The 57,671-nt window shown below is 36.3% G+C and carries 39 protein-coding genes and 3 pseudogenes; 29 read left to right on the forward strand and 13 right to left on the reverse strand.

Annotation, left to right across the window (positions count from 1 at the left end):
* Nucleotides 1-333: 333 nt before the first annotated feature.
* Entirely contained in the window at nucleotides 334-1,440 is a 1,107-nt protein-coding gene (locus ACP6PK_RS16335; protein WP_094673894.1) for a transporter substrate-binding domain-containing protein, read from the reverse strand.
* A 200-nt stretch (nucleotides 1,441-1,640) separates the two neighbouring features.
* Here ACP6PK_RS16335 and bchM point away from each other — a divergent pair, with 200 nt between their 5' ends.
* The 3 genes from bchM to ACP6PK_RS16350 all read left to right on the forward strand — a co-directional run bounded on the left by bchM (nucleotide 1,641) and on the right by ACP6PK_RS16350 (nucleotide 5,882).
* Nucleotides 1,641-2,327 (forward strand): magnesium protoporphyrin IX methyltransferase, encoded by a 687-nt coding sequence (bchM, locus tag ACP6PK_RS16340; RefSeq protein ID WP_426560861.1) that lies wholly within the window; start codon nucleotides 1,641-1,643, stop codon nucleotides 2,325-2,327.
* Between the two features lie 924 nt (nucleotides 2,328-3,251).
* Nucleotides 3,252-3,635, forward strand: coding sequence for a DUF423 domain-containing protein (locus ACP6PK_RS16345; protein ID WP_426560863.1), 384 nt, complete (start codon nucleotides 3,252-3,254; stop codon nucleotides 3,633-3,635).
* Between the two features lie 156 nt (nucleotides 3,636-3,791).
* Nucleotides 3,792-5,882: a protein kinase domain-containing protein gene (locus tag ACP6PK_RS16350; protein WP_426560865.1), complete on the forward strand. Its 2,091-nt coding sequence runs from the start codon at nucleotides 3,792-3,794 to the stop codon at nucleotides 5,880-5,882.
* A 534-nt stretch (nucleotides 5,883-6,416) separates the two neighbouring features.
* Here ACP6PK_RS16350 and ACP6PK_RS16355 read toward each other — a convergent pair.
* The 3 genes from ACP6PK_RS16355 to ACP6PK_RS16365 all read right to left on the reverse strand — a co-directional run bounded on the left by ACP6PK_RS16355 (nucleotide 6,417) and on the right by ACP6PK_RS16365 (nucleotide 14,234).
* Nucleotides 6,417-8,177: an iron uptake porin gene (locus ACP6PK_RS16355; protein WP_426560867.1), complete on the reverse strand. Its 1,761-nt coding sequence runs from the start codon at nucleotides 8,175-8,177 to the stop codon at nucleotides 6,417-6,419.
* A 1,071-nt stretch (nucleotides 8,178-9,248) separates the two neighbouring features.
* On the reverse strand, nucleotides 9,249-10,967 hold the full coding sequence (locus tag ACP6PK_RS16360) for an iron uptake porin (protein ID WP_426560869.1): 1,719 nt from the start codon (nucleotides 10,965-10,967) through the stop codon (nucleotides 9,249-9,251).
* Nucleotides 10,968-12,026: 1,059 nt separating this feature from the next.
* Nucleotides 12,027-14,234 carry a PhoX family protein gene (locus ACP6PK_RS16365; protein WP_426560871.1) on the reverse strand — a complete coding sequence of 736 codons (2,208 nt, stop codon included), beginning with the start codon at nucleotides 14,232-14,234 and terminating at the stop codon, nucleotides 12,027-12,029.
* 437 nt (nucleotides 14,235-14,671) lie between these two features.
* Here ACP6PK_RS16365 and ACP6PK_RS16370 point away from each other — a divergent pair, with 437 nt between their 5' ends.
* Together ACP6PK_RS16370 and ACP6PK_RS16375 are read left to right on the forward strand one after the other, a co-directional pair.
* On the forward strand, nucleotides 14,672-15,499 hold the full coding sequence (locus tag ACP6PK_RS16370) for a MarC family protein (RefSeq protein WP_426560873.1): 828 nt from the start codon (nucleotides 14,672-14,674) through the stop codon (nucleotides 15,497-15,499).
* Nucleotides 15,500-15,619: 120 nt separating this feature from the next.
* A complete protein-coding gene (locus ACP6PK_RS16375; RefSeq protein ID WP_426560875.1) occupies nucleotides 15,620-15,910 on the forward strand; it encodes a GIY-YIG nuclease family protein in 291 nt (96 codons plus the stop codon).
* Between the two features lie 240 nt (nucleotides 15,911-16,150).
* Here ACP6PK_RS16375 and ACP6PK_RS16380 read toward each other — a convergent pair whose 3' ends face one another.
* A complete protein-coding gene (locus tag ACP6PK_RS16380; RefSeq protein ID WP_426560877.1) occupies nucleotides 16,151-16,414 on the reverse strand; it encodes a hypothetical protein in 264 nt (87 codons plus the stop codon).
* Nucleotides 16,415-16,662: 248 nt separating this feature from the next.
* Nucleotides 16,663-18,399 (reverse strand): bifunctional 3,4-dihydroxy-2-butanone-4-phosphate synthase/GTP cyclohydrolase II, encoded by a 1,737-nt coding sequence (ribBA, locus tag ACP6PK_RS16385; RefSeq protein ID WP_426560879.1) that lies wholly within the window; start codon nucleotides 18,397-18,399, stop codon nucleotides 16,663-16,665.
* A gap of 204 nt (nucleotides 18,400-18,603) precedes the next feature.
* Between ribBA and bluB the strand changes: the two genes are divergently transcribed.
* Both bluB and ACP6PK_RS16395 read left to right on the forward strand, forming a co-directional pair.
* On the forward strand, nucleotides 18,604-19,266 hold the full coding sequence (gene bluB / locus ACP6PK_RS16390) for a 5,6-dimethylbenzimidazole synthase (RefSeq protein WP_426560881.1): 663 nt from the start codon (nucleotides 18,604-18,606) through the stop codon (nucleotides 19,264-19,266).
* Nucleotides 19,267-19,582: 316 nt separating this feature from the next.
* Nucleotides 19,583-20,338 (forward strand): annotated as a pseudogene (locus ACP6PK_RS16395) (DNA-methyltransferase).
* A 66-nt stretch (nucleotides 20,339-20,404) separates the two neighbouring features.
* Here the strand turns inward: ACP6PK_RS16395 and ACP6PK_RS16400 are convergent.
* The 3 genes and pseudogenes from ACP6PK_RS16400 to sbcC form a co-directional block, all read right to left on the reverse strand.
* Nucleotides 20,405-20,953 (reverse strand): annotated as a pseudogene (locus ACP6PK_RS16400) (ScaI family restriction endonuclease).
* Nucleotides 20,954-21,175 carry a helix-turn-helix domain-containing protein gene (locus ACP6PK_RS16405; protein ID WP_371357500.1) on the reverse strand — a complete coding sequence of 74 codons (222 nt, stop codon included), beginning with the start codon at nucleotides 21,173-21,175 and terminating at the stop codon, nucleotides 20,954-20,956.
* 443 nt (nucleotides 21,176-21,618) lie between these two features.
* Entirely contained in the window at nucleotides 21,619-24,675 is a 3,057-nt protein-coding gene (gene sbcC / locus ACP6PK_RS16410) for an exonuclease subunit SbcC (RefSeq protein WP_426560883.1), read from the reverse strand.
* Nucleotides 24,676-26,133: 1,458 nt separating this feature from the next.
* Here sbcC and ACP6PK_RS16415 point away from each other — a divergent pair.
* From ACP6PK_RS16415 to ACP6PK_RS16460, 10 genes and pseudogenes are all read left to right on the forward strand, one after another.
* The gene (locus tag ACP6PK_RS16415; protein ID WP_426560885.1) at nucleotides 26,134-27,405 is read left to right on the forward strand and encodes a sensor histidine kinase; all 1,272 of its coding nucleotides are present in this window, start codon (nucleotides 26,134-26,136) and stop codon (nucleotides 27,403-27,405) included.
* A gap of 174 nt (nucleotides 27,406-27,579) precedes the next feature.
* Nucleotides 27,580-30,354 (forward strand): hybrid sensor histidine kinase/response regulator, encoded by a 2,775-nt coding sequence (locus ACP6PK_RS16420; RefSeq protein ID WP_426560887.1) that lies wholly within the window; start codon nucleotides 27,580-27,582, stop codon nucleotides 30,352-30,354.
* Between the two features lie 719 nt (nucleotides 30,355-31,073).
* Nucleotides 31,074-31,571, forward strand: coding sequence for a PhnD/SsuA/transferrin family substrate-binding protein (locus ACP6PK_RS16425; RefSeq protein WP_426560940.1), 498 nt, complete (start codon nucleotides 31,074-31,076; stop codon nucleotides 31,569-31,571).
* A 17-nt stretch (nucleotides 31,572-31,588) separates the two neighbouring features.
* Nucleotides 31,589-31,987 (forward strand): PhnD/SsuA/transferrin family substrate-binding protein, encoded by a 399-nt coding sequence (locus tag ACP6PK_RS16430; RefSeq protein WP_426560889.1) that lies wholly within the window; start codon nucleotides 31,589-31,591, stop codon nucleotides 31,985-31,987.
* A 6-nt stretch (nucleotides 31,988-31,993) separates the two neighbouring features.
* Complete coding sequence (locus tag ACP6PK_RS16435) at nucleotides 31,994-32,131, forward strand: hypothetical protein (RefSeq protein ID WP_426560891.1); 138 nt, start codon at nucleotides 31,994-31,996, stop codon at nucleotides 32,129-32,131.
* Nucleotides 32,128-32,463 carry a hypothetical protein gene (locus ACP6PK_RS16440; RefSeq protein ID WP_426560893.1) on the forward strand — a complete coding sequence of 112 codons (336 nt, stop codon included), beginning with the start codon at nucleotides 32,128-32,130 and terminating at the stop codon, nucleotides 32,461-32,463. Before ACP6PK_RS16435 ends, ACP6PK_RS16440 begins: the two co-directional genes overlap by 4 nt.
* A 124-nt stretch (nucleotides 32,464-32,587) precedes the next feature.
* Complete coding sequence (locus ACP6PK_RS16445; RefSeq protein WP_426560895.1) at nucleotides 32,588-32,914, forward strand: HAMP domain-containing protein; 327 nt, start codon at nucleotides 32,588-32,590, stop codon at nucleotides 32,912-32,914.
* Nucleotides 32,915-32,951: 37 nt separating this feature from the next.
* The gene (locus ACP6PK_RS16450; protein WP_426560897.1) at nucleotides 32,952-33,626 is read left to right on the forward strand and encodes a sensor histidine kinase; all 675 of its coding nucleotides are present in this window, start codon (nucleotides 32,952-32,954) and stop codon (nucleotides 33,624-33,626) included.
* A gap of 295 nt (nucleotides 33,627-33,921) precedes the next feature.
* Nucleotides 33,922-34,503: pseudogene (locus ACP6PK_RS16455) on the forward strand (response regulator); the annotation flags it as partial.
* Between the two features lie 1,776 nt (nucleotides 34,504-36,279).
* Entirely contained in the window at nucleotides 36,280-37,020 is a 741-nt protein-coding gene (locus tag ACP6PK_RS16460; protein ID WP_426560899.1) for a phycocyanobilin:ferredoxin oxidoreductase, read from the forward strand.
* Nucleotides 37,021-37,997: 977 nt separating this feature from the next.
* On the opposite strand, the gene ACP6PK_RS16465 is transcribed toward ACP6PK_RS16460, so the two are convergent.
* The gene (locus ACP6PK_RS16465; RefSeq protein WP_246844045.1) at nucleotides 37,998-38,867 is read right to left on the reverse strand and encodes a hypothetical protein; all 870 of its coding nucleotides are present in this window, start codon (nucleotides 38,865-38,867) and stop codon (nucleotides 37,998-38,000) included.
* Between the two features lie 747 nt (nucleotides 38,868-39,614).
* Between ACP6PK_RS16465 and ACP6PK_RS16470 the strand changes: the two genes are divergently transcribed.
* The 3 genes from ACP6PK_RS16470 to ACP6PK_RS16480 all read left to right on the forward strand — a co-directional run bounded on the left by ACP6PK_RS16470 (nucleotide 39,615) and on the right by ACP6PK_RS16480 (nucleotide 43,647).
* Nucleotides 39,615-41,654 (forward strand): DNA polymerase III subunit gamma/tau, encoded by a 2,040-nt coding sequence (locus tag ACP6PK_RS16470; protein WP_426560901.1) that lies wholly within the window; start codon nucleotides 39,615-39,617, stop codon nucleotides 41,652-41,654.
* Between the two features lie 176 nt (nucleotides 41,655-41,830).
* Nucleotides 41,831-42,820 carry a multicopper oxidase domain-containing protein gene (locus ACP6PK_RS16475; RefSeq protein WP_426560903.1) on the forward strand — a complete coding sequence of 330 codons (990 nt, stop codon included), beginning with the start codon at nucleotides 41,831-41,833 and terminating at the stop codon, nucleotides 42,818-42,820.
* A 38-nt stretch (nucleotides 42,821-42,858) separates the two neighbouring features.
* Nucleotides 42,859-43,647, forward strand: coding sequence for a hypothetical protein (locus tag ACP6PK_RS16480; protein ID WP_426560905.1), 789 nt, complete (start codon nucleotides 42,859-42,861; stop codon nucleotides 43,645-43,647).
* Nucleotides 43,648-43,847: 200 nt separating this feature from the next.
* Here ACP6PK_RS16480 and ccmS read toward each other — a convergent pair whose 3' ends face one another.
* Together ccmS and ACP6PK_RS16490 are read right to left on the reverse strand one after the other, a co-directional pair.
* Entirely contained in the window at nucleotides 43,848-44,297 is a 450-nt protein-coding gene (gene ccmS / locus ACP6PK_RS16485; RefSeq protein ID WP_426560907.1) for a beta-carboxysome assembly chaperone CcmS, read from the reverse strand.
* A gap of 439 nt (nucleotides 44,298-44,736) precedes the next feature.
* Nucleotides 44,737-46,527 carry an ABC transporter ATP-binding protein gene (locus tag ACP6PK_RS16490; protein WP_426560909.1) on the reverse strand — a complete coding sequence of 597 codons (1,791 nt, stop codon included), beginning with the start codon at nucleotides 46,525-46,527 and terminating at the stop codon, nucleotides 44,737-44,739.
* Nucleotides 46,528-47,505: 978 nt separating this feature from the next.
* Here ACP6PK_RS16490 and ACP6PK_RS16495 point away from each other — a divergent pair.
* From ACP6PK_RS16495 to ACP6PK_RS16525, 7 genes are all read left to right on the forward strand, one after another.
* On the forward strand, nucleotides 47,506-48,093 hold the full coding sequence (locus tag ACP6PK_RS16495) for a hypothetical protein (RefSeq protein WP_426560911.1): 588 nt from the start codon (nucleotides 47,506-47,508) through the stop codon (nucleotides 48,091-48,093).
* 588 nt (nucleotides 48,094-48,681) lie between these two features.
* The gene (locus ACP6PK_RS16500) at nucleotides 48,682-49,902 is read left to right on the forward strand and encodes a potassium/proton antiporter (protein WP_426560913.1); all 1,221 of its coding nucleotides are present in this window, start codon (nucleotides 48,682-48,684) and stop codon (nucleotides 49,900-49,902) included.
* Nucleotides 49,903-50,368: 466 nt separating this feature from the next.
* Entirely contained in the window at nucleotides 50,369-50,944 is a 576-nt protein-coding gene (locus ACP6PK_RS16505) for a DUF3124 domain-containing protein (protein WP_426560915.1), read from the forward strand.
* A gap of 765 nt (nucleotides 50,945-51,709) precedes the next feature.
* Nucleotides 51,710-52,126 (forward strand): hypothetical protein, encoded by a 417-nt coding sequence (locus ACP6PK_RS16510; protein ID WP_426560917.1) that lies wholly within the window; start codon nucleotides 51,710-51,712, stop codon nucleotides 52,124-52,126.
* A 160-nt stretch (nucleotides 52,127-52,286) separates the two neighbouring features.
* The gene (locus ACP6PK_RS16515; RefSeq protein WP_094677062.1) at nucleotides 52,287-52,772 is read left to right on the forward strand and encodes a DUF1269 domain-containing protein; all 486 of its coding nucleotides are present in this window, start codon (nucleotides 52,287-52,289) and stop codon (nucleotides 52,770-52,772) included.
* Nucleotides 52,773-53,240: 468 nt separating this feature from the next.
* A complete protein-coding gene (gene mgsA / locus ACP6PK_RS16520) occupies nucleotides 53,241-54,599 on the forward strand; it encodes a methylglyoxal synthase (RefSeq protein ID WP_426560920.1) in 1,359 nt (452 codons plus the stop codon).
* 46 nt (nucleotides 54,600-54,645) lie between these two features.
* The gene (locus tag ACP6PK_RS16525; RefSeq protein ID WP_426560942.1) at nucleotides 54,646-54,918 is read left to right on the forward strand and encodes an aminotransferase class III-fold pyridoxal phosphate-dependent enzyme; all 273 of its coding nucleotides are present in this window, start codon (nucleotides 54,646-54,648) and stop codon (nucleotides 54,916-54,918) included.
* A gap of 196 nt (nucleotides 54,919-55,114) precedes the next feature.
* Here the strand turns inward: ACP6PK_RS16525 and ACP6PK_RS16530 are convergent, their stop codons facing one another.
* The gene (locus ACP6PK_RS16530) at nucleotides 55,115-56,419 is read right to left on the reverse strand and encodes a serine hydrolase (protein WP_426560922.1); all 1,305 of its coding nucleotides are present in this window, start codon (nucleotides 56,417-56,419) and stop codon (nucleotides 55,115-55,117) included.
* A gap of 561 nt (nucleotides 56,420-56,980) precedes the next feature.
* Here ACP6PK_RS16530 and ACP6PK_RS16535 point away from each other — a divergent pair.
* On the forward strand, nucleotides 56,981-57,160 hold the full coding sequence (locus tag ACP6PK_RS16535) for a GXWXG domain-containing protein (RefSeq protein WP_426560924.1): 180 nt from the start codon (nucleotides 56,981-56,983) through the stop codon (nucleotides 57,158-57,160).
* A 138-nt stretch (nucleotides 57,161-57,298) separates the two neighbouring features.
* The gene (locus tag ACP6PK_RS16540; RefSeq protein WP_426560926.1) at nucleotides 57,299-57,523 is read left to right on the forward strand and encodes a DUF4334 domain-containing protein; all 225 of its coding nucleotides are present in this window, start codon (nucleotides 57,299-57,301) and stop codon (nucleotides 57,521-57,523) included.
* Nucleotides 57,524-57,671: the final 148 nt, after the last annotated feature.

Below are 57,671 nucleotides of genomic sequence, written 5' to 3' on the forward strand. Positions count from 1 at the left end.
GAATATCGTCAATTTACAGATAATAAAACTTTTCGATCATGGTTAATTAATGCTTTATTTAATCTAGACTATAATCAAGATAAAACTGCTTAATAATCCGTTCATCCGTGGCAAAACTATTGTGAGCTATCCGTGGCAAAATCTGTGTCTAGCACAGAAGAATATCATTCATTTACAGGTAATAAAAATTAGAGTGTATATTATTCCTATTTTTACCGAAAAATTAAGGTATAAAGCCTTCTATTTCAAGAGAAAAAAAGTGCTAGGATATTTCTCTTCAATCCTCTTGGTTTTCCTTGAAAGAATTATCAATTATCAATTATCAATTATCAATTAATCAATGCTCCCTATTCTCTTCCTCTTAGAATAAGATAACCACTTAGACTTTATCTCCTTAATCTTGCCATTTTCCTTCATTTCTAAAATTTTAATATTAATATTGTTGAGAAAAGGGCGATCAGGAGAAATAATAAAACCATAAGCTTCACTAGCAAAATAAACTGGAGATAACTTCAAACGTTCTTTAGGATGATTATGTAAATAATACTGAAGAGCAGGAACATCAAAAACCACACCATCCACCTCATCTGACTTGAGTAAATTAATTGCATCTATCAAACTCTCAGTCTGACTAATACGCGCTCCATAAAACTCTGCCCATCTTTCTCCAGTAGAACCTTTAACTACCGAAATTCTAGCATCCTTAATATCTTCAGGAGAACTAAACTCTACAACTCTTTGATTAGACAAAGAAAGAGTTAAAGTAGTAGCTATACCAGCAGTCAGAGAAGAAACTGTCACCATAGTAACAACCATCCATACCCCAGCAATAATACGCCCAGCTTTAGTAATTGGAGTACGATCGCCATATCCCACCGTAGTTAAAGTTACCACAGCAAACCACATACCATTACCCACTCCATGCCAATAATCTTTAGGAAATTGTTCAGTGTTTTGCCGTCTTTCAGCTAACCACAAAAGATTACCCACTATAAATAATAGAACTATTAATAAACAAACTGAAGAAATAAAAGCCAGGCCAAAAAAAGGTCTAATTCTACTCCAGACAGTAGGTCTCTCAGCAGTAATTAACAAACCAATATTGGCAAGAAAATAGGGTTGAGTAAAAGTAACTTTTTCTAATTCTAAGCGATCGGAAGTTATACTTATCGGCCCAATAATAACATCTAGTTCTCCTTTAGTTATACTGTCAATACTACTAGCCACACTATCTTGTGGGATAAATTCGTACTCTAGTTCTTCCGATAGAGCTAGTTCTTGCCAAATTTCAACACTAATACCTTGGAAAAAATTATCCTGAATTACAAAAGGAGGCGATCCAGCTACACCAACTCGCAACTTTTCGGCCTGAGCTGGTAAAAGAGTATTAATTATACAGGTTATAGTAATAAAAGTCAATAAACTTAGTCTGTTGAGCATTTCTCAGAACTGAGTTGGGCAATCAAATTTTAATGGTGACAATTTTTTTTGCTCCGAAGTAAGGCATAATAATCAAGTCCAGTTTTTAGTACCCCAGTTGATGGGCTACTTATTAGGAATTGGTCATATCAAAGCCAACTTTGATGTAATATAAAGTTTTGTAAGCTTGCTTGAGAATCACTATAACATTAAGAAGAGAAATGACAAAAACAGACGATAAAACTATTGTCAGAGATTATTTTAATTCAACTGGTTTTGACCGATGGCGCAGAATTTATGGGGATGGTCAAGTAAACAAGGTACAGTTAGATATTAGGAAAGGACATCAGCAAACCGTTGATACAGTTCTCAGTTGGCTACAAGCAGATGATAATTTATCAGGCTTATCAATATGTGATGCTGGTTGTGGGGTTGGTAGTTTAAGTATTCCCTTAGCTCAAGCTGGATCAATTATTTATGGTAGTGATATCTCAGAAAAAATGGTATCCGAGGCTTATCAGCGTGCGAAATCTAGTTTAATCAGTATAGATAATATTAATTTTGTGGCTCAAGACTTAGAAGCTTTAAGTGGTAAGTATCATACAGTTGTTTGTTTAGATGTTTTGATCCATTATCCTCAAGACCAAATTGCAGCTATGATTAATCATTTAATATCTCTAGCAGAGTCACGGTTAATTATTAGTTTTGCCCCAAAAACTTTAGCTTTAACTATATTGAAAAAAGTAGGAGAATTATTTCCTGGTCCAAGCAAAACTACTCGTGCTTATCAGCATCAAGAAGCAGATATTATCAAAATTATTGAAAGTAATGGTTTTTCTATCCAAAGAAAAACAATGACCAGCACCAGTTTCTATTATTCTCGTTTACTAGAAGCAGTGCGTAAATAATTAATTATTAATTATTAATTATTACCGAAAAATTGTGGGTATGTGCCTCCCTTTTTAAAGAGATAAAAAAAGAGACTATTCCTTAATGTCAAGACTCCTTATTGCAGAGGTACTGATAACTGATAACTGATAACTGAAATGACCTCTTCTGTGATAGAAGGATTGATTTAAAGGAAATTTTTTTCTTTTTTTCTCCTTGAAAAGAGAGGCTTTCAACCTTGATTTTTCGGTAAGTAATAAACATTTTGGTTGAATTATATCCTCAGTATACCAAAAATACATAGCAATTTACTTATTTTGCCAGTCAAATTTTAAGAGGTCGAGTAACTAGAATATGAAAATTATGAGTAGAGGAAGTTATGATTTAACTAAAAAAAATAGGAGTTTTAGAATTGTTTGGACCTGAAAAAATATCCAAATAATTGATAATTAATAACTAAATAATTCAGGTTGAAATTCTCCACTTAATAATAAAAAAAAATATTCACTTTGTCGTCAACCCTCTGCCTGGGAAAAAGAGTTCATTAATGAATAATGGATAATTGATAATTACCTCTGGTTAAAACCGTTACGGAATTGAAGATAAGGAAATATCCTAGCACTTTTTTTTCCCTTAAATTAAAAGGGGAGGCTTGAAAGTAGAAATAATTAATAATTATTAATTATTTTCCCTTTTTCATGCTCTACCAAAGGCAGTCGCAACATGAAAATTGTTAATCGCTGAAAGCATAAAATGTGAAACCCAGAAACTGAGATAAAAATCCCAAAGATGATAGTTCATAGCTGAGAGTAGAATTACTATAGCAATCCTAAATAGGTTGTGATAAATTAAAAAGTAAATAAAAAATTTGAAACTCTTAAAAGCAGTAAGATTTTTGCCACGAATATGCGGAGGATTGCTATATGATATTAAGGAGTAAAAAAATGATGACTAAAATTTTCTTAGTAATAGCATCTATGCTAGGAGGTTTATCTGTAGTAGCTGGTGTTTTAGCTGCTCACGCTTTGAAACAAAAGCTAACTCAATATTCCCTAGATATTTTTCAGACAGGCGCTCGTCTACAAATGTACCATTCCTTAGCATTATTAATGGTAGCCTTTCTATTAACAATAGAAGAGCTACCCCAATCTTTAATGGTCATTGCTGGATATGCCTTTATTGCCGGAATAGCATTTTTTTCTGGTAGTTTATATGTCCTGAGTCTAAGCGGGATAAAATGGTTAGGAGCCATTGCACCCATAGGTGGAGTAGCATTTATAGTAGGATGGAGTTGTATGGCGATCGCTGGTTGGAACCTAAAATTATAAAAAATAGATTGTTTTAACTATTTCTATAAAAATACCTTTATTAAACTCAAAAAAATCTGCAAAAATTAATAATATTGTAGTAAGAGTGTAAAATTCAACCACTTCAAGCTATAGTGTAATATAGCAAAGCTATAGAAATCTGGGTATCTGGCTTCTGTGAGTTACTGCCTCAATCCCAATTGCCCCAACCCCTCCGATCCATTAAATGCTGGTAAACGTACCTGTTGCCAATGTGGCTCTGAATTGCTACTGCAAAATCGATATCGTATTATCAAACCTCTAGGGGGGGGAGGTTTTGGCAAAACTTATCTTGTAGAAGATAAAGGGGTACAAAAAGTTCTCAAAGTATTACTGAAAAGTCATCCGAAAGCTATCTCTCTGTTTCAACAGGAAGCACAGGTACTTATCAGTTTACGAAATCCTGGGATTCCGAAAATAGAAGATGATGGATATTTTACATTCTTCCCAGCAGACAGTGAAGAGCCTCTACACTGCCTAGTAATGGAATTTATTGACGGCTCCAATTTGATGGATTGGATGAAAAGTCGTCGCCATAGGCCAATAAATCAAACTCAAGCAGTAGATTGGCTAACACAATTATCGACAATATTGGACAAAGTTCATCAGCAGAATTATTTCCATCGGGATATTAAGCCCCACAATATCATGCGGAGGCAAAATGGCCAGTTGGTGCTGATAGACTTTGGCACTGTGAGAGAGGTATCAGATACCTACTTGGTGAAAGTAGGTCAAGGCCAAAATGTTACAGGGATTGTCTCACCAGGGTATACAGCTCCAGAGCAAAGCAATGGCAAAGCAGTACCTCAATCAGATTTTTTTGCTTTAGGACGTACTTTTGTCTATTTATTAACAGGTAAACCCCCAACAGCTTTTCCAGAAAATCCACGCTCTGGAAAGCTTCAATGGCACAAATATGCCCCTCAAGTATCAACAGAATTTAAAAAAATCATAGATTATTTAATGGCATTGACTCCTGGCAATAGACCTCAAAGGCCAGCGATAATTTTGCAGTGTCTGGCAGAACTAGACACAGAAAATAGTCCAACTGATAATTCTCGTATTTCTACTCCTGCTCAACCAGGTCGTTCAAGTAGAGAAAATACAAAACTACCAACAGACAAAACTCAAACTAGACATAAAGTTAAGACAAAATTCAAAACAAAAACAAGTACAAAAATATCTAATAAGTCAAGAATTAAGTTCATAAATAACCTAATAGTAGGGTTGACAATGTTACTATTAGCAGCAGCAAGTTCTCAATTTTATGGCTTTTGGCGCTACGGAATGTTTCCTAGTCATCCAGTTTTTTTATTGCGAGGTTTAAACAGTAGTCGATTTTTACAAAAAAACTTAAATGGTTATCTCGGAGAAGTAAATGCGATCGCCCTAACACCAGATGGTCAAACTTTAGTCAGTGGTAGCTTAAATACCATCAAAATTTGGAACCTCAAAACTGGGGAACTAAAAAGGAATATTCGAGATGCTCATACAGATAAAATAACTACTCTCGCAATAAGTCCTAATGGTGAAATATTGGTAAGTGGCAGTGCAGACAAAAATATTAAGATATGGGATATCAAAAGTGGTAATCTATCAAAAGAGATTCCAGCTCACGATGGTCAAGTAAATTCAATTGCTATTAGTCCTGATGGACAGACATTAGCAAGTGTTGGTAGCGATCGCTTAATGAAGTTGTGGAACCTCAAAACAGGTAGTCGAATACTTACTCGTATACCAGATAAGGAATATGAAGTAAAAGCTCTAGCCTTTAGCCGGGATGGCACCATTTTAGTTAGCGGTAGTGAAGATGGTACTATTAGACTGTGGAATCTGAGTACAGGTATTCGCAGACAAACTTTAGAAGGACATACCCAGGCAGTTAATGCTATCGCCATCAGTCCAAATAATCAAACCTTAGCTAGTGGGAGTGAAGATGGAACCATTAGAATCTGGGATTTGTATACAGGAGAAGAGGAAAGTATAATTACACCAACTACAGATGCAGTTAAAGCAGGTGCAGTTAAGGCTGTTGTTTTTAGTGCTGATAGCCGAACAATAGTTAGTGGTGGTGACAAAATTACTATTTGGAATACAATTACCGAAGAAAAATTACAGACATTTTTTGGTCATTCAGAAACAATAAGTTCTCTTGCTATTACTCCCGATGGCAAAACTTTAGTCAGTGGCAGTCTAGATCAAACAATCAAAGTTTGGCGTATGCCTTGAATCAGTTATCAGTTATAGCGCGTAGCGCTAGGGAATAGGCAACAGGCAACAGGCAACAGGCAACAGGGATGATACAGGATAATAGGAAACAGAAAATTTGTTCATCACTAATTACGGTTTGCTGAAAAAGTCTTTTTGGTAGGGGTAGGAGTCAGGAGCCAGGAGTCAGGAGTCAGGAGGAATGGGTAATTTAGAGGAGACAGGAGCAAGACTTATCCCTTGATTTTTCAGCCATGAGTCAACCTAAAATCCTAACTTTTTGAGTCCCTTAGAACGAAAACCTTGTAATGCATGAAAGACCATTAAAGGCTAAAACCTTTATCTGTTAATGCTTTTATATTTAATCAGCAAGCCCTAATTATCCGGACATGATATTAGTCCTCTGTAGGGGTTTGGAGACCGAACCCCTACTTTGATAAATCTTCAGAATAAAGCTTCTGTCTCAACCGGATTTAGTATTAATATAAAAAAAGTAGGGAAAAAAGATGATTTATTTTTTCCCTACTTTTATTTGCAGTTAATTAACCTAATTTTCTAGAATCTGAATTGAGTTCTCACACTACCTACCCAGAGAGTCTCATTATTCTCATCGTGATTAGGATTAGTAATCACAAACAAAGCAGGAGTAATCGCAATAAAATCATTCACTGCATAACGATAGAATACCTCAATATGTACCGAAGTATCTGGGTCCTTCAATTCATCATCATCACCACCATCAGTAATAATTGGTGGTACACCAACAAGAATTCCCCCTAAACTACCATCCTTAAACAAGTCCGGAAACGCTATGGTCAAGGCACCATTGATAATCGTAATATCATCATCATCGTCATTATTCTCTTCTGGTCGTGCCCAAGTTGCACCAAACCAACCACCAATTTGAATATGCTCGTTGAGCTTCCATTGAGCTTCAAAACCTAGTTGATCCGCAGTCGTGGGAACACCATCAAAAGGATCTCTTGCTGTAAAACTACCCGTACTTCCAGTTAAGTTAACATCATCCTTAATAAAGTAGTTCCGCACATAACCGATGTTAAAAGCTAAACTATCATTTAGGTCAACCAAGACCTGGCCAAAACCACTAAATGAACCATTAAATAAACCTCTACCCTCCCTCGGATCTTCCGATTCTGGTGCGGCATAACCTCCTGTCACCGTGAATGTATCGTTAAAGGCGTATTGAAGACTTATGCCTTTATCCGCAGGTCCACGGTAAAAAGTTGGGTTGTATCTTCCAAACCGGGAAACAGAACCCCCACCACTACTCTGAAACGGATTGAGTACAGGCATAAAATCATCAAGGTCTATAGAATTAAGACCGACCATCACCATACCTTTCTCGTTGAGCACTGGAAATTCGTAGACCAAATTATCTAGAACGACCGTATCATCTGGATTGCTTTGATCGGTACCCAATCTGGTCATTAGAGTATTAGTTAAATCCCGACCACTCCAGTTAGGAACATCTCTTGCTTGTAAACGAGTTCTGAGGCGGTCTTTACCCGTAAAGCTGGTATCAAAGTTTAAACGAACCCGATAACCTAATGCAGTTTCGGTTCTATCGTTTTCACTCCTTTCTGTCCCACGCGCTCCTGCTCGTTCTCCAAAGGTATCAGTCAGCCAAAAGAGAACTTCACCATTAAGCTTAGTAGTTGTAGAGAATTGATTTGCTTCAAGTTCTGCAGTTCTGGCTTCTAGGGCATCAACACGACCACCTAACTCTGCTAGTTCTACCGCAAACTCCTCTTGCAGTCGTTGCAGGACAGCTAAATCATCACGAGTTACTAAATCTGCAGTTGCAGCAGCAATTAACTCTGTAATTCTATCTAAACAAGCATTTAAACCTGCTGCAAACTCATAACGGGTCATTGCCCGATTTCCTTTGTAAGTACCATCTGGATAACCTACAATACAACCGTAACGCTCTACTAGAGATTGTAAAGCTTGGAAAGCCCAATCAGTGGGTTGTACATCTGACAACTGAGACACAGATGTTACCTGTCCCATAGGGTCAGCTTGTTCTAACTCAGATCCTGGAATTTGTAAGGAGGGGTCTTTCAGTTTTTGCAAGCGACTATCTCCTGGTACTTCTACCTCCTCTGAGGGAGCATCATTTTGGGCTTCTACAGGTAACTGAGTAGTTGTATTAGTAGTATTAGTATTAGTATTTTGAGCATTAGCCAGTTGTTCTACAGAAACCTGATTAGCTAAAGCAGAATTAGCGATTAATAAGGCAGCTAGACTGAACGTACCAGGAGTTTGCTTAAGAACATTCAAGATTATTTTTGTCATTATCGATCTCTCCTCACACCTTTTAATTAAACTAGGAAACTATTGTGCCTTTTATCAACAACCCTACTGTTTAGAGTAGATTGAACTGTTGATTGTTCCAATTGATTTTTTAACATTGATAGTGCTATAAGCTAAGTTTAACTTAGCTGAAAGTTAAACTTTTAAATAGCTATTTACCAATGGATAATGGATAATTGATAATTAATCAATTCCGCTTTATTGCCTCTCCGTTTCAATGTATATATTGATATAAGAAGAGAGTTGTTATGATCCACTCTCCATTATTCATTGTTCATTATCAATTAATCAGAATTCCTTATATTCAATTCAGTTACAGTTTATGCCGGAGGTAATTATCCATTATCTTTAAAAATGAAAATTACATCCGTTACTGGGGGATTAAGTTCCTCAATTTTCTAAGCAGATACTATGAAATAAGCACACTAGAGTTCATGCTAGATAATATGATATGGAAATATTCCTAGTAGTTTTTACCCGAAGCCTATCCTAGCAAAGATAGAATCAGACATATACATCTAACAAATCCATCAGAACCATCCCCAAGTAAGTTATTTTGTTAAAGGGTTATACAAACTAAGCACAGTCATATTTTTTTACCAGACAGGTTAGCACCTCTTGCAGCATAGTGCAACTATCTTGAATATTAGGATTTTTGATATAAATTGAGATATTCTTAAGTTTTTAATGACCAATAAGTTGAAAATTTGAAAAAAATCCCTAGATATAACCCCTCAACTTTTAATTAGCACTCCTAGAGGCTAGCTAAAGGGTATATAAAGTAGTTTGTTTAGTAATTTATTAGGTAATGAACAATTCAATAATCAAAGTCTTGAAAAAATCTTCAGAATTAAGGTCTGGTATATTCAAGACTCACTACTATTCACCATTCACCTATCAGTTAATGAGAAACTAGGACGCTACACCAAAGGAGATGTATGAATAAAACAGGTAAGCATTCCTTGCATCTGAGTTACTCTCTGGCTAACTACTTACTACTAACGACTGAATGCTTACAACTGCTATTTAATTTTCTACCCTCAAGCCAAAAATCTAGAATCTGAATTGAGTTCGTATTGTACCTACCCAAAGAGTATCATTATCCTCAATGTGATTAGGATTTGTAATCACAAATAAACCAGGAGTAATGGCAATATTGTCATTCATTTGGAAGCGATAAATTACCTCAATGTGTATAGAAGTATCATCGTCTTTCAAATCATCATCATCACCACCATCAGTAACAATCGGTGGTACACCAACAATAATACCACCCAAACTACCTTCTTTGAGTAAGTCTGGGAAAGCTAAGGTCAAAGCACCAGTAAGAATGGTGATATCATCTGTATCACTGTCATCTTCAGGCCGAGCAAATAATGTACCAGCCCAACCACCTATTTGAAAGCCATCAGTAATTTTCCATTGAGCCTCAAAGTTGATGCTATCTGCGCTAGTTCGTGTGCCATCAAAAGGATCTCTGGCTTTAAAACTACCTGTACTTCCGGTTAGGTTAACATCGTTTTTGGGATGGAAGGTACGAACATAACCTACTTGAAAAGCTAGATTTTCATTTGGTTCAATCGTAAACTGGCCAAATCCACTAAATCCACCATTAAAAACACCTCTGCCTTCTCGAGGGTCTTCTGCATCTGGTGCAGCATAACCTACAGTTAACTGAATTGCATCATTAAAGGCGTAAGCAAATTTAACACCAGTATCAGAAGGAGAACGATAGTAAATAGGGTTAAATCGTCCAAATCTAGAAATTGAACCACTACCACTACTATCAAAAGGTGTAATAGGTCCAATGAAGTCGTCAAGACCATAGCCATTAGCCGCTAATTCTATTTCACCTTTACCATCTAGTAAAGGAAAACGATAGGCCAACTTATCGAGCTCAAAATCATCATCTAAATCATCATCTGTAGCGAGGCGAGTCATCAAAGTATTCGTCAAATCTCGATCGCTATAATTCGGAACGTTACGAGCTTGTAAGCGAGTTCTCAAACGGTCTTTCCCAGTAAAACTGGTATCAAAGTTTAAACGAACCCGATAAGCAAAAGAAGTCTCCGTTTTGTCCTCATCACTCTTTGCTACTCCACGACCTGCAGCTCTTTCTCCCCAGGTATCACTCAACCAGAATAATACTTCTCCATTAAGTTTTGTTGTAGTAGAGAATTGATTGGCTTCTAATTCTGCTGTTCTGGCCTCTAAAGAATCAACTCGTCCCCGTAAAGCAGCTAATTCTGCAGCGAACTCTTCTTGTAGTCTTTGTAAAACGGCTAAGTCTTCCCTAGTTACTAAATTCGTAGTTGCAGCAGCAATTAATTCTGTGATTCTATCTAAACAAGCATTCAAACCTGCGGCAAACTCAAAACGGGTCATTGCCCGATTTCCTTTGTAAGTCCCATCAGGATAACCTGCAATACAACCATAACGCTCTACCAAGGATTGCAGAGCTTGGAAGGCCCAGTCGGTAGGTTGTACATCAGATAACTGAGTCACGGATGTCACCTGATCCATGTACTCTCCATTATCCAAATCTGATACCCCTACTGGTGCCAGTGAGGGGTCATCCATTGGCATTGGCCGACTATCAAAAGCTTGAGCAATCTCAATCGGACCTTGGGCTAAGTTCTGATTTACAGAACCTTCATCGGTTCCTACATTTTGTAAAGGAGTCTCAGCAGCGATCGCCGAGCCTGCCATTAATAATGCCACACTCAAAACACTAGGGCTGTGTTTAAAAGTGTTCCAGATAAGTTTTTTCATATTTTTACCAATCCTCACACCAATTTGGAATAAGCTAGGTAATACCTAACTTGATTTTGCTCAACATAACCTTAATAACATTTTTTCAATCGGCACCATATTCTAAATTTTGGTTACGACTTTAGATTTATCGTTTAGCCATATTATTGAAGTATGGATTACTAAATAAATCTAGACTTAAATTAGTCTGCTTTTAAGGAATAATCAAGACTACAGTTATTTCTTTGCTTTGCAAAATAAAGACAGATAATATTAAGTCTTAAATATTTTTTTCAGGCTTCTAAGTTTTAAATGGCCTATTTTCAAGGTAGTTTGACAGTTTTAGAGACTGGTTTAGTGATTAAGCGTTGCTGTAATTTAATTTCCACCCTTTGAGGAAGGCGTGAGAATTGATTTACACACAGCTCAAGCATTATTCCCTTCTCTATATCACAATTTAGTTAATTTGTCTATATATACTATTTCTTTAATGATGAGTTTACAATGTTACATTAGAAATTATATTTTGCTTGATTAGTAAAAGTTGCACTCTCGTCGCAAATTCTACACCTAATTTGACAATTTGCAACCTAAATTTTTTGAGTATTTTTTCAGCAAACAAGCCAAAAACTAATAGAGGAAAGGATTGGAATAACTGCTAGTTAAATATGAAATTAAAATAATTAAGTAAATTTGAAAACAATTTAATTTTATCTAATCACCAGTTAACAACTAATTTATCGTTTTTCAGTTTCTAAATTTTTATTAGGTAGGGCTTGCTTATATAGCTTAAAGTATTTACAGATAAAGGCTTGAGAATTTTGGAGTCGAAAAAAGTGCCAGCTTTTCAGTCTGTCACTGCAAAAAGTTAGCATTTTGGGCAGAATGATTGTAGAAAAATCAAGGGACAATTCTTCAGAGAATACAATGTAATTCCCCTAACACCTGTAGGGGCGTTTTGCTATCGCACAACTCCGTTAACGCGGAGCGACATATAAAGCGGAGCTTTGCGTTAGCACATGGCCATTTCCGTTCCGGAATGCTCCGCAAACGCCCCTACGACTCCAGACTCCATAAACCCTAGATAATCGGTGTTGAATCTAAGCGACGAATAGCTACTACTGAAGGTTTCGGAGGATCGTTAACTTTTTTAGTCGGCCAGTTAGAACCCATGGGAACTGTACGATTTTGCATAAAATCTGAACCATCTGTTGTTTTCATGGCAAACTGACGAGTTTCTGAGGCCATATTTTGACGAATGCCACTATATTCTCCAGGATGCTGAATGGCCAGAAATAAAGTTTTCCCATCTTTCGTAAAAAACGGCCCACAAGTTTCAGTTTCTGTTGGTCCAATGCCAAATAAATAAGCTTCACCAGCATTAGGACCGGAGGTAGGAATATACCAGATAGAATTATTGCCAAATAAACCACATAGACTTGACTGGTTCATTGGTTTGTCATCCTTACCCATTCGATTTTCCGGTACTGCTTTGTTATGTTTGCTGGTACTCATATCTGTCACCATCCAGAGATTACCCTGTGGGTCAAACTCTAGGTTGTCAGGATTAGAAAATCCTAGTCCACCATCTGTTGGTTCTCCTCCTGTAGCAAACATTTGCCAACGAAATGTCATAGCATCTGGGCGATCGCCGTCTTCAACTAAACGCATTATCCAGCCATATTCATAAGCTGCACCATCTGGACCTTTAAATATACGTTTGTCTGGACTACCATCAGAACTACTGGGATATCCAGAAGTAAAGGCAATAAATAAACTGCCATCTTTAGCAACTTGAGTATCTTCGGGACGAGCAGCACAAGTAACGCCAGCAGCATTGGCAGCTAAATGAGCATCTATGAGAATTGTCCCTTGTTTTGCTTCGGGGTCTCCTTCGTATAAGTCCCCCAGAGTTTTATATTTTTGTTTAAAAGCTTCTATTTCTCTATCTTTTGTGGCTTTGAAGCTACCACCTTCTGGTCTTTGGGGCAAATTAATCATACCGTTAACATGGACACTTGGTAAATCTGGATTAATGGGAGTATCTTCTTTTAATGGAATCCAACTACCTGTTCCATCGGAATTAAATTTCGCACCATATAACATTCCATTTGTCAATAGTTGAGAGTTAGATTTGTCTGTGGGGTCTTTGACAATATCCTTACTGACAAACTTATATAGATGACCGCTACGGCGATCGCATCCTGAATAAAAGGCTAAAGGTTGATTTGCTTCTGCTCTAATACCGACTGCTTCGTGGCGATAACGACCCAACCAAGTATGTTTTGTACCATAGTCATCAGGGTTAGTTGGGTCTACTTCTACCATCCAACCATATTTATTACCTGCTAAACCAAATGCACTTCCGAGACCAACTACTCCTTCTTGACCAATAAATACAGAATTTCCTTGAGTGGGATCAACAGAAGTACCATCAGAATAAACTGCTTCAATTACATAAGCTTGAAAATTTTCTTCGGCGCTAAAGACTGTTCCCCAGGGTGTAGTACCACCTGCACAATTAGCAAAACTACCGATAATCTTATCGCCTAATTTATCGTCATAACCTTTACCTTTTTTATTAAATACTGCCACTGCGGGTCCTGTTGATTTTAAATAACGCCCGTCTTCTAATCCTGAAATTCCTGTTATTCGGCGGTCAAATTTTGAGTTTGTTCTTACCCATTTTCCATCGGGTTCGCGACGAATAGAAATAACACCTATTCCCATATCGATCATTGCCTCTTTAGCAATTGTAATTATTTGTTTTTTCAGAGAACTTTTATCTAATAATTCTTGAGTATTAACACCAGATTTTACTGCTGACTGAAATGCTGCTGCTATCTCTAAAAATGGCAGAGATTTACCAATAACTTTTTCATAACTTGTTATCCAAGTTAAGGGGCTAATATATTCAAAGTTTATGGTTAATAATCCTTCGTTTTCTCCGGTTTCAATATAGGAAAGATAGTCATTATTGTAGCCAAAACGGGAATCTCCTATTTTATCACCCCAAGAACCTATAATATCGTAGGTAAAACCTTCTGGAATTACTAAATCATCTACTACTTCGTATGTGGTATAATCATCTATTTTGAATTCTTGATTAGTGGTTGCCAAAGGCATTGGGCTTTTGACTGGTTGGAAGTTAATATTGTTGGTTGAATTGGTACTGACGGGAGATGTTTGGGTGAGTGAAGTAGAAGATTTTTGTTGACAGGAACTCAGGGTAAATGTTCCAGCACTTGCTCCCAGAAATAGGAGGAATTCTCGACGATTAATGTTCATAGATAAAGAGGTTAAGTTTGATTTTTTTTAGTATAGCTTTAACCAGGAGTCAGGAGTCAGGAGTCAGAATGAAAGCCAAGTCAGGCGTAGTGCTGTGTCAAGCTTGAAAATGTGGGTTGAAAAACCTAACCCCCCAACCCCCTTCCCTGCTAGTGTTGGGGGGGGTTTTCTCCCCTCTCAAGAGCAGGAGAGGGGTCGGGGGAGAGGTCTTCCGAGTTGCTGAAACACAATATTCATTTTCAACCTAGACAAAAGTTCTACGGTTGTCAATGCTGTTATTTGGGGGCGGGTTTATTTAATTTATTGGGGAAATGTCAATATTTTTAGTGGAACCCGCCCCTACTATTGAACTTATCAGTCAAGTTTGACACTTCCTATAATATTCTCTAGCCATATATTTATATACAGAAGAAAAGTTAGCTATTATAGAAAAACTTATGAGACAATCTAGACAAACACGACAACCTCTCAATATCTTCAGGGCGATCGCCTCCCACCCGATGATTTCTTTACTGGTAGTCTGTAGCCTGCTGGTAATAATTGTTTTCTCCCATACCCCAATAGCAACAGCTTCAGCAGTTGAAGATGTCGATGGTATACTTATACGCGAATATATCAGTATGACTAAAGAAGGAGGCATTTCTTCTGTATTTACCATCTTCTTTTTGACTATTGGGCCTCTCAAAATTGTACCTACCTTTGTGAGTCTGACTGCCAATGCTGACGACACACTCCGAAAGAAAATGGCATTTCGTGGGTTTTGGATTTCGACCTTAGTTGTAATTTTGACTGCCCTTTTCGGTATAGGAATACTGGATAAATATGGAATTCCTATTTCAGCTCTAATGATGGCAGCAGGAATTGTACTGTTTTTAGTAGCACTGAGCATGGTAATGGCGCAATATGGCTCGGCGGCTCCGCCCCCATCTCCTCCAGAAAATCCATCCCTTGATTTAGTTGTTACTCCCTTAATTTTTCCGACAATATTGACCCCCTACGGAATTGCCATAGTCATGCTGATCATGTCTATTCTTAAGAAGGTAGCAGGCAATGAAGTTTTGGTTTTGGGAATGTTAGTGGTAGTGATGGTACTTAACCTACTTAGTATGCTCTATGCCCGTCAAATTCTCAAGGTATTGAAGCCATCAATTCTCAAAGTTATCGGACTGGTGTTAGGGATTATTCAGCTTTCTCTAGCTATTACTTGGATGTTCACAGCTATTAGAATGGAAGCTTTAGTAATTCAAGCAATTCTGACATCCTGAACTTGTAGGGATGTTGAATGCAACGTCCCTACATTGCAATCTCCTGTAACTTGGCGGAATGACAAGGGATTGTTTGATATTTTATAATTATAAAATCCTCCATTTTTTAAGCAATACTTTATGACAAAAGAATATTATATTTACATAATGACTAATAAGCGTAACACTGTCCTTTATACAGGTGTAACCAACGATTTAATCAGGAGAGTTTATGAACATAAGTCAAAATTAGTAGAAGGATTTACCAAAAAATATAATATTAATAAATTAGTTTATTTTGAAATGTATGAAAATCCTTCCGAAGCGATCGCTCGTGAAAAACAGATTAAAGCTGGTTCTCGACAGAAAAAAATTAATTTAATTAATAGTATGAATTTGGAGTGGAAAGATTTGTACCTGGAAATAGTTTGAAGTTTGAAATATAATATAAAGTTCTTAAGGAGGCAAAAAACGTATTTCTGTCATTGCGTTAGCGCAGCTTTGCGATAGCAAGCGATAGCGTTTGCGGAGCATTCCGTCAGGAAAGCAATCTCGTGGTATTGGGATTGCTTGGGGGGGTGAAAATTCCCACCATAAACTTGAGCGTGTTTCCCACCCCCCTCGATAGGGACATTTTTACCTCTGCCAAAAAAAGCACTACATAGTCAGTAGTCATTGCGACTGCAACGGAGTGGAAGGTTTGCGGAGCATTCCGGAACGGATAGCAATCTCAGGGCTAAGGCGAGATTGCTTCGGGGGGTAAAAATTCCCACCAGAGACTTGAGCGTGTTTCCCACCCCCCTCGATAGGGACACTTTCATCTCCTTCTTCCATTCTGACTCCTGTCTCCTGTCTCCTGACTCCTTCTTCCATTCTGTCTCCTGTCTCCTGACTCCTTCTTCTTTTTCCCACCCCCTCGATAGGGACATTTTCCAAAAAAAGCACTCTTTCCTTCAGTAGTCATTGCGACTGCAACGGAGTGGAAGGTTTGCGGAGCATTCCGGAACGGATAGCAATCTCAGGGGTAAGGCGAGATTGCTTCGGGGGGTGAAAATGCCAAGAATAAACTTGAGCGTGTTTTCCCCCCTCGCAATGACAACCCAGAATTCTGTCTCCTGACTCCTGTCTCCTGACTCCTTCTTCTGTCTCCTGACTCCTGTCTCCTGTCTCCTTCTCCTAAACCACTAAATTTTCAAACTGTAAATTTTTTGTGTTTCTAAATTTTCCATAACTGTCGATAATTCATTAATTTCAAAACTATGACGTTTCAGTTTTCCTTGTAAGGTAGTCATAGGATCGACACCAGAAGCGATGAGAAATTCCAATTTTAAAATATTTTCCCATTGAGCTATTTCTGTTAATACTTTGGCGATCGCCTCCAAATAAGGATGATTTGATTGTTGATACCATTCAGATGTAGTTAAGATAGCTTTTTCTAAACCAAAATTAACTATTAAAGGTGCTTGAGCAAAAACCGCTGTTGCCACTGCTCTAGTTTCTTCCCGCAACAGAAAATCATATTCTTTGATTAAACTGCGTAATTTTTCCAAATATTCATAGCGCTGTTGAAACGGATTTTTCAGACTTGCAATATAAGAATTATCGGCAAATTTTCCTTCTGTGTTTTGATAATTCCAATCAATAGCAATTGTCACTAAATAACTGCGTAACAACATATGACCTAATTTTTGCGCCTTAGTCGCCAAATAAGCAGAATTATAATCTGTTGTTTCTATTAACAAAGGAAGCCGATCTACTACTTCAATTCCATAACCATTTAAACCTGCGATTTTCCGGGGATTATTTGTAATCAAACGAATTTTCTTCACACCCAAATCATTTAATATTTGCGCTCCCACACCATAGTTGCGTAAATCAGCAGGAAAACCTAATCTTTCATTAGCTTCGACTGTATCTAATCCTAGATCCTGCAATGAATAAGCTTTCATTTTATTAATTAAACCTATTCCCCTACCCTCTTGTCGCAAATAGACAACGACTCCCGCACCAGCATTTTCAATCATTTTCATCGCTGCTTGCAGTTGCATTCGACAGTCACAACGGAGGGAACCGAAAGCATCTCCCGTCAAACACTCAGAATGTACCCGCACCATGACATCTTTTTCCGGAAATTCTTCTGGGTTGCCTTTAACAATAGCTACATGTTCCGAATTATTTTGAGTATTGCGGTAAGCATAAATTTGGAACTCACCAAATTGGGATGGTAACTTTGCAATAGCTTCTCGGTAAACAAAGCGATCGTGTCTGATGCGATAACTGATCAGATCAGCAATACTGATCAATTTCAGATTATGAGTTTGAGCATATTCTATTAATTGAGGTAATCTTGCCATTGAACCGTCTGGGTTTTGAATTTCACAAATAACCCCCGCTGGATATAAACCTGCAAGTCTAGCTAAGTCAACAGAAGCTTCTGTATGACCAGCTCGTTTTAATACTCCTCCTTCTTTAGCTCGAATGGGGAAGACATGACCAGGGCGACGTAAATCTTCCGGTTTGGTAGTAGGGTTAATCACAGCTTGAATAGTTCGCGCTCGGTCTTCTGCTGAGATACCTGTAGAAACTCCCAACTGTGGGGAAGCATCAATACTGACAGTAAAAGCTGTTTGGTTACTGTCAGTATTTTTAGTAACCATAAGTGGAATATCTAATTCGTCAAGGCGATCGCCTGTCAATGAGAGACAAATTAGACCTCTAGCTTCTACTGCCATAAAATTAATCATGTCTGGAGTAGCAAATTGAGCTGCACAAATTACATCTCCTTCATTTTCTCGATGTTCATCATCGACTACTACTACAGACTTACCTGCTTTAATGTCTGCTAGTGCAGCATCAATAGAGTCAAATTGAAATTGTTCGTTTGGTTGTTTATTCACAGATAGCTTCCCTGGTTTTGTCATTTTTTTTCAAAATATGTTTAAAAGTATACAAATATTATAACGATATACAAAGATTATAGGGTTTCCTAGGCTACGGAAGTATAGTAACAAGAATGAATAAATTAGATAGATAGTTGAGAATATACATATGCAGCAACTTGAAGACTCTATTAAGTAATTGAGTTTCAGATAGAAAATATCATACAATAATTGGAAGTAAATAATATGAAAGGTAGAATTTTTACAGAACAAGAACGTCAAATACTTGCAGATATTATCGTTCATCGTCGAACAGAACCAGTTGCAAAATTTATTAATAAAGAAATTCCTGATACAATAATAGAGCATTTACTATTTGCTGCTTTGCACGCTCCTTCAGTTGGTTTTTCTCAACCCTGGGAATTTGTGATTATTCGTGACCCATCAATTAAGGCCAAAATCAAAGCGTCTTTTGAAAGAGAAAATGAAAAAGCAAAAGAAATATTCAAAGATCGGCCTTTACCTCATCAATTTCAATTGATTGGTACGGGAATAAATATCACTCCCGTTAATATTGCTGTTTTCTATAAACCCTCACCTAATCCTGTCTTAGGTCAAACCTGTACGGATAAAGTTGGACCGTACAGTGTTTGTCTGGCAATTCAAAACTTATGGTTGATGGCTAGAGCTGAAAATATAGGTGTGGGTTGGGTAAGTATTTTAGATGAAAAAGAGGTAAAAACTATTCTTAATGCTCCTCCAGAAAATGAATTAATAGCGTATTTATGTTTAGGTTATGTCACAGAGTTCACGGAAACCGAACGTCCTATGTTGGAAATTGCTAACTGGGAAAAGCGCAAATTAAAGGAGGCAGTGATTTATTATGACAGTTATCAAAACAGGGAGTAGGGAATAGGGAATAGGGAGTAATTTGAAAGATAAAAACATTTTTATTATGGCTAATTAATGAGACTTGATATTATACGCCCAAAAAAGAAACAGGGTTTATTGCCCTGATTGTTGTTTTTCAAATCACGAAATAAAGTAGGGACGTTGCATGCAACGTCCCTACAAAGTTATCATTTTTTTAATTTGGTTCATTGATCTGAAAACTTTTGGAATATGAAAGTAAATCATGTTAGTTAATGAAATTAATCAAGAATTAGGCAAACCCTATTTCGAAACTAATAACTTTCTAATTTATCAACTTGATTGCTTAGATGCAATGACAAAAATTCCAGATGATTTGATTAATTTAACAGTGACTAGCCCTCCATATAATATTGGTAAAGACTATGAGAAAAATTTGCCAATTGATGAATATTTGTCTTGGTGTAATATCTGGCTATCAGAGATTTATAGGATTACTCTAAATACAGGAGCTTTTTGGTTAAACTTGGGATATTTATCAATTCCTAATCGTGCTAAAGCCATTCCTATTTATTATTTAATTTGGGATAAAATTCCTTTTTATTTAATTCAATAAATTGTTTGGAATTATGGAGCGGGAGTAGCAGGTAAAAAGTTCTTTTATCCCAGAAATGAAAAGTTTCTTTGGTATGTGAAAAATCCTGATCAATATACATTTAATTTGGATGAAGTTCGCGACCCAAATGTTAAATATCCTCATCAGAAAAAAAATGGTAAATTAAAGGTTAATCCCAAAGGAAAAAATCCTACTGATGTTTGGCAGTTTCCCAAAGTTATTGCGAAAAACCGAGCAGCAAAAGAAAGAACTCCTCATCCAGCTCAATTTCCTATTGCTGTAATTTCTAGAATAATTCAAGCTTGTTCAAATCCCAATGAAATTGTTTTTGATCCGTTTCTTGGTTCGGGTACCACAGCAGTAGTTCCTTTAAGTTTAAAACGGCAGTTTATTGGGTTTGAAATTAGAGCAGATTATTGTGAAATTGCTGCTAATAGAATTGAGAATTTGTTGAGAGAAAAACAAGTTGATGCAGAACAATTATCCTTGTTTTAAATTTTTGATTTATAAAGGTAATTCTAATAGCTTGTAACGTTCTACATCTATACTTAATCTTGCCTGTTATCCTGTAGCAGCTACTTGATCCTGCCAATCATCTTGATCTAACCAACCAAACCTTACCAAAGTAATTTTTGGTCTTTCTGAAGCAGGGCTATTTCTATTAAATTTCTCAAAATTAATTGCTAAATAGTAACCAGATTTATTTTTTTTTAATCTACTGTTAGTAGTGCTTTTTTGAGCATAACTACGATTTCCATATATACTACGCTTGCTTGAGGAAGTTTTCATCTCAATTGAGTAGTATTCATTAGTTAGACAAACAATATATTTTTCATTATCATTCTCTTCTCTGCGCCAAATATTAGGATATTTCCTAGCTAATTCTAAAGGAATAAGTTAATGTAAAAAGTATCCCATAATCTGAGGACGAGGAAATAAATCTACTCCTATTTTATAAGCAGAGCTTGTAATATTAGATTCAAAAATTTCATGCCAAACTTGATTAATTAATTCATAAATTTGATTAGAATTAAGAGGGTGTTGTTTGATAAGTTCTAGTGTTTTTGCTTCCCACGCTTCTACAGGTAGTCCCGCATAAGGTGATAGCATTTATTGAATACCCTCTAACAATTTACTCGGTGATACTTCTAAAGCTCTAGCCAAACGGAGAATATTCAGAAGTGCTACATTTCTTTCTCCACGCTCAATACCACCGATATAGTTTCGGTGTAATCCTGCTAGTTCAGCTAACTTTTCTTGAGAAAGTCCTTTTGCTTGTCGCAATTTTCGCACTTGCTGACCAAAAATTTTTAACTCAATATATTCTGACACTATTACAGGGTACCACCGAGGATAAACCTGAATCTACACACTATAAGTGTGATTCAGTTTTTTCACCCTTAATAAGTAGGTTGGTGAAAAAATTTACAGGTATGTCATTGCGACTGGAACGGAGTGGAAGGTTTGCGGAGCATTCCGGAACGGATAGCAATCTCAGGAGTGCGCGGAGATTGCTTCCTATCGTCGATAGGGACAACTATTGAACTGGATTTGATATGATATCAAGTCTGTCGGACATGATATTACGCACCCAAACAAGAAACCGGGTTTTTTTCTGATTGTTGTTTTTCAAATCACGAAATAAAGCTAGGGACTTTGCATACAAAGTCCCTACTTTGTGGTCTGATACGGTTTAGATAAGACCAAAACTCACAAGATATCGCTCTATAGACTCATGTACTTTCCTTCTTCCTTCTTCCTTCTTCCTTCCTTCTTTATACAGACAACATAATTTGCGAACCTTGGGCGGTTTTACTAACTTCAATTCTCGCCTGAAAAGCTTCTTTAAAATGAGGAATATGAGTCACTGTTAAAATACACGAAAAATCAGCAGCAATAGCATTAATAGCAGCAATTAATCTGTCACATCCCTCGGCATCTTGAGTACCAAAACCTTCATCAATAATCAACATTCGTAAGGCAGTACCGGAACGCTGCGCTAATAATTTTGACAAGGCTAAACGAATGGCAAAATTGACTCGAAAAGCTTCTCCTCCCGAATAAGTTTCATAAGGTCTTGTTCCTTTTGTATCTGCAATTAAAATATCTAATGTATCTATCCATTTAGAATTTTTCTTACTTCCTTTTGTAGCTTTTTGGGTGACAAATTGAACGTGCAATTGATTAGCACTTAGTCTTGCTAAAATTTGATTGGTTTCTGCTTCTAACTGAGGTAAAATATTTTCAATCATTAATGCTTGAATTCCCTTTTTACCAAACGCCAAACTTAACTCCTGATAAACTCTATATTGTCTTTTTGTAGTTTGTAATTCTTCCAATTGTTGATTATTTTGAACGTGCAAATTTTCTAAATGTTGTAACTGCTGTTGTACTCTGCCTAAACTTCCCAACTGTTCGTCTAACTGCCCACGACGGTCTTGAATTTTTTTGTCTAAATAAGTAATTTTTTCATCCAGGTTTGGAGTTTGTTCTAACTGTTGATTTAAAATGGAAATCTGACCTTTAATTCCTGCTAAATCTTGCTGCCGATTTTCTATAACTCCCTTTAATTCATTTATTCTTTCCACTAACTGAGGATATTGTTTTTGAGCTTGACGTAATTTCTCAATTCTAGTTAGCCAAAATTGTGCCTTTCTTAACTCCGACCTAACATTATTATGCTCATCTAAATCATACCCAATCTCAGAAATTTCTCTCTCAATAATCACAATTTGTTGTTGTACTTGAGAAGTTTGTTTCTGTCGCTCCAAATCTTGTTCCAAACTAACTATTTGCTCCTCAATTTCTGGCATCTGACCGCGAACTTTTCCTAACTTGTTCTCCGCATCTTTAATTTGCCCATACTTAATTTCTGCCCACCTTAATTTCTTTTCCTCTTCCCTCGCTAAACTATGACTCCGGTCATCATAATTAAATTCTTGAATTTGCTCCTCTAAAGTGCTAATTTCAGCATATAAATTAACCGCAAAATCTCCCGTATGTAGCGATCGCTCAACCTCTGCCACTTCCTCTACTAACTCTTGCAACAAACTTTCATCCTTTTTAATATTATCCAACTGAACTTGTAAACCACCCCGACGCTCCCGCAACTCATCATATTTTCCCAACTCCTCGTCTATTTGTCGATATTCTGTTCTCAAAACCTGAATTTCTCGCTCAGAAAGAGTCAGTTGTTCCCGCGCTACCCACAACAAATCTCTAATTTCCTTTTGCTGAGTTTGATGTTTATCTACTACTAAATGCCAGTGATGTTCGTCCAATGGGCGATCGCATAAGGGGCAAGGTGGATATTCTTTGACTGCAACTTTACCATTACCATTACTATGATCTTGATTTAATAATTGTAACTTTTGGTCTAGTTCCCCCAGTCTGGTTTCATAATCTTTTTTATTGCGAATTAAACGTTCGAGAAATTGATGTCTTTCCTGACCTTTTTCTCGCACCCGTTTTTGATAAACCCGTCTATTTTCTAGTTGAGCAATTTCTGTGACTACTTCCTCTAAGGTTGCCTGGAGTTGAGGTTGCTTTTGTTGTTGAGTTCGTCGTAGCTGACAGACTCTAGAATTAAGTTCTTCTAAACGAGCGCTCAAACGTGCCTGCCCCTTTTCGAGTTCGGTTTGTAATTTTTGCCGTTGTTGCAGCAGGGGAGTAATTTCTACCTGTAAGTTATCTAGTTCGTTTAATTTTGTTCGTGCTGCTTGTAATTTTGTCAGAGCAATTTCAATATCAGCACGTTTACTTAAAATATGTAGGTTTTCTTGTTCCTGGTCTTTGAGGGAATTTAACTGCGCTCGACATTGCTGAATTTTGTTTTGTACTTCCTGGAGTTGTTGCCGTTGTTTTTCCTGGAGTTGTTGCCTTTGGTTGAGAGCGTTTTGGTGTTTTTTGAATTTGCCAGATAAATTTTCTTCGGTAGTTTGTAGGTTTTGGAAATTAGCATATCCAGCGTTAATTTCATTTTCCTGTTTTACTACTGCTAATAGTTCGTCTTGTTGTTGTTGGGTAGTTTTTAGTTCTTGTTTGAGGCGATAACATTCTTGCACAAGTTTATCGTATTGTTGTTGTTGACCTTGCAGTAGTTTTTCCCAGGTTTGGCGCTCATGTTGTTGGGTTTGAAGTTGTTTGAGTTGTTGTCTGTCAGTTTCTTGTTTTTCTTGCAGTTGAGCTAAAGTTGCTTTCAGGTTGGTTTGTTGTTGAGCGATCGCTTCTTTTTCTTGGAGTTGTTTTTGGTTCGCTTCTAGACTTTGTTCGAGTATTTCGACTTTTGCTTTAAACTGCCGAGCAATATCTTTAGCTTTTTCTCCCAGAGTGTCATATTGGTCAAGTTTGAGGAGAGAGGCGAGAATTTCTTTTCGTTCATTAGGACGTTTGAGCATAAATTCATCTGCCCTACCTTGACGCAAATATGCCGAATTTACGAATGTGTCGTAGTCAAGTTTAAGATGTTCGATAATACTTTGTTGAGTTGCTCTCACACCTTTTTGAGTCAGACTTTTAAACTGGGAACCTGTATTAACTTGAAATTCTAGAGTTGGTGACTGACCCCGACGACGACCACGAATGACACGGTAGATGTTACCGTGGGTGGAAAATGTAAAGTCTACCCGTACTTCTTTTTCTCCCAGACTGATAATATCGTCTTCGGTAGCAGCACGACTATTTCCCCATATTGACCAGGCGATCGCTTCTAGTAGAGAAGATTTTCCTGCACCGTTAGGTCCGCAAATACAGGCAGTGTGCAGACCTGTAAAATCTAGAGTTACTTCGTGATAACTGAGGAAATTTTTTAGTTGCAATTTTTGAGGAATCATTTTGTTATGGCGCTTTTATTTGTCAAGCTTTACTAAACTAATAATGTTTCACTGAGTTGTTTTCTAACTAATTTGGTTGATGTTAATTTTCCCTGTTTTTCTTTTGTCTTTGATCCGTTGTTTTTTAGACAACAGCTATATTCATTTAGTTAGTTTTTTGACTTTATTTTTCACATTTTACATTAACACAAAAAAATGAATATTGTTCTTATAGTTCTACCTATAAATATAAACCATTTAATTTCCAATGGTAGACTTAATCTAATTTTTTCTAGATTTAGTGTGATGAATTATTAATTTACACTATATATAAATTTTCTGGAGCATAAATTGTATTGACTCTAAGGCAAAACTTAACTATGAAGCTTTTGAATATCTGGACTGACGCAGGTCTACTACATATTGATAACTAATATGATTACCATTGGAAAGTATAAGTAAGGTTAGGTTTTCCAGGAAAATTAGTTATAAAATTTAATTTTCCCCTACCTTCAAACTCAGGTCTTCTCTAATTAACTCGACTTCAACTTGATACTATGAGTATTCAGTTATTTTGTACTGTCAAAAAGAGGGATGTAGTTGTCGGTAGACTCCGCCAAAGCGTGTTTTTTTATTGATTTTTAGCTAGATTGCTTGATAGTCTATGATCGTAGTTTTTGAGTAATTATCCCGATCCTAATTATCTGATGTGCTAAAATTTCTTAAAATTTCTTAAAATTTCTTAAAATTTAGAAAAAGATGAGTTACCTATACTACTAACTACTACATAATATCCTTTATAATCTCCTCATAATACTGTGTTGTCACTATAATTAGTAAAGTTGCATAAGTCGTGAAAAAATTATGTTAGAGTTAGGAGAAACAATAGTTGAATTAGGGTAGGATTTTTTATCCTATCACAATATTTTTAATATGTATTCCCTGTCCTTAAACACTTATGAAATGTAAGCATTCCGCAGTCAGCTATGAGCTAGCCTCCTGCGGAGGAAGTACGTTAACAGTTTCATTACCTTTAGTTGACAATTCGAGCTAGTTGTTCTTGTGCTTTAATTTATGGGTTGAAAATGTAGTAGAAGTTAAACCAATGTTTACTTAATTTAAACCTCGCCCTTAAGGGGGGGTCTTTAAAAACTGTTTGCGCAGCATGACCTAGGAAGAGCTGACCGCTAATAGCTGTTTCGCTTGCTTCGCTGCGCGATATGTTTGCGGAGCATTCCGGAACGGAAATGCGCAGCATTCCGCAGGAAATGCTTACTATTAACTAGCTATTAGCTGTCATAATTTAGCTGGAGCGCTAAAATCCGAGGGTTTAAGCCCCCCACAAGAGCTTGAAAAATTAGTGGTGCGCCTTTTATGGGGGATTGAAACCCCCATTATACACAGTGAAAAGCTGATAGCTGACTGCTGACCGCTGACTGCTACGTCAAATTCCTTTGCTGTAAGTCAATAAACCCGATCATGTCAACAAATACAAATGCCAAATTCATTCTTATTGTAGACGATAATCCCACAAATTTGTCTGTACTCTCAGAAGCGTTGCGTGGTGCAGGGTTTCGTTTTCGAGTAGCAATAGATGGAGAAAGTGCTTTAACCCTAGTTGAGCGGAATCAACCTGAACTAATATTACTTGATTTACAAATGCCAGGAATAGACGGTTTTGAAACTTGTCGTCGTCTAAAAGAAAACCATGCTACTGCATCCATACCCATCATTTTTACAACTGCCCTTACTGATAGGGAAAGTAAAGCGAAAGGATTTGCCTTGGGTGCAGTTGATTATATTCCTAAACCGTTTGAGCAGGGTGAAGTGATAGCAAGAGTCAAGGTACACTTGCAACTAAAGCACCTGACAGAATCTCTTGAAGAACAGGTACGCGATCGCACAAATGACTTACAAAAAGCCCAAGTGCAACTGGTACAGCAAGAAAAACTCTCTAGTCTTGGTGAAATGATCTCTGGAATTGGCCATGAACTTAATAATCCGATTAACTTTATTGTCAATAATATTGAGCCACTAGAAGAGTATATAACTGGAGTCAGTAAGATTCTAGATTTGTATCAGCAGGAATATCCTAGACCTTCACCCAAGTTAAAGGATGCTATTGAGGATTTGGACTTGGAATTTGTTCTAGAAGATATGACAAAGATTTTAGAATCCTTTAGATTAGGTACTAAAATGATCGAGAACATATCGACCTCACTGCGGACATTTTCTCGTTCAGATAGTGAAACTAAATCTCTGGCAGATTTGCATGAATGTTTAGATAGCACCCTAATGATTTTACAGCATCGTCTTAAAAATAAAGGCGATCATCCCCAAATCCAAGTTTTCAAAACTTATGGAACATTGCCCTCAGTGCTATGTTATCCAGGACAAATGAATCAGGTCTTTATGAATATTCTAGCAAATGCCATTGATGCTTTAAATGAAGCAATAGTTAAAGGAAAATTGCACGTTCGAGTTCCTCAAATTAAAATTACAACTCAAATAACCTCTAAAAAACAAATAGTTATCCAAATCGCAGATAACGGAATTGGCATTCCCGAATCTATTCAAGAACGATTGTTTGAACCAATGTTTACAACTAAACCAGTTGGTAAAGGTACAGGGTTGGGGTTGGCGATCGCTAATCAAATTATTGTGGAAAAACATCATGGCACACTCAGTATTAATTCTCAAGTTGGAGAATGTACAGTATTTGTGATTGAAATTCCAGTTGAGAATATTTAAAAGCCGTTGCCTCAACTTTTGATTATTCTAGTGAAAAATCAGGATAAATTATGATCGCTCACTCCCAACCCCAATTAATGAGTCCCCTATTTCTCCCTGCTCCCTGTTTCCTGCTCCCTACTCCCTACTCCCTACTCCCTACTCCCTATTCCCTCCTATACAATTAATATACTTATGGTTAATATCTCAAAATCACAATCTGAGTTAATATATACTCCTCCCAAAAAAAGGAAGTCATCCTTATTTTTCGTAATACTCATTCCCTTTTTTCTCCAGATTTCAGCAGCCGTTGGTTTGACAGGTTGGTTATCAATTCGTAATGGACAAAAAGCCGTCAACGATCTGGCTGGTCAACTCAGATATACAACAGCTACGAAAATTGAGAAATACTTAGAAACATATCTAGCAACCCCTCATCTACTGAATCAAATTAATATTCAGGCAGTCAAACTACAACAATTTGATATTCTCGATCCAGAGAGTAGACAGCGCCAATTCTGGGAACAGCTCAACTTGTTTTCTGGGATTGGAAATATTGCCTTTGGTAGTGCCACTGGAGAATTTACAGCAGTCGAATACACCCCTGATAGATCGGGTCGGATGACGAATAAATCTGATGCTTCAACAGATAACAAAATAACAGGATATCGATTAGATGAAAACGGTGATCGTACAGATATCATCAAAATTAGATCGAAGTACGATCCACGAAAACGTCCTTGGTATCAGAATACAATTCAACAGAATACTGCCTGTTGGAATCCAATTTTTAGCTTCCTTACTAATAACCAACTCCTAGTTTTACCAGCAAGCACTCCTGTCTATAATCAAGATGGCTATCTTTTAGGGGTTTTAGCTAGTCGTCTCTATCTATCAGAGATTAATGAATTTCTCGCTACCTTAAAAATTGGTAAGACAGGCCATATTTTTATCATGGAGCGGGATGGTACTCTGGTTGCAACTTCTACCTCCGAACCAGTTACGATGCAAACTGAAACAGGTGCTAAACGGGTGAAGGCAGAAGTAGCAGAGAATGAACTGATTCGTCTGACAGCAAAGACACTAGCAGAGCGTTATAATAATTTGGCAGCAATTGAGAAGACAAAACAACTCGACTTTAAACTAAATGGAGAGCGTCAGTTTGTCGAGGTTTTACCATACAGTGACGAAAAAGGGTTAAATTGGCTGGTTGTAATTGCTGTTCCAGAATCAGATTTTATGGAACAAATTAATGCTAATACTCGGATTACAATTCTCATGTGTCTAGGGGCGTTAACTCTGGCAACAGCGATCGGTATTTTAACAACTAGATGGGTGACTCAACCTATTATTCGCTTAAACAAGGCCGCGAAAAATATCGCTACAGGAAAATGGGAGAGCGCTATCGATATTAATCGCCTAGATGAAGTAGGTGAACTAGCTGAGTCATTTGATTACATGGGGAAGCAGTTACAAACAGCTTTTGAAAATTTAGAACAAAAGGTTGAAGAGCGGACAGCAGCTTTAGCAGAATCAAATCAACAACTAGAAAAAGCAAAAGAGCAGGCAGAAGTTGCCAACCAAGCTAAAAGCGAATTTCTCGCCAATATGAGCCATGAATTACGGACTCCCCTCAACGGCATACTTGGTTACGCTCAAATTCTGCAACGTTCTCAAAACATGAGTGACAAGGAACACAATGGTATTGGTATCATTCAACAGTGTGGTTCTCACCTACTCAACTTAATTAATGATGTTCTCGATATCTCCAAAATTGAAGCTCGCAAGCTCGATCTCTTCCTCACCGAGTTTCATTTTCCTTCTTTCCTGCAAGGGGTTGCCGAAATTTGTCGTATCCGCGCTCAACAAAAAGATATAGATTTTTACTACACTCCTGATGAGAATTTACCCGTAGGTATTCGTGCTGATGAAAAACGACTACAGCAAGTATTAATAAATCTTCTGGGAAATGCGGTTAAGTTTACTGATGCTGGTAGTGTCACCTTCACTGTTACAGCACAAAAACTGGAACAAGACCCTACACAATATAGCCTGCGCTTTGAAGTCAAAGATACAGGAGTAGGTATGACTCCAGAGCAACAAGCAAAAATTTTCTTGCCATTTGAGCAAGTCGGCGATCAAAAAAAACAGTCAGAAGGTACAGGTTTAGGATTAGCTATTAGCCAGAAAATAGTGAAATTAATGGATAGCCAACTAAAAGTTAGCAGTGAAGCAGGTAAGGGTAGTACCTTCTGGTTCGAGATAGAAGTAGCGGAAGCTAAAGAATGGGCAACAACTTCTATAAATTTTCACCAGGGAACTATCTTGGGTTATCAAGGTAAAAAACGTCGTGTGTTAGTAGTAGATGACCGTTGGGAAAATCGTTCAGTGGTTATAAATTTCCTAGAAATGCTAGGTTTTGAGATGAGTGAAGCGGAAAATGGAAAAGAAGCTTGGGAAAAAATGATGGCATCGCCACCAGATGTAGTTATTACCGATTTAATGATGCCAATAATGAATGGTTATGAATTACTTAAACGCATCCACAGTTCGGAAAGTTTGAAAGATGTAGTAGCGATCGCTTCTTCTGCTAGTGTATTTGAGAGAAACCAACAAGATGCTATTGATACAGGAGCAGATGTGTTTTTGCCAAAACCTATACAAACTGACCAACTACTACAAATCTTGCAACAACATCTGAACTTAGAGTGGGTTTATGAAGAAGAGGCAGAAGCAAATGAAGTGGCTGAGGTCGTGGAGACCGATGGGGTTATTGCTCCTAGTCAAGAAGTATTGCAAGAATTACTTACTTTAGTTGAGGATGGTGATCTTCAAAGTGTGATAGAAACTGTGGAAGAGCTTCAGACATCACAAGCAATTTCTACCGCTTTTACTCTAGAGATTTTGCAACTAGCGAACAATTTCCAACTCCAACACTTGCAAACGTTCATTGAATACTATCTTGATTGAAAAGCGGTCAGCAGCAATCAGCAGTCAGCAGTAAACGTGCGAGGAGAGTGGAGCATTCCGGAACGGAAAGGGAATTTAAACCCCGACTCAACGTCAAAAAAGTTCTAATGCTGACCGCTGAAGTGCTGACTGCTTTTTAATCAGGACTTACGCATAAGATAGGAAAAACTAGGATCTGAGATTGCTTCCCTGTCGGTCGCAATGACAAAAATACATTGTAGTGCGTAAGTCCTAATTAAGTCTGGATAATTACTATAGCCTGCGTCCGCAGCGACTGGAACGGAGTGGAAGGAAGCAATCCCAAGCTTTTGAGATTACAGCGCTTTTCAGATTGATAAACCACATCGTCACAACCAAAACCTTGTAGGGACGTTCCATGGAACGTCCCTACAGTGGTCTACTCAAATGAAAAGTGCTGTATATAAAATCCGGATAATTACTATAGCCTGCGTCCGCAGCGACTGGAACGGAGTGGAAGGTTTGCGGAGAATTCCGGAACGGATAGCAATCTCAGGGGTGCGCGGAGATTGCTTCCGCTTCGTCGCTGCGGACGACTATTCAACCGGATTCTATATTACTTCCCTTTGGTTGCAATGACAGCTATTCAAAGTGACATTTTATTACCCTGGGCTACTTAAACAAAGAATCGCAATATGATAAATTAAAAGCATCAAGCTTGAAAAGACTCAGTTTCCAAAATTATCAAAGAGGTTGTATTGATGAAGTTTATTTTGTGGCCAAACCATCGCTTTCTCAGATATTCATTGGTATTTAGCTTACTGTTATGTATCAGTACGATCGCTATTAGTTGCAGTTCAACTTCTTCTAACGAATCTTCTGAAAGTGAACAAATTTCCTCCTCTAATCCTTCTATAAGCAATACTTTAACGGTAGCGCTGCTTCCTTGGCAAAGTCCTGAAAAGCAAGAAGAAAAATTACAACCTTTAGCTGAATATCTAGAAACTATTCTCAAACGTCCGGTTAATTTCCAAATTACGAAAAATTATGCAGAAGCAGTTGATTTGATTGTTAAAGAAGAGGTAGATATGGCATATTTAGCAGCTCTTACCTATATCAAAGCCAACGAAGGCAACCCTAATATTATAGCAGGGGACAGGGAACAGGGAACAGGGAACAGTGGGAAAAGTGTTTCCGTGGTCTTTGATTCATCATCAGTCTATGTCCTAATCGCCCTGGCTGTTGCTATAAACCGTTAGTTATACCTATAGATAGAGTGAGTGGCAGACCTTGGTATACTAGCGTTATAGTTGCAAATACTACCAAAAATATTAAAACTCTGCAAGATTTAAAAGGTAAACGCTTTGCTTTTGTTAGTCCATCTTCCACTTCTGGGTTCCTTATACCGATGAATGGCTTGGAAACTGCGGGTATCGATCCCACAAGAGATTTTGCTAAAATTCGTTATTCTGGCAGTCACGATAAAGCCACACAAAATTTAGCAGATGATGTGGTAGATGCAGTCACTAACGATAAGGCATCTTTCCTGCGGAGTCAAAAATCGGGAAAACTAGATGCTAATTATCAAGTTATCTGGGAGTCAAACCCCATACCTTCCCCCCCCATAGTTATCAATACCAAGAAGTTCGCACCAGAAGTTATTAAGCAACTCTAAGAAGCTTTGATAGATGCTCCCGTAGGTGTTGTAGATGTAAGTGGCACTGAATCTGCTGGTTATACCTTGGGTAAAGATGCAGACTTTGAAGAAATACGACAAATCTACACCCGTCTGAAGTCTACAACAGTACCCGAAAAATGAAGATTCTGACTAAATTTATTGCTTCAACAGCAATTTCTGTGGGATTAGTAGCTGCTTTACTCGGAGGTAGTACACTCTTGATTAGACAGATAGAAAAATCTATAGAGCAAACCCGCGATCGTACTAATCAAGCAGTTCGTAAAAGTCAAGAGCTTAAGCTTTCTCTAGAAAAGCAAACTTCCACGCTGAAAGACTATCTTTTGCTTGATCGGAGTGTTGTTTATATGAACACCGATCAGCAAGAGATGTCAAATTTTTTGACCAGTTTGGAAGAGATCAAAGAGTTAACACCAGAATCTAAAAAAAACGGAAGTAGTAGGCCGTCGTCATGAATTTCTTGTCCGCTTAGTTAATAGAATTGTACAAGATCAAGATTATTCTACTTTTCGGATCAAGCAAGATGTCAAAGCTATTAACTCATTCGAGGATGATATTCTACTATTTCTCAATTTATTGGTGGAGGAAGTACGGCAACAAGATGCTGTTACCCAAAAAGCTGCGATGCAATTTAAGCGCAATGCAACTATTGTCACCTACTGCTTAATTGGGGTAGTGTTGTTGATTTTTATTGGTCAGTTTTCCCTAACACTGTTACCGGTAATTCGCTCGATTCAAACCCTGCAAATTGGTGCAGCAAAATTAGGAATGGGGGATTTATGTTATCGTTTCCAAATTCAGACTGGTGATGAAATTGAGAAATTAGCTCAAGAATTTAATCAAATGGGGGTTAAGTTAGCTGAATCTTACTTACAGTTCATTGGAACAGAAGTGACAAGCTGCTGATGCTGCTAATCAGGCTAAAAGTGAATTTTTAGCTAATATGAGCCATGAACTCCGCACCCCCCTTAACGGGATTCTGGGTTATGCTGAAATTCTCAATCGTTCCCAAACCTGGGGAGAAAAGGAAAAAAAAGGAATTAAGATTATTCATCAGTGTGGTTCTCATTTGCTCACCCTGATTAATGACATCCTGGATATCTCCAAAATTGAAGCTCGCAAACTAGAATTGCAACTGCAACCAATTCATTTACCATCTTTTCTCCAAGGAATAGGGGAAATTATTCGCATTCGGACGGAAAAAAAAGGCGTTGATTTTGTTTATCTACCAGATCCTAATTTACCAGAAGGTATTTTTACCGATCCGAAAAGATTGCGTCAGGTACTAATTAATTTATTAGGAAATGCTGCTAAATTTACTGAAAAAGGTAAAGTGATATTGAAGGTAGAGGTAATTGATTCTATGGCAGCACAAAAACAAACTGAATACCCAACATCTGAAGATAACGTCAGACTCCGCTTCCAGATTAATGATACAGGAATTGGCATGAGTCCAGATTCTTTAGAAAAAATTTTCCAACCTTTTGAACAAGTTGGTGAGGGGAAACGACACGCTGAAGGAACTGGACTAGGACTTACTATTACTCATAATATTGTTAGTCTTATGGGAAGTGAGATTGAAGTTACAAGTGAATTAGGAGTAGGTAGTAGGGAGTAGGGGAGTAGGTAGGGACGTTGCACAGGCAAAAATGCGTTTTCCGTTCCGGAATGCTGCGCAAACATGTCGCGCAGCGTTAGCGGAGCTTTGCGTTAGCAAAACGTCCGTACGGGAGTAATTTTTTTGCTCAACTATGCGTCCAAAATCCTAACTTTTTGATTTTTCACCGAACCGTGCATAAAGAGCTGAAAATTAGGTGTCTCTGTGCAGGATAACCTCAATATTTGTAGCAAAAATTTATCAAACTGGTATTATAAATCGCGTAATAATAATATTAAAAAAAAAGAGCTAAATTATGGACAATTCTGATTTAATTTTAGTGGTAGATGATACTCCTGCTAACTTAGCAGTTCTTTCAGAAGCTTTAAGTGATGCTGACTTTGAAGTAGCGATCGCCACTGATAGTGAATTGGCTATTAGTCAAGCAGAATTAAGTGTACCTAGTTTGATTCTGCTTGATGTAATGATGCCTGGTATTGATGGTTTTGAAACTTGTCGTCGTCTCAAAGCTTCTAAGATAACTCAAAATATACCCATAATTTTTATGACTGCTCTTAGCGATACCACTGATAAAGTTAAGGGACTTAGTTTAGGAGCAGTTGATTATGTAACTAAACCATTTCAGGAAGCAGAATTAATTGCCCGCGTGAAAACACAATTAAAATTATACCACCTCACGGAAAAGTTAGAATATCAAGTAACCGAACGTACAGCAGAACTAAAACAAGCTTTACAGCAGGTGCAGCAGTCCCAAGTTCAGCTAGTGCAATCAGAAAAAATGGCAGCTCTAGGACAGTTAGTTGCAGGAGTTGCCCATGAAATTAATAACCCTGTTAACTTTATTTATGCTAACCTCAATCACATGATAGACTTCTTGTAAAATTTTTAATTAAATTAATTAAAGAAATAAAATTAACAATTTTGACCGAATAATTAATAATTATTAATTAAATAATTCAGCTTTATTAGCCTCCTCTTTCAAGGTCAAAAAAAGTGCTAAGATATTTCCTTATATTCAATTCCCTTAAGGTTTTAATTATAGGTAATTATTAATTATCAGTTAGTTCATAAACATCAAAAAACAACACCTAAGCCTTACTCACTGAGTGACTTCCTTCCATTTTTGGATTATCTCTGGAGATGTACTAAGCTATGAACCTTAGTTACGTTGCTCCCTTTTTACCAATTAAGGAAATATCAGTTTTCTATCTAGGTGTTGCTTTTGAGTATTTAACGAGACAGATTTTCTTGGATTTAACAGAGTTTTAACCTCCTGAGTTGCTAAAATTATTTCCTCTATTTTACTAAATTTGAAATGGAGTTAAACTCAACCATAAACTTGATAATTTTTACTCCCAATACTATTCAAACTTGAGAAAATATTAGCTACTGACAAAGGAGTTCCTGTTCTTTGAATCAGACAGATAACTAGACTTAGCAGTGTTGTTTTTTCCTCCTTATTTGTATATTAACGGCTTAACCGAAAATCAAGGTTGATAACAACCTGTTGGTTTCTCAAGAAATACTTGTGCCTTTGGCTTTAGCACCCTTCTTGAAGTTTTACCTTCTTGCTAAGAAGATGAGGTTATGAATATTTGAAGCTTTACTGCTTCAATTACTAATCTAACATTTTTCCTAATTATTACAAGGAAACTTTACTAAACTTTACTTTTTAATTATTGACATGAAAAATTTGATTATTTTCAATTTAATGTCACAATAATATTGTTGTTGTTAAGCAGTCTTTTTCATAGAACAACACCCATCTAGACTAACTACATTACTTCCTCTTTTCCTCTTCAGGTCTTGGAATTACACAGTGTTAAATTTACTGTAGTATTCCTGATATTATTAGTAGGAAGTATTCGCTTTTTAAATGGGTGTTATTCTGGTTTCGTATTGAGACAGACTTAAAATGGAACAGCTTTGTTTACCTCCTTAGCTGAGTGATTTCCTCTATATGATTAAAGGTGAAATAGAGTTAGACTCTTTCAAAAATTTGAGTTCATTGCTCCCCTAAAACAACTTGAGGAAATATCAACCAATGTTGGTTGCTGTTGGTGTCTGAACAGACAGATGATCAATGGATTAAACAGTTTTTTTGTTACCTCCTTAGTTATCATTTCAACTCTTGTGCATCTGTCAAAGAAGTTTATTTACTTCTTCTATATTTTTAATTTAGCACTATTCATCAAGTATGCAAGTTAATGTAATTAAACTTCACTTAATAAGTATTCAACACTTTTGATATTGTAAATCTAGATTAAATTTTAGTTGCATTTACCATATAAGAAAAACTTGAATGAAACTCTTATTAGGAGATAATTTAGTATTTAGGAAAATATAAGAACAACAATGTTAAGAATTGAAAAAAATATCAATTAAACAACCGTTATATGTTAAATGGCGATCGCAATATTCTTAATAACTGTCAATGTTCATTTACTATTTACTAGATATAGCCGTAAACTTGAATTTAGACTTTTGGCTTTTGGACTTTTGACTTTTGGCTTATAATTTTGAACTTGAAAAATTTAAGACACAATTGTGGGATTCTAATAATATATAAACTACTAATTACTAATCAACCAATTATCTAAAATCTAAAAAAAGTTAATATAACAAGACCCCAATTAACTGGCCCATAAAGAGAATGTTAAAAACATCAATTCCATCCATACGAGAACAACAAAATCCCTTAGTATGCCAACTAGCAGACACCATAGAAGCAGTTTGGCAGCGCTACCTAGACCTAGAACCATATTACCTACCAGCAGAGTTAGGTTATGTAGAAGGCCGTCTGGAAGGGGAAAAACTAACAATTGAAAACAAATGCTATCAAACTCCCCAGTTTCGCAAGTTACATCTAGAACTAGCAACAATAGGCCAAAACCTAGATATATTGCACTGTGTTATGTTTCCGAGAACAAGTTATGCCCTACCTATGTTTGGAACAGATTTAGTGGGGGCTAGGGGCCAAATAAGTGCAGCAGTAGTCGATCTATCACCCTTAAGCCAAGACAGAAAACTACCAGAAGTCTATAATAGTCAACTGAAAACTTTACCAACAAAAGAATTTTCTCATCCTCGGGAACTCCCAGAATGGGGGGAAATATTTTCTGAATTTTGTCTATTTATACGACCAACTGGTTTAGAGGAAGAACAAAAATTTATATCTATAGTGGAATCTTACCTAGAAATACATTGCCAACAAGCGATCGCCCAAAAACCAGTTACTCCAGAACAACAACTTGAGATTCTTAAGGCTCAAGGCCATTATTCCACTCAACAGAGACAAAACGACAAAACTCGTCGAGTATTGGAAAAAGCTTTTGGGCGAGAATGGACAGATTATTATTTAACTACTGTATTATTTGATAGCCCGGATTATTGATTAGAGAGAAAATTACGAATATTTTTTTTGAGTTGTTATCAAATTTAGAGATTTGATATTTTCCCGACGCTGCTATACATGAGACAGCGCGGGATATCTCAACCTCTCAATGCGCGGTTTATATTTTAATGCACCTACCTGACAAGATTTACTCCCAATAGTTGATGTGTTGTCTGTGGAGAGGTAAGGCGATGGGTAAATTACAACAGGTTGACCCAGCAGATATTTTTTAAAGTATCAGTACAAAGTATGTAAAATTATTCCTAATCTTTAAGTTTTAACTGTTCTTATTCTATTTGGATAAATATTTGCTACCAATTTCTGTTTGGAATTATTTATAAGTAGTAGGATTAGGAGAAATAGTAGATTACTACCCTAATAATTTATCTGGCACACAAAAGCAAAGGGTGACAATTGCTTATGCTTTAGTCAGTAAATCTAAGTTCTACCGTTTCACAGAAGTTAAAAGTTAAAAGTTAAAAGTAATAGTGTATAGGTTCAAAACTTTGAAGCGCTCAGTAATTTCAGGAAATTATTTCACTTATGTAGTTTGAAACTATTGGTGAAATATTTAAACTGAATTAGTATTATGTAGATGAACCCACGGCAATTTTAGACAGTAAATCTAGTAAAAATATAGTTAAAGTTATGCAAAATTTAGCTAGATACAGAAAACACAACTATATTACTTGTGAACTACGATTATCCCATTTTAAATGTTACCTATCGGATAGTTAAATATAGAAGATATCTATCTGTTAAAACAGGTATATTTAACAACAATTAAATAAATTAACCGAAAAAAAAATTAAATACCAGCAAGGAAATTAATACTGCTACATAGAAAAGAGGTCAATATTTTTGACTAGAATAATTTTACTTTTCGCAAAAAACATCGTTAATAAATTTCCCAACAGCTAAAAATATCGGGTATTACCATAGCATTTATTTATAGAGTTTTCTTTCTCATTTTTGAATTATTTCTGAATTTTTGCGCCTTTAGTTAAACCTTTTGTTTTGCCCCTCGTAGATTGTTTTGTTGCTCCTTTCGTGACATTCTTTTTAGGTGCGGGTGGTTTTGGTGGTGGTGGAGTAGCACTTTTAGCTGTAGGTCTGTTAGTACGAAATAGAACTCCATCATGAGATTGTTCTAGTACCAACATAGGTGTTGGTTTAGCTTTTTGATCCCAATCAATATGTACAATTCGACCTTGAATTGTAGGAGTCCAATTATCATGGTCATCACTAGGACTAAGATAGGTTTCTAAACAATCAATTATTTGAATAATAGTTTGAGAAGTTGCCTGAGTTGGTAATTTTGTTAGTTTGATTGATACCCGAAATAATACTCTTTTTTTCAGGTCTTTTCCCACTTCTCCGGTCTCATATTCTACCTCAAACATCGAATCAACTTGTCGCCCACTTGGATTGGGTTTTTCTCCTACTGCTGCTTGAGTAGGGCGCAGTGCAACACTAATTTGTTGTTTGACTTTTACCTTAATTTGGTTAACAATAGCAAAGTGGAAAACTTCCTCTGCCATTCGCATTCTTAAGTAGTCTAAGTTAAAATCTCGTGAATGGATTAGGTCAGGATTTTTTTCCATTTTCGATATAGTTCCTACAGCTAATTTATACTTTTGCTGGAGGTCTTTATTTCTAAATTCTTCTACACTAAGTTTCTTATTAAATTGCTTCATTTTTGTTTGGTGAAATATACCTAAAATAATCAGCAATACTAACAATAATCCAGATGCACCCATCCAAATATATTCTCCTTTTGGTAAATTTGGTTGTGGTGCTGGGGAAGCTTGGGCTAACTTTGGTTCCACGACAATAATTGGTGTCATTTCAGTTATATCAGGAGTTATCAGTTATCAGTTATCAGTTATCAATACCTCTGGCTGGAGCAAGAGGCAAGAAAATCCGAAATTTCCTTTTTTATCCCCTGGAAAGGGAAGGCTATTGACCTTATTTCTTAGTCAAAATCATCTCTACAGAAAATTTAACAATGAATTTACAGGGATTTTAAGGTGAGAATTAGTAGTTAATGTTTTCAGCATAAATACCTGATAGTTATACTTGTATATATTTGTAGGTAGTTGAAGCTATTGATTGGCCTAAAAATTATAGGTTGTTGAAAATAACCACAGCTATAGGTACAATATACACTCTCAGATAAGTTGACTTGATGGCCTCTAAGGTATGAATTGATTGTGTAATCCTGAATAAGTCCTACAGTCTCATCAAAATTAATACCCTGAAAATTTTCAGAAGTTTTATACTAAGTTAATCAAAAAATAACGGCTATTAATGCTACTTAGGTCAAAATTAGTTCATAATTTAATAACTATCCTATAAACTAGACCTGCATTAATTTGATTTGATTGTAAAAAATTACCTAAGATATTTTGAATCTTTGAGTTAGTATTTTATAATCTCTAGACATATTGCTTAACATAAGTTCAATAAAATATACAAATTTTCAAATATTTCTTGAAATATAAAAGTATTTATACTGAATAAAATCTAGTAAAGCTGTATTGATTATCACTTGCAGCTCGACTACATATCCGAAATAATTCTTATTCCTAATTGTGGCCTACGAACCTCTCCATCATAAATATCGTCCTCAGACCTTCGCAGACTTAGTGGGTCAAGACGCGATCGCCCAAACTCTGACTAATGCCATTGATACTCAACGGATCGCTCCAGCATATTTATTCACAGGACCTAGAGGTACAGGGAAAACGTCGAGCGCTCGGATTTTTGCTAAATCTCTCAATTGTCTTAACCATGACCACCCGACACCTAGTCCCTGTGGTTCTTGTGATGTTTGTGTAGGAATTACAAAAGGGTCAACTCTGGACGTGATAGAAATTGATGCTGCTAGCAACACTGGTGTGGACAATATTAGGGAATTAATTGAAAGGGCGCAATTCGCTCCGGTGCAGTGTCGCTATAAAGTATATGTGATAGATGAAGTCCACATGTTGTCGGTGTCCGCTTTTAATGCTTTGCTGAAAACTTTGGAGGAACCACCAGAGCGAGTGGTCTTCATCCTTGCTACTACAGACCCCCAGAGGGTATTAGCAACTATTATCTCCCGTTGCCAACGTTTTGATTTTCGCAGAATTCCCCTGGAAGCAATGGTAAACCACTTAGATCATATTGCTACGACGGAAAAAATTGATATTACAATGGAAGCAATACAAATGGTAGCTCAAATTGCTCAGGGTGGGTTACGAGATGCAGAGAGTTTGTTAGATCAGTTGAGTTTGTTGGCGGGTGAAATTTCTGTTGAACGAGTTTGGGATCTAGTGGGAGCGGTGCCGGAACGAGATTTAATGTTACTGTTAGAAGCGATCGCCTCAGATGATTCGACTAAGGTATTGGAATGTACTCGGCAAATTATGGATCGGGGTAGGGAACCAATTATTGTATTGCAAAATTTGGCAGGGTTTTATCGAGATTTATTAATAGCAAAAACAGCACCGACAAGTGAAAATTTAGTGGCGTTGACAAAACCTACTTGGGAGCAGCTTTGTCAATTTTCTCAAGAGTGGGAAATTGGAACTATTTTAGCTGGTCAAAAGCATTTACAAACATCGGAAGTACAAATTAAAAATACTACTCAACCTCGTTTATGGTTGGAGGTAACTTTATTAGGGTTATTGCCTTCTGCATTGGTAAGTTCAAGAGTAATAGTTGAACATTTATCTCAACAACAAATAACTAGACAAACAAGTAATAATATTCCGGTTAAAACTACTCCAAAAACTTCGCCCCAAGTAAAATCAAAACTACCTGTTTCTCAACCACCGGAACCAAAAATATCGGAGGCAAAAGAAATTCCTCCTGTTCCTAAAAGTGAGGAAAATTTAGTTAGTTCGGAAGCTGTTAATATTAATGCTGAAGAACATAATTTGGCAGAAATTTGGCAACGGGTACTTGCTGAGATTAAAAAAATTGGTACTCAACAGCTTTTTCAACAAAATGCAAAATTACTAAGTTTTAATGGTGAAGTAGCTCGTATAGGTATTCTCTTTCAAACTTGGGTAAAAAAAATATCTGACAGAGCTTCTGAAATTGAAGATGCTTTTGCAAAAGTTTTTCATAGGCAAATCAAGGTAAAAATAGAGGTAGCTAATTCTCATCATAATAATCCTCCTCAAAATAGAAATACAAATTATCCCAATACGACTAGAAGATACAATCAAGAAACTCAATCTGATAGAGAACCGGAAACTTCTAATTATGATGATGAAACTTCAGAAGATGAACCAGAAATTTCTCCACTATCCGATCTGATAAACTCCCAGAAAGAAAACAAAATTATTCCAGAGTTTTCCCTGTCTAAGCCACAGTTGAATGATGCGGTGGAACAGGAAAAATATCCTGAAAAAGAAAGACAGACTGTGGCGATCGCTACTGGTCGGATAGTTGATTTTTTTCAGGGAAAAATAGTAGATATAGAATCAATTAAATTATTAGATAAAACTGATTTACCTGCCACATCTGAGTCTTTAGAAGTATCTATTGATTCTCAAATTGTTGAGTCTGAAAATAGTAATGTTGGTATAGATGAAGCAGAAGAAAATGAAGATATAGATTTGGATGATGATGTTGAATTTTAATCTGATTCTTCTAGATTAATATAGATATCTCCAATAATAAAAATAAAATTAATTATTGCACTCTTATTTCTCTGTTCTTTCAGCCTACTCCCGATTTATATTGACAAAAAACTTAAATAAGCTATATACTAATTCTTAATTTATCAAAAAAAGTTCTCAATAATTTAGATAGAACTATGGCCAATCCCCCAAAGCCAGAAAAATCAGCATTTTGGAACAGACGGCAATTCCTAAAGCTAGGAATAGCTGGTACTGGTGTCACTTTAGCTGGCATCACTACTCAATATATTTTACCTTTATTGTCGTCATCACTCAATGCCCAGGCAGCCATAGATGCCATAGAACTAGATCCTATGAATGCTTTGCGGGATTTTGATTATGGTATTATCAAAGAAGAAAACGGTCGCAAAATCAGAGAATTTCAAATTAAAGCAATTAATTCTAAATTACAACTAAATCAAGCAGTATCCATGATTAGTTGGAACTATAATGGTCGTGTTCCTGGGCCAACATTGAGAGCAACAGCGGGGGAACGAGTGAGAATTCTTTTTGATAATGAAGGTGGTCACGCTCACAGTATGCACTTTCATGGTATTCATCCAGCAGAAGCAGATGGAGTAAGACCAGTGCGTCATGGCAAAACAACTGTTTATGAATTTGATGCTCAACCTTTTGGCATTCATCTTTATCATTGCCATATTGCTCCAGTGACTCGTCATATTAGCAAAGGGTTGTACGGTATGTTTATTGTCGATCCTCCCGAAGGTCGTCCACCTGCTGATGAGATCGTATTAGTAATGGCAGGTTATGACACTAACAATGATGGCAAAAATGAGCTTTATGCTTTTAATGGTTTGCCAAACTATTACAAAACTCATCCAATACCGATACAGCAAAATCAACTGGTGCGTTTGTATATATTAAATATTATTGAGTTCGATCCTGCTGCAACATTTCATATTCATGCAAATTTTTTCCAGGTTTATCCTACTGGAATGACTCTTAAACCATGGCAGGAAACAGATGTTATTACTATGGGAACTTCGGAAAGGCATATTCTGGAATTTTCCTATCCCTTTCCAGGTAAATATATGTTCCATCCGCACCAAGATGCGATCGCAGAAAGTGGTTGTATGGGTTTCTTTGAGGTTTTGCCTCAAACTTAAAAAAATTAGCAACTTGTCAACTTGATTATGAGGTTATTATGATGAAAATTAACAGTGCTTTACGTTATTTTTTTGTGGGATTTATTGCTACTGTATTAGCTATAGTTTTTAATCCTAATATTCAGGCAACTGTGAGTAATAATTCTATGCTTTTAGGCACTCCAAGTATTGCCGTTTCTCCTGAAAGTAAAGATATTGACTATATGACTAACTTGGCATTAATGAAAGGGCATTTATTAGTAGGAGAAGAATTAATTGTAGCCAAAGAAGCAAAGCAGGCAGAACCTCATTTTGGTCATCCTGTAGAAGAATTGTATATAGATATTGAAAATGAGTTAAATGATCGGGGTGTTAAGCAGTTCAAGAATACCTTAAATAATTTGCATGATTTGGTCAAAGCGGGTGCTAAAGATACAAATAAATTTAATAGTATGTATCAACAAACTCTGCTAGAGATTGATGGAGCAATTTCAAATTTACCTAATCAAGAGCGTCAAAAGCCAGAATTTGTATTACAAGTAATTAATGGATTATTAGAAACTGCTGGAGCAGAATATGAAGCAGGAATTCTTGATGGAAAGATTGTGGAAGTTATTGAGTATCAAGACTCACGAGGATTTGTTGATTATGCAGAGATTCTATACAAAAATATAGCTGATACAATGGGGAGTAAATATTCTAATATTGATAGGAAAATACAAGCAAATATGACAGAATTGAAAAAGGCTTGGCCGTCTGCTTTAGCTCCTGAAACAGCAGCAATGGAACCTGCTAAAGTATCAAAGCTAATTGAGGAAATTAAACAAAATAGTGAAAAAGTAGGATAAGTAGTTCATTTCAGTTATCAGTTATCAGTTGCACCAGTTTTCAGGTTAGTGAACCACATTAAAAAAATGATAACCCTGTAAGGACGTTGCATGCAACGTCCTTACTTTCTGGCATACCCAGATGAAAACCGCTGTATACCAATTTAATCAACTTGGGCTATACGAATTATCTCTATTATCTTTACTTGTCCCCTACTCCCCTACTCCCCCGCTCCCCTACTGAAGAAAATAGACTCGCCCAATCTTGTTTCTAATATTTCTAATAAAGCATCAACATTCTTACCCAACTCCTCAAAACAATTAGGTGGAGATATTTCTGGTTGGAAGTAAACTAATTTAATTTGACCATCTCCAATAGCAATCATTAATACTTCTAATTCTGGTTTATAACCATCTATTAAACCTAAAATTTCCTGAATTTTTCCATCAACATTTCGGTTTAATGTTTCTATCGCTGCTTTTGAACAATATACAAATTTTGGTTTTCCTTTTAAATCAATTCCAATTGTTTCATTAGTTTCTCCCTTTTCTAAATTTAATCCCCATACTAAAGCAGCTAATTCTTTTTGATTATCTCTCACAAATTTATCTAACTGATGTTGCAAATTGTTTGATTTTTTATTCGGTGGATTATTATTAAATTCCATCATAATTTATATTTAAAGTTAAAAAGCGTTGAATATCAAACTGTCATCAAATACTAAGCATGAGTAATGCTATATAGGAATCATAAATGATTTGTAAAAAAATTGTAGGGGTTTGGTTTCCAAATCCCATTTTCGCTAACCAAACATGAGTAGTGCTATATAGGAATCATAAATGATTTGTGAAAAACAACTGTAGGGGTTTGGTTTCCAAATCCCATTTTCGCTAATTAAGCATGAGTAATACTATATAAGAAACATAAATGATTTGTGAAAAAAAATTGTAGGGGTTTGGTTTCCAAATCCCATTTTCGCTAACTAAGCATAAGTAATACTATATAGAACCATAAATGATTTGTGAAAAAAACTTTTGGTTTCCAAATCCCATTTTCGCTTGGGTTTGGAGACCAAACCCCTACGATAAAATGTAACAACCTAAAACTCACTAACTAACTAATCTTAAACCAGATTGTACGCGCCATAAACTACCATAAATTCCTGATTTTTCTAATAATTCTTCATGGCGACCAAATTCTACTATTTTGCCATGTTCCATTACATAAATACAATCGGCATTTCTGATAGTTGAAAGACGGTGAGCAATAGCAATAGTTGTCCGATTTTGAGTGATTTTTTCTAAAGATTTTTGAATAGCTGCTTCAGTTTCATTATCCACTGCTGAAGTTGCCTCATCAAGTATCAAAATAGGAGGATTTTTTAACACCGCCCTAGCAATAGCAATTCGTTGTCTTTGACCTCCTGATAATTTCTGTCCTCTCTCCCCAACAATAGTATCGTAACCCAGGGGTAATTGATTAATAAAATCATCGGCTTCAGCAATTTTAGCTGCTGCAATAATCTCTGGCAAAGTCGCATCGAAAGAACCATAACTAATATTTTCAGCTACAGTTCCATGAAATAGAAATACATCCTGACTTACTAAACCTATTGCCCGTCGTAAATCTTGTAAATTAATTTGATTTATCTCTATTCCATCAAGAGTTATTTTGCCTGACTGAGCTTCATAAAACCTCAGTAATAATTTGACTATCGTACTTTTTCCCGAACCTGTTGAACCGACAATTCCAATAGTTTTTCCTGCTGGAATTTTCAGGGAAATATTTTGCACGACTGGAAATTTTTCCTGATAGGCAAAAGTAACATTTTCTAATTCTAATTCTCCTTTAACCGACTCAACAGATAAAGGTTTATCTCCAGGATGAATAGTAATCGGAGTATCCAATAAATTCATCACCCGATTAGTAGAAGCCATACTTCTTTGATATAAATCAAGAGTTTGCCCTAAACGAGTTAAAGGCCATAATAATCGTTGAGTTAAAAATACCATGACACTATAAGTACCGACGGCTAATCTACCAGCAACTGCTTCTAATCCACCTAATAATAAAGTTGCCACAAAACCGATAAAAATTATAATTCTAATTAGAGGTACAAAAGCAGCAGAAAAAGTTATAGCCCTTCTATTACTGGTTTTATAAGCATTACTTTCTTTGGTAATTCTTCCTACTTCATAATTTTCGGCGGTGAAGCTTTTAATTGTAGTAATTCCTGAAAGATTATTAGATAATTGCCCACTTAATAAACTTACACTTTCTCGAACTTCAGCATAACGAGGAGCAAGAAATTTTTGAAACCAAATTGAACCCCAAATAATAAACGGCATTGGTAATACTGCCCACCAAGCAACACTAGGAGCTAAAACAAAAAAAGCACCACCAATAATTATTACTGTTACTGTAACTTGAATTATTTCATTTGCTCCTACATCTAAGAATCTTTCTAGCTGATTAATATCATCATTTAAAATTGCCATTAAATTGCCTGTACTGCGTTCTTCAAAATAGGCTAATTCTAAATCTTGTAAATGACTATAAGTTTCAATGCGTAGATCGTGCTGAATATTCTGAGCCAAATTTCGCCAAAGTCGCTCATAAGCATATTGAAAAATTGATTCTAATCCCCAAACAATTAAACTAAGAAATGTCAAAGCCAAAAGTTGCCCAAAAATATCTTTAATTCCCCATTGAGCAATTAGAGAATTTTCTTGTTTAACAACAACATCTACTGCTGCACCGATTAAAACTGGAGGTGCTAGGTCAAAAATTTTATTTAAAATTGAACAGATAACCGCTTGCCAAATTTGAGTTTTATATTTACCTCCATAGTTAAGTAAGCGGATAAAAGGATGTTTTGGTTTAAATGTTGTTTTTGACAATGTAATCCCCTGATAAAATTTTTACGAAAATATTCTAAATGTAATAAGCATTCAGCTATTATAGCAATCCAAAATAGGCTTTCAATAATTAATAATTAATAATTAATAATTACCTCTTCTGTAATAGAAGGATTGGCGCTCAAGGAATTTTTTCTTCTCTTGGTCGAGAAGAGACTTTATACCTTAATTTTAATGTTTTATCGTAGGGGTTTGGTTTCTAAACCCCATCAAAAATGGGATACAAAGACCAAATCTCTACAGTTTTTTTCACAAATTATTTAGGATTGATATAACATAGTTGGTAGTAATTATAATGGATATTCCAAAATAATCACCATATATCAATCGTGAAAATCCTCAAATCTAGAAAAATTATGAAATTATTAGTAAACATTTCCTGGGTCATGCTGCGTAAACAGCTATTAGCACTCAGCTCTTCCTGCGGAATGCTACGCAAACAGCAATAAGACCCTGCTCTTAAAGCTATCCATTAGCAATGGATAATTGATAATTAATCAATTCGGTTTTATTACCGAAATATTGTGGTTTAAAGCCTCCCCTTTTAAGGGGATAATAAATAAAAATTTTCCTGTTCGTCAATCCTCTTCTTTTCAAGGAGAGGTAATTCTTAATTCTTAATTCTTGAATTTCTGTTTCAAGAGACAAAAAATAGATTTTCCCTTCCTCTTCCTTCTTACTGATTCTTTACTTGATATAGCAGTCGAAGCAAAGATTAGGACATTTCTAAATCCTGTTTGCGCAGCATGACCTAGGAAAATCCTTTGACAGTTTACTATTCCCTATTCCCTATTCCCTATTCCCTAGCGCGTAGCGCTATAAAACAAATAAATTATGTGTTTACCATTAAATAGATTTTTGCCTTCTTCTTCTTTCTTCCTTCTTTCTTCCTTCTTCCTTCTGACTTCTGACTTCTTTTTTAGTAGTTGGAACTCTAATTTATCTAATTCTAACCAGAGTATGGCTACTATACAAGCCCAAGGTTTTCTAGATAACCGTCCCGACTTTTTTGACAAAGGACGACTCCAAATGGAGCAAGAAATAAAACAACTAGAACAACAAAACCCTCAGCCCATATTAACAATTGAATCAGGACAAATACAGTGGCAAAATATTATTTTTAAAGAAGGAGGTTTCTCAATCTGGATGCCTGCTGGAACTATGACTGAAGAGACAGAAATTATTGAAACAGACAAGGGAAAAATTAAATTTAAAGTATTTGCAACTCATCCAACATCAGCAAGATTTGTAGTTGCTTATTCTGATATTTTAACCAGCAAACAATTAGCCAATAAACAAAATATATTGCCCAACTTTCAAAAGAAAATTGTTGATGTAACAGGTTTTGAATTAAGTAGCGATCGCTCCTACAATTTAGGAGATATTCCAGGTAGAGAATTTATCCTGAAAAATGACGCCGAAACTATTACATTCAGAATTTATTTAGTAGGTCAACGCTTGCATCTTATCGGTGCGAGTGAAACAGCAAAAGATAATCAAATAGCTGCAGCAGTAGTAACTTTTCTAGATTCATTTAAGCCAAATTAGAATTATTATCATTTTTTCTTCGAGCAAATACTCTTTCAAACTTTCTATTGTTCTCTTTGCTCTCAAACATTTAATTTTCTGTTCTCAAATCAATTTTTAGCAATTAAAAATTACCTCGTCTGCAAAAGTCAAAAGTAGTAGATTTGCAATAAGTGTAGTAGTAGTCAAAAGTAGGGTGCGTTAGGCGCTTTTTCCTCAGAGAATTTGTCCCTGAAAAATCTAATTGCGCCGTAACGCACCATTTTCATGTAAGTAAAAAAAATATACCTTTTGCGGTACATGACGCTTTTCTAACACACCCTATTGGCGTGTCAAGCTTAAAATGGTGTATTGCCGTGTCAAGCTTAAAATGGTGGAATAGATTTTTGATGTCAAGCTTTGAAAAATTAGCATCGTACCATTTTCCTAAACTAACATTTAAGGCTTGACATGAGACTACTAGACTAACAATTACTTGAAAATTTAAAAATTACATATTCTGCGAAAGAAGAGGATTAATTAAAAGAAGAGACTGTAAACTTTAATGATTAATTATTAATTATTTAGTCAGTGCTATATAATTTTCCGAGAAAAATCTAATTAAATTTGATGATTCCAGTAGAACAATTATTTATAGGTGCAGGGGTGCTTTTGCTAGCTGGTATTATTGCCAGTAAAGCAGCTAATAAGTTAGGAGTACCAGCTCTACTATTATTCCTTTTAGTCGGAATGCTAGCAGGTTCAGAAGGCATTGGTGGTATTGAATTTGATAATCCAATGCAGGCAAAATTGATTGGAGATTTAGCACTAACTTTGATATTATTTGCTGGGGGACTGGATACACAATGGACTCAAATTAGACCTGTTCTCTGGAAAGGTCTAACACTTTCAACTGTTGGCGTAGGAATTACTGCCTTACTTTTAGGTTCATTCGCTTGGTTTATGCTTGGGTCTTTTTCTGATTTCAACATTGGACCTGAAGGTATTACTTGGTCAGAGGGACTATTATTAGGGGCAATTATCTCCTCCACTGATGCTGCAGCAGTTTTTTCTGTACTCAGAACTAGCAAGTTAGGACTGAAGGGAGACCTACAACCACTACTAGAACTAGAATCAGGAAGTAATGACCCAATGGCAGTTTTGTTAACTGTCCAAATAGTCGAAATTTTATCCACTGGTGATACTTCCATCATTAAATTATTGCTTTCACTATTCTTGCAAATAGGAGTAGGTGGAGCATTTGGTTATGGTATGGGGCGTGCCATAGTATGGGTGGTAAATCATTTGCGCTTGAGTTCCCAAGGTCTCTACCCAGTTGCCACTCTCGCAATGGCAATGCTGACATACGGGATTACAGATTTATTTGGTGGTAATGGTTTCTTAGCAGTTTATATTGCTGGAGTCGTGATGGGAAATTTCCGCTTTATGTACTCAGAAACTATTCGTAGTTTTCACGATGGTTTATCTTGGTTAATGCAAATCGTGATCTTTCTAACTTTAGGATTATTAGTATTTCCTTCCCGTCTCTTACCTGTAGCTGGTGTTGCTATAGTAATTGCCATATTTCTCATATTTATTGCTCGTCCTGTTAGTGTATTTATTTGTTTGGGTTTGAGTCGCTATCGTTTACGAGAAAAATTATTTATTTCGTGGGTAGGGTTGCGGGGTTCTGTGCCAATTATTCTGGCAACATTTCCAGTAACTGCTGGTATTTCAGGTGGACGTAGTATTTTTAATGTTGTATTTTTTATCGTGCTAACTTCAGTTCTAGTTCAAGGTCTGACTTTAGCTCCTGTTGCTCGATGGTTAGGTTTAGCAGAATCCAATTAGACCTTTCGGGAAAAGAGGGAGTAGGGAGTAGGGAGTAGTGGACTGTTTCAACTAAAATAGTGCATTAGGGAGTAGGGGAGTAAGGGAGTAGGGGAGTAGGGAGTAGGGGAGTAGTAGGGACGTTGCATGCAACGTCCGTACGAGAGTAAGATTGTTGTTGGGTTTTTCCGTTGGAAATGCTCCGCAAACGTTCCATCCTGCGCAATGCTAACGCAAACAACCCAACCTACATCTATTGCAACATTTAAGATGAAACAATCCAGTAGGGGGAAATAATTGATGATTTATACGCGATAATTGATTTTATTTTCGATTATCACCAGAGGTTTATTAGACCTCTCCAGAAGATAAGCTAGAGTTGTAAAATTCAGTGCTTTATTCATAAAAATACATTCCCTGTTCCCTGTTCCCTCTTCCGTCTATTAATAATTTCAACTGATTTATTTCACTAATATTGACAAGAAAAATGAAACAAATATTGCAGTGTATTTTTCTCACAATTGCTATAACATTACTCTGTTCTTGTACTTCTGCTCAGATTATCCAACAACCACTAAGTCAATCAAGTCAGGATAATAATACTGCCATTGCTGTTAATTCTCCATCTGCCCAAGAAACAGAAATTATCCTGACTGAAAACTTAGAAATAGCTACAGGACAGACTATTTATGTTCCGATATATTCTCATGTATATTACGCTAATCAACAACGAATTTATAATCTATCAGCAACTCTAAGTATTCGGAATACTGACCTGACAAATTCGATAATTATTACTGCGGTAAAATATTATGATACAGATGGAAAATTAGTTAAACAATATGTGCAAAATCCATTAAAATTAGGTCCTTTAGTTTCACGGGATTTTTATTTAGAACAAAAAGACACAACTGGAGGTTCCGGAGCAAACTTTTTAGTAGAATGGGTAGCAGAAAAACAAGTAAATGAACCAATAGTTGAAGCTGTAATGGTTGGTGTTTCAGGCAGCCAAGCTGTGGCATTTTCTAGTTCAGGTAAAGTGATTGAAAACAAGATAAAATAAGTCCAGTAGGGTGTGTTTTGCTGCGCAACATGAAAGGCGCTTTTTGCTCAGAGAATTTGCCCTTCAAAAATCGGCGTTGCGCCGTAACGCACCATTTTCATGTAAGTTAAAACAAAAAAATATAACCTTTACGGTGCGTTACGCTTCTCTAATATAGAATCCGGATAATTGCTATAGCTAAGTCATTTCGACTGGAACGGAGTGGAAGGAAGCAATCTCGCGAAACCACTGAGATTGCTTCCGCTTCGTCGCTGCGGACGACTTTTCAACCGGATTCTATATAATATCAAATCCGTTGGCTTCGGAGTATTATAAGAAACCTGGTTTATGGGAGCATAGATGGTAGGGACGTTGCATGCAACGTCCCTACAAGGGCATTTCATATAAACCCGGTTTCTACGCTTTTTTACACCGATACTACCGGATTTGATATAAGGCATCCTACTGGACTGACACAACTAATGAGTGTGCATTAGGGCGGTTCGGTGTAAATCTTAGAGTAAGCATGAAAATTCTAGCTCAAACCCGCCCCTACCTTTGAGTAAAATCTACAATGAGGTAGGAGAAACAGTGGATATTCCTCACAAAAGCAGAGAGCCAGCTAGTTATAAGTGAGTAAAGAAATTTGCTATTAAAGCGAGATGATACGTTTTTTCGTCACTAATATAAAATTATAAAGACAAACTTAAGAATTAAGAATAACTCGCTCTGATAGGATATTGGTTAATGTTGTGGATTCAAATTTGGCAATCTGGAAGAAACATTATGAATCAGAAAATAGACAATCTTCGTACTAATCTCCAGACAAAATTGGATGAGATAGCTAGTCAAGTTGAAAAAGTTAAGGGCAGTTTAAAGGTAGCTTCCAAAGAAGCTGAGGAAACCATCAAGTCCAAAATGAATGACACAAAAGCCAAATTAGAAAGTAAAAAGCAAGAAATTGCTGATTCTAAGGCTAAGTTGGAAGAACGCATTCAAACAAAGAAATCAGAGGTAGCATCTCAAATTGCCGACTGGAAAACCAAGCGAGAACAAGACAAGCTAGTAGCTCGTGCTAACCGTGCTGAAGAGTATGCTGCGGCAGCCATTCTGCTTGCATTGGCTGCTATTGACGAAGCAGAAGTAGCAACTTTAGAAGCGGTAGCAGCACGCATGGATGCTGATGAAGTAGTAGGTAATTGACATACTTCCGACGCTTAACTTTTTAGGAGGTTAACAACGGCAACACCGCCGTGGTTGCCTGAAATTATCCATCGGGGCTAACTACTGAAGTCAAAGAATTGCACATTCTTTGTCATATAATCTAAATGGATGTTTGATTTATTTCGATAGGAGATATTAAATGGCAACTCTAACAGTATTAAAATTCCCAACTGCTGACGGTGCTGAGAAAATGATTAGTATTTTGGATGACTTACAAAAACAGGAACTAATCAAAATTCAAGATGCAGCAATTGTGAGTTGGAAAGAAGGAAAGAAAAAACCCAAAACTAATCAACTATATGACCTGAAAAAACTAGGTGCTTTGGATGGTGCTTTCTGGGGGATGCTCTTTGGCATCATTTTCTTTGTGCCAATTTTTGGAATGGCTATTGGCGCTGCAATGGGAGCCTTGAGTGGTTCCTTTAAAGATATTGGCATTAATGATGATTTCATTGAAAAAATCCGCACTCAAGTAACTGAGGGGACTTCTGCATTATTTTTGTTAAGCACAGATGCAGTTAAAGATCGGGTAGAAGAGGCAATTAAAGATATCAAGTTTGAAATTCTGGCAACTAACCTGCCAAAAGAGGAAGAAGAAAAATTGCGTGAAATGTTTGTTCACTAACTTGCATAAATCTGGAATTATATCATGTCCGGTAGCATCAGTATTGTATGGATAAAGTAAGGAAGAAGGAAGAAGGAAGAAGAAAGAAGTAGTAAGAGAAGGAAAAATCTTGGATAAGGTAGATATTTCCCCAACTTTTACACAAACGATACCAACGGACATGATATTACCAAGATTTTAAACTCAATTTACTTCTAATACTAACAGTAGGGGTTGGGTTACCCAACCCCTACAAAATAGATAGTATATGGTAGGTAAAATAGCGTTCAGCGGTCAGCTTAGTTATTAAACCGCTGTTTGTGTAGCATTCCGCAGGAAATGTTTACGCTCTTATAATAAATATAGTATATTAATCAGGACTTACGCAGAACTACCATATCTAGTAGGGGCGAACGGCCGTTCGCCCCTAAAACTGGTGTATAATTGACTATTGTGCGTAAGTCCTGTGAATTATAGGACAAAAAAATTATGGCAAATACTATTGCTTTACTTGCTTATGACAGTAAAAAAGACAACTTAGTTGAATTTGTCAGGAAACATAAAATTGTACTATCTCGCTATCAATTATTAGCGACAGAAAACACTGCCCAATATATTTTACAAGAAACAGGCATAGAAATAAATTCTGTCTTAGCAGGTCCCTTGGGAGGAGATGCTCAAATAGCTGTAGAAGTAACTACGGGTAATGTAGTTGCTGTTATTTGTTTGGTAGACTACTTATTCTCTCAATCTTATGAACCCGATATCCAATTATTATTACGTTTGTGTCAGGTACATAATGTTCCTATTGCAATAAATATTGCCACTGCCGAAACTATTATTAACAGTTTCATTCAAACCACTGTTGCTCACCTGATATTTAATCCTATATCTGGTCAAGGTAATGCTCAACAAGAATTATCTTTAATTAAATCACTTCTCGAACCTTATCTACATTTATATATACATCAAACAACCCCAGAGAAAACAGCAGCAGAATTAACAGAATTAGCGATCGCTAAACAAGCAGATATAATTATTGCTTCTGGAGGAGATGGTACAGTTTCTGCTGTTGCTGGAGCTTTAGTTAATACAAATATTCCTCTGGGTATAATTCCCAGGGGAACCGCTAACGCTTTTTGTATGGCTTTAGGAATTCCGAGTATTACACCCATCAGAAGTGCTTGCGATGTTATTTTGGCAGGCAAAACTCGCGTGATAGATGTTGGTCGTTGCAATGAACGTACCATGATTTTATTAGCAGGGGTAGGATATGAAGCAGAAACCATAGAAAGAGCAGACCGGGAAACTAAAAACCGTTGGGGAGTGCTTGCATATATGATGGCAGGTTGGGATCAACTAAAAGAACAGCAACTTTTTGATATTGAAATAGAAATTGACGACGTTACCAAAACTTTTCAAGCAGGAGCTATTACTATTGCTAATGCAGCTCCACCCACATCATTTTTAGCTCAAGGTTTGGGAGAAGTAGTTATGAATGATGGTTTACTGGAAGTAATGATAATTACCTCCAATAGTAGACTGCAAGCAGTTAATGCTGGAGTTAGAATGTTCGGTTCGGCAATTTTTAAAACTCCTGCTCAACATGAAGATACTATTGGTTTGCGAACAAAACGGGTAAAAGTCAGTACAGAACCACCACAAAAAGTTGTACTTGATGGTGAAATTATTGGCACTACTCCTATTGAGGTAGAATGTATTCCGAGTGGGTTAATTGTGCTTGCTCCACCAACTAATGAAACTGAAGAAAAATCTGCCTGGGGTTTTCTCTCCTTCGGAAAAAGAGTGAAAAATCAGGAGTTGAAAAATGGTGATTTGAAGGATTAGTGTAGTAGGCCGTCTGGACTAAAATTGTGGGTAAAAAACCTAAAATATTCTACAAAATTGGAAATGTGGAAATCCTGTTTCTTGTGCTGCTGGTCAAGCAGTTTTAGAGGCAATTAAAAGGGAAAATATACAAGAAAATTGTTGCTTAGTTGGAGATTATTTCCTCAAAGAAATTAATAATTTACAAGATAAATATGAATGTATTGGGGATGTTCGTGGTTGTGGATTAATGCTTGGTCTTGACTTAGTTAAAAATCGGGAAACAAAAGAACCAAATTCTGAACTTACATCCCAAATTCACGAAGTATCAAAAGATTGAGGATTAATTATTGGTAAAGGTGGTTTACATCGTAATGTTTTACGAATTAAACCACCACTTTGCATTACAAAAACAGATGTAGATTTTATTGTTAAAGTTTTGGATTTTGCTTTGAATTATTGTCAGTAATAATTAATCTAAATCCATTAATTATCAATTATCCATTATCAATTATCCATTATCCATTATCCATTAATTAAAGTAGACCCTCATTATCAACCAGATATTTTGCCAACTTATTAATACATTTACGAATTTGAGGGTCTCGTCCGCCACGACTATCTATTACAGTCATTACATAAACTTCACCATCAATACTCAACCCCAAAGTAGTACCCAGAGCGCGAGAATTTTCTCCAGTCTTTTCACCCAGCCATTTAACTTCTGGCAATTTTTCTAAACCAGCATATCCTAATAATCTATCCTTCTGATTAGCCAATGCTTCTATCAATACATCAGAATTGGGATACTCGCTATTGTATATTGAGACCATCATATCTGTCAGCTCATTGCTAGTCAGAGTATTACGACCTTTACCTGGATTTTTGGGTCTAATGCGGTTACCCATTAATTTGTATTTCACCCGAATAACTTTGTAACCATCATCTTCAAGAACTTTATTAATGTAAGGTTGCCCTAAATAATCTATTAGTTGATTTGTGGCAATATTACTACTATGGTCAATCATTTGTCCGACCAAAGTTTTTAGGGGATAACGTTTTCTCGCTCGAATTTCTGAAGCATCTTCAGTAAAATTGCCTCGACTTACATAAACAGGAGTATCTAAACTAATATTTTCTTGAGATACTTTTTGCATCACCGCCACAGCAACAGGAACTTTGATTAAACTTGCGGGACTTGCTGGAAGTTTATTACCATTTAAGTCTAAACATTCTCTGCGTAAATTACAGATAGTAATAGTAGCTCTACTTGATAGACCACTTTCTTTACGAATTTTATCTAAAAAGTTAGATTTAGTGATGTTTAATTGATAAGAAGAGTCATAAAGACTGCGCTTATATTCTTTGATTTTTTTATTAGTTTTGTCTCCGATAAATGAATCGTCAGGAATTTCCTCTAAGTTATAAATTGCTTGTTGCCAGAGATGTTTTTCTGTTTCTCTAGTTTTGACAGTTGGACTTGGAGAGACTCCCACTTCAGCAGCTTGAGCACCTAGAGTTAATGCTTGTCTCCAATTATCATTTGCTCGCTGTTCAACTAATATTTGAACATCAATTTCTTGTAATTTTTGAACTAAGTTTTGTTGTTTTTCTAATATTGCTTGATTTTCCTCAGAAAAAAATAATCTTTTTCTTGGAGTAGGCAGAGATTCTAATTTATTAACTACGCGCTCGCGCATCTCATAGAGCTCTTGTAAAGATTGAGTATAAGATTCTGCTGCTGAGGAACTCTGTATATTTCCAATTGAAATAATGGTAAGACTGGCCATTGTTACTAAAGTGCCAGTGAGAATTTGTTTTATTTTTAATATTCGGTGCATAGAATTAGCTCCACACAAATAAATAAATAATTTTATGCTAACCAATAAAGATAATCTTTAACTATGAAGAAAATCAATGTATCAGTCTCAATACAAATATACTATATTTCTAGATTCAGTAATCGAATAATTAATAATTAATCATTATTAATTAAATAATTTAGGTTAAAAGCCTACCCCCTTTATGGGAAAAAAAGTGCTAGGATATTTTCTTATATTCAATTACCTCACGGTTTGAACCAGAGGTAATTATACCATTTCTCAAAAACTTTTCTACATTTGATTGAGTCGGGTAGTAGGGGAGGGTAGGGACGTTGCACAGGCAAAAATGCGTTTTCCGTTCCGGAATGCTCCGCAAACATGTCGCGCAGCGATACGTCCCTACGGGAGAAGTAAAATCAAGAATGATTAACATTAACTTACCTAAAATTCGCAAAAAAGTTATTCTACTCAAGTAATTATTTAATAACCGAAGTTTTAATCAAGTATAGCATTAATTCATGGGAATTGGTATTATCCATTATCAATGATCAATGATCAATTAATGAACAAGGAGCTAAGATGAACACTTTAGAAAAGTTAAATACAACTCTGGAAAATGGAGGAGCTACTACAGAGGAAGCTTTAAAATTTTTTGATGAGTTAGAGTCGGTAAATTTAGAGTTTATGATGGGTAGATGGCAAGGATATGAGTTTCCGACAAATCACCCAATGGATGGTTTGTTAGAAGCTAGTGGTTGATATGGAAAAGAATTTGTTGATGCGAAACAAGTTCATCCTTTATTATTTTCAGATGGCAATAATAATATATTTAAGGTTTATCCAAGTCCAATTGCAATGAATTTGGGACTTCGTTTTTCAGTTCTCAAAAGTAAGGCCATGAAACCTATTTTTCGGCTGATGAACTTGATGTTAAAAACGGAGAAAAGTCAGGCAAGGATGCGTATGATTGAGTATCGTCAAAAGGTTAGTGCAATGATGATTTATGATCATTTGCCAATTAACGACATCTTTAGAAAAATAGATGATAATACAGTATTAGGTTTAATGGATTTTAAAGGCGTATCACAACCTTTCTTTTTTGTGTTGAAGAGAGATATATAAATAATTAATAATTACTTTTCCTTAAAAGAAGAGAATTAACCAAAATAATTTTTTTTTCTCCTTAACTGGAGAGGCTTTATACCTTAATTTTTCGGTAATCTTATGTGAATTGTAAGATTTTATATCAAATCCGGATAATTACTATACC

This window comes from Dapis hubbardiae BLCC-M172 (genome assembly GCF_050016015.1).
In the GTDB taxonomy this organism is placed as follows: domain Bacteria; phylum Cyanobacteriota; class Cyanobacteriia; order Cyanobacteriales; family Microcoleaceae; genus Trichodesmium.

What these genes read in the sequence shown, in the direction of transcription:
- ACP6PK_RS16335 (WP_094673894.1), bottom strand. Translation starts at nt 1,440, where the DNA reads ATGCTCAACAGACTAAGTTTATTGACTTTTATTACTATAACCTGTATA.
- bchM (WP_426560861.1), top strand. Translation starts at nt 1,641, where the DNA reads ATGACAAAAACAGACGATAAAACTATTGTCAGAGATTATTTTAATTCA.
- ACP6PK_RS16345 (WP_426560863.1), top strand. Translation starts at nt 3,252, where the DNA reads ATGATGACTAAAATTTTCTTAGTAATAGCATCTATGCTAGGAGGTTTA.
- ACP6PK_RS16355 (WP_426560867.1), bottom strand. Translation starts at nt 8,177, where the DNA reads ATGACAAAAATAATCTTGAATGTTCTTAAGCAAACTCCTGGTACGTTC.
- ACP6PK_RS16360 (WP_426560869.1), bottom strand. Translation starts at nt 10,967, where the DNA reads ATGAAAAAACTTATCTGGAACACTTTTAAACACAGCCCTAGTGTTTTG.
- ACP6PK_RS16365 (WP_426560871.1), bottom strand. Translation starts at nt 14,234, where the DNA reads ATGAACATTAATCGTCGAGAATTCCTCCTATTTCTGGGAGCAAGTGCT.
- ACP6PK_RS16370 (WP_426560873.1), top strand. Translation starts at nt 14,672, where the DNA reads ATGAGACAATCTAGACAAACACGACAACCTCTCAATATCTTCAGGGCG.
- ACP6PK_RS16375 (WP_426560875.1), top strand. Translation starts at nt 15,620, where the DNA reads ATGACAAAAGAATATTATATTTACATAATGACTAATAAGCGTAACACT.
- ribBA (WP_426560879.1), bottom strand. Translation starts at nt 18,399, where the DNA reads ATGACAAAACCAGGGAAGCTATCTGTGAATAAACAACCAAACGAACAA.
- bluB (WP_426560881.1), top strand. Translation starts at nt 18,604, where the DNA reads ATGAAAGGTAGAATTTTTACAGAACAAGAACGTCAAATACTTGCAGAT.
- sbcC (WP_426560883.1), bottom strand. Translation starts at nt 24,675, where the DNA reads ATGATTCCTCAAAAATTGCAACTAAAAAATTTCCTCAGTTATCACGAA.
- ACP6PK_RS16415 (WP_426560885.1), top strand. Translation starts at nt 26,134, where the DNA reads ATGTCAACAAATACAAATGCCAAATTCATTCTTATTGTAGACGATAAT.
- ACP6PK_RS16420 (WP_426560887.1), top strand. Translation starts at nt 27,580, where the DNA reads ATGGTTAATATCTCAAAATCACAATCTGAGTTAATATATACTCCTCCC.
- ACP6PK_RS16425 (WP_426560940.1), top strand. Translation starts at nt 31,074, where the DNA reads ATGAAGTTTATTTTGTGGCCAAACCATCGCTTTCTCAGATATTCATTG.
- ACP6PK_RS16440 (WP_426560893.1), top strand. Translation starts at nt 32,128, where the DNA reads ATGAAGATTCTGACTAAATTTATTGCTTCAACAGCAATTTCTGTGGGA.
- ACP6PK_RS16450 (WP_426560897.1), top strand. Translation starts at nt 32,952, where the DNA reads ATGAGCCATGAACTCCGCACCCCCCTTAACGGGATTCTGGGTTATGCT.
- ACP6PK_RS16460 (WP_426560899.1), top strand. Translation starts at nt 36,280, where the DNA reads ATGTTAAAAACATCAATTCCATCCATACGAGAACAACAAAATCCCTTA.
- ACP6PK_RS16465 (WP_246844045.1), bottom strand. Translation starts at nt 38,867, where the DNA reads ATGACACCAATTATTGTCGTGGAACCAAAGTTAGCCCAAGCTTCCCCA.
- ACP6PK_RS16475 (WP_426560903.1), top strand. Translation starts at nt 41,831, where the DNA reads ATGGCCAATCCCCCAAAGCCAGAAAAATCAGCATTTTGGAACAGACGG.
- ACP6PK_RS16480 (WP_426560905.1), top strand. Translation starts at nt 42,859, where the DNA reads ATGATGAAAATTAACAGTGCTTTACGTTATTTTTTTGTGGGATTTATT.
- ccmS (WP_426560907.1), bottom strand. Translation starts at nt 44,297, where the DNA reads ATGATGGAATTTAATAATAATCCACCGAATAAAAAATCAAACAATTTG.
- ACP6PK_RS16495 (WP_426560911.1), top strand. Translation starts at nt 47,506, where the DNA reads ATGGCTACTATACAAGCCCAAGGTTTTCTAGATAACCGTCCCGACTTT.
- ACP6PK_RS16500 (WP_426560913.1), top strand. Translation starts at nt 48,682, where the DNA reads ATGATTCCAGTAGAACAATTATTTATAGGTGCAGGGGTGCTTTTGCTA.
- ACP6PK_RS16505 (WP_426560915.1), top strand. Translation starts at nt 50,369, where the DNA reads ATGAAACAAATATTGCAGTGTATTTTTCTCACAATTGCTATAACATTA.
- ACP6PK_RS16510 (WP_426560917.1), top strand. Translation starts at nt 51,710, where the DNA reads ATGAATCAGAAAATAGACAATCTTCGTACTAATCTCCAGACAAAATTG.
- ACP6PK_RS16515 (WP_094677062.1), top strand. Translation starts at nt 52,287, where the DNA reads ATGGCAACTCTAACAGTATTAAAATTCCCAACTGCTGACGGTGCTGAG.
- mgsA (WP_426560920.1), top strand. Translation starts at nt 53,241, where the DNA reads ATGGCAAATACTATTGCTTTACTTGCTTATGACAGTAAAAAAGACAAC.
- ACP6PK_RS16530 (WP_426560922.1), bottom strand. Translation starts at nt 56,419, where the DNA reads ATGCACCGAATATTAAAAATAAAACAAATTCTCACTGGCACTTTAGTA.
- ACP6PK_RS16535 (WP_426560924.1), top strand. Translation starts at nt 56,981, where the DNA reads ATGAACACTTTAGAAAAGTTAAATACAACTCTGGAAAATGGAGGAGCT.
- ACP6PK_RS16540 (WP_426560926.1), top strand. Translation starts at nt 57,299, where the DNA reads ATGAAACCTATTTTTCGGCTGATGAACTTGATGTTAAAAACGGAGAAA.